Raw genomic sequence first — 56,435 nt, 5'->3', positions numbered from 1 at the left:
ACGTCGAGAAGCGCGTACTTCTCCTCGCCGAGGGCGAGCACCACGCCGCGATAGAACCTGCCGATCCGGATGGTGCGGATGTTGGGGTCCCGTGCTCCGGTCAGCTTTTCCAGGTGCAGGCCCGCGTGGGTGTGCTCGGCGAACCTGCTGATGGCCGCGAGAACGGCGTGCTGCACGCGGCGTTCGAGCCTGGCAAAGGCGGGCAGGAAGCCCCGGCCAATGGCCAACTCAGCCATACCAATCCCCTGTTTGCCTGGCGCCTGGGCGTGGGCGCGAGAGTCAGATTTGTCGCGAACCAGACACGGTCGACCGGCGCTCTATCCCGCAACATGAACGGCGGCGCAGGCGAAGCCGTCCCCGCCGAGGCACATTGAAGCATCTTGTGAACATGGTTTGCAAGGCTGATCTTGTGTTCGGGGTTCACCAAAGTCCACACTCGGGCAGTCGACTGTCGGCGGAGGCCGTCCGATTCAGGGGTTATGCTGGGCCCCGTGCTGACCGGCGAGCGCCTCAAGGACCGGTATGAGCTAGGCCGGAACCCCTTGGCACACAAAGGAATGGGCGAGGTCTGGCCGGCCCGGGACACCCTGCTCGACCGCCAGGTCATCGTAAAGTTCGTCAGCGCCACCCTCCCTGCCCCGGAGGCCGTACGCCGGTTCCGGCGGGAGGCGCTACTGACCGCCCGCCTCGACCACCCTGGCGTACCGGCCGTCTACGACCTTGGCCACGAGGCCGGCCGTCCGTACGTCGTCTTCCAGAAGATCGACGGGCTCACGCTCGCGGACCTGGTCGCCGAGCAGAGCCCGGTTCCGTTCGGGTGGGTCGCCGCCATCGGCGCTCAGATCAGCAGCGTCCTGCTCGCCGCGCTGCGGATCGGCCTGGTACACCGCGACCTAAAGCCGAGCAACGTCATGCTGGATACCAGCGGCGCGGTGAAGGTGCTCGACTTCGGCCTGGCGGCGATACACGGCGACGACCGATACTCGCGGATCACCCAGAGCGGGCAGAGCCTGGGCACGGTGGGTTACATGGCACCCGAACAGATCCTCGGGGAGCCCACCGACCACCGCACGGACCTGTACGGCCTGGGTGCCACGCTCTTCGACCTGCTCACCGGCTGCCCGCCATTCGACGGCGTGACCACCATGACGACGGTGCGGCACCAACTGGACGGCCCCCCACCGCGCCCCGCCCGGCTACGACCGGACACCCCCGCCGCGCTCGACGACCTGGTGCACACGCTGTTGGCGATCGACCCCCGGGACCGGCCGGCTTCCGTCGCCGACGTCTATCAAGTGCTAGCACCGCTCTCCCTGGACCGGCCGCCGATTCCCGGAGTGCTCACCGACACCGCCGAGGCGGTGCAGAGCTATGCCGCCATCGTGGGACGAGTCCCGCAGCAGACTCGCCCCACGACGACGACCAGCTCCGCCCAGACCGAGCCCAACGTGGAGCCGACCGCCAGGGAAGCAGACCGGCTGCACGCTGCAGGCGAGTTCCGGGCTGCCGCGCGACTGTGGCGACGGCTCGCCGACCAGCGCGCCACACAGCACGGCGACGGCGATCCCGTCGCCTTCGATCTGCGGCTGCGGGTCGCTCGGGCGCATGTGGCGCTCGGCGAGCACGGCCGGGCGTTGCGCCAGCTCCAGACGCTGCTGGACGGCCGGGTTCGGGCCGACGACCGGGACCATCCCGAGGTGCTCGGCCTGCGGCAGGAGATCGCGCAGCTCACCGGGCAGGGGCTGGACTCCTCTCCACGCTCGCCTTCCACACTCGGCACGGATCACTGAAGGCCCGGGACAGCAACACCGCCTTCTGCTCCGGAAAGCGACCGTCCGGGTAGTGGTAGACCCGGGCACAGTTCTGCCCGCGCGTCTCGGTCGCCAGAGCACGCCCCGCCAGCCGCGAGTACATCGCGCTGTGCTTCAACCAGGCCGCCTCCTCGCCGTGCCGATCGAAGCCACGCCCGGTCGCCGCGTGCCCGAACACGTCGTGGACGGCCCGGAACATGTCGTTCTCCTCGTCGCTGAGGAAGGGATGCGGGTTGCCGGTGGCCGCGCTGGCCCACACCTTCAACCGGCGCCGCCGCACGTCGTCGACCATCGACACGGCGTCCGGGTAGGGGTCGACGTCGACGATCCGCACCGTCACCCCCAGGCCACCGAACTCGACCCGACCCACCAGGAAGGCGTACTGCCGGACCGTCTCCCGGCAGAACACGGCGTACGCGGCCCGGGCCCGCTCGTCCCGGACCGGGGCCGCCAGGTAGGCGTCCGCGATGGCGGCACCCACAACCGGGTCAAGGCGCACCCGTGCGTACGCCTGGGAGTCCATGCCGTCCGGGGCGCGGCAGCCATACCGCCGCGCGCCTCGGCGGACGTAGGGGATCGGCGGAAAGCACGACGACAGGACGGTTGATGGCGGCGGTACGAGCAAGGGTGTTCATGGTCCTCCTTCGGTTGTCGGTGCGGGTGCGGGTTCGGCCTTGCGTGCAGAGCTGGCCGGTCAGCTGGCTGCCGAGACCTCCCGCACGTCGGGCGGCGGTTGCGCAGCAGCGCCGGGGGCGTGGTGCCCTCCGCGGCGCAGCAACTCGCCGAGCACCCGGATCTCGGACACCCGACGGTCCTGGTGGAACTTGGCGAACTTCCCGATGGTCGTGCTTCGGCCACGGCGTGGCATGGGCCCTCCAAAGGCGTCAATCCAGGGGATCACCAAGGAAGATAGATCCTGTGAACCGAGTACACAAGACAGATCGCCATGCTAGCGTTCACGTGTGAGGAAAGCGCGGAGCACGGCCGCCTCCAGCGAGGCCACCCTGACCGCCAGCGACATCGCTCGGCTGGCCAACGTCGGCAGGGCGGCGGTCAGCAACTGGCGTCGCCGGTATGCCGACTTCCCGGCACCCGTGGGCGGCACCCCTGCCAGTCCGTCGTTCGACGCCGGAGAGGTGACGGACTGGCTGCGCCGACACGGCCGGCTGCATCAGCCGGGCACCGCACACTGGGCCTGGCGGCACATTGAGAGCTACCAGCCCGCCTCGCAGATCAGCGATGTGCTCGGCATCGCCGGCGCACTGCTGCTCGTCCGCACTGACCAGGCCGAACCCGGCGGCGACGACCTGCCGCCCCCGGGGCAGCTCGTCGACCACCTCCGCACCCTCGACCCCGACCTGGCGACGCTGATCGGCGACGTGCTGCCGCAACAGTGGACTCCGCAGCTCGCCACGCTCCTGCGCACGGTCGACGAACTCGGCGCGGAGCAGGGAGCAGAAGCCGCGTTCGAGCACCTGCACCACCGGTACGTGACCTCCGCCCACTCCCTGTCCGGCCTGGCCGGCACCCCGGACGCCGTCGCCGATGTGATGCTGACCCTTGCCGGCTCCGGGGCCCACGTCTTCGACTTCGCCAGCGGCACTGGGTCGATCCTGCGCATGGCCGCCGACCGGGCTTTGCGCGACGGCACCACCATCCGGTGCTACGCCCAGGAGATCAACCCGCAGTACTCCATGATCACCCTGCTGCGGCTGTGGTTCGTGCACCTGCGCGCCCGACAGGCGAGGCACGATGCGAAGCCACCCGTCGTGCACATCGGAGACAGCCTGCTCGCTGACGGCCTGCCCGATCTGCGGGCCGAGGTCGTCGTGGCCAACTTCCCCTTCGGCGTCCACGACTGGGGCCACGACCGCCTCGCCTACGACCCCCGTTGGACCTACGGCCTGCCCCCGCGAACCGAGCCCGAGCTGGCCTGGGTGCAGCACGCCATGGCCCATCTCTCACCTACGGGCACCGCCGTGGTGCTGATGCCCCCGGCTGCCGCGTCGCGCCCGGCCGGTCGCCGGGTTCGCGCGGAGCTGATCCGCCACGGGGCACTGCGCGCGGTCGTCGCCCTCCCCGCCGGCATGATGCCGCCAGCCGGCATCGGCCTGCACATCTGGGTCCTGGCCCAGCCCGACCCGCACCGGCCGCGCGCCGGAGAGTTGCTCATGGTCGACGCCACCGCCTCGGCGGACCGACCGCCCAGCGAGATCGTCGGCTCCGCGTGGGATTCCTACCGATCTAACCAGTACGCGGAGCTGCCCGGCGTCCACCGCGCCCTGCCGGTCATCGACCTGCTCGACGACCAGGTCGACCTGACACCACAACGCCACCTTCCGCAGGGCAGCGCACTGGCCACCAGCCCAGCGCAGGTCATCGCCGGCATCGCCGACTTCGGCAAGCTCCTCGACAGGCTGAAGCGCACGCTGCCCGCTGTGCAGGAAGCACCAGAAGCACCGCTACGCGAAGCACCCCAGGCCGATGTCGCCGACCTGATCCGGTCCGGCAGCATCACCGTGCAACGAGCCGTCTCCCGCAGCCGATCGACCGCTGCCACCGGCAGCACCGCCGTGCTGACCGTCGCCGACATCCTGTCCGGCGGCCCCGCGACCGGCTCGGCGGCCCGCAGGGCGGCCGACGGCTCCGGGCCAGAGGTGCTAGCCGGCGACATCCTCATCCCCGTGGTCGGCCACACCATCAGCGCCCGCGTCGCCACTCCGGACCAGGTCGGTGCCGAGATCGGGCCAGGCATCCAGTTGCTGCGCGTCGACACGACCCGCTTCGATCCGTGGTTCGTCGCCGGGGTCATCTCCCGCACGGACAACCTGCGCGTCGCCGGCCGCAGCTCCAGCACCGCAGGTGGCACACTGCGCATCGACGTACGACGCCTCGCCATCCCGGTACTGCCGCTGCACCAGCAGCAGGCGTACGGCCGCGCCTTCCGGCAGTTGGCCGAGTTCCGCAACGCCCTTGAGCAGGCGACGACGACCGGTGCCACCCTGGCCCGCGAAATCGGCGACAACCTCGTCGTGGGCACCCTCGGCATCACGTCGCCCTCATCGGCCCATCCCGCCTGAGACCGACGGAGCCCGTGGCACCCGAAGCCCCCTCCCAGCCCAGGACCCGAAAGGGATCTCACCGGTACGCTGAACCGACTGCGACCAATCGTCACACCCTTCGAACGGAAATGATCTTGCAAGGCAAAGCGAAGGGAAACGAAGCAGTTGATCTTTAGCGCCGCAGGTCAGGAAGCCCTGCTCCCCGCACACGCGGGGGTGATCCTAGGCGGGCGTACTCGCCGAGCAGGGCGCGGGGCTGCTCCCCGCGCATGCGGGGGTAATACGTGCGGGATGCGGGCGGCGAACCTGCCCGGGGCCTGTTCTCCGCGCACGTGAGGGCCCCTTCGCGGCCCCTTCCCTAGCGCTCAGCGACGAAGACACCTCGGCCGGGGCGGCCCACCAGGATGCCCCGTTTCCGCAGGGTCGCCCAGGCTCTGTTGATGGTGGACAGTGACACGTCGTACTCGTCGGCCAACACATGACCGGCCGGCAACTGGGCCCCGGGAGGCCACTCCCCCTCGTCGATGCGCCTAACGAGATCCTCCAGCAGCTCGTTCATGGTGGGCGGGATAGGCACGAGCACCCCTTGCAGTCGGTTGGCGCTGCCAGTATCGATCCATTCCCTGAGACAGGCAAAACACCTAAGCCATTTGGCAGTGCTGACATAGGTGGTGACACTGCGACTACTCTTGACATAGCCCCAAAAGCTCCGTACGGTCGCTTTCAGTGACGTGGTACCTGCGGTCGGTTGGCGCTTGCCGTGGTGGTGGCTCGTCACGTCAGCACCACTCCCCCCGTTCCGGGGCGGCCGAGCCATTCCCCCGGCCCGGCCGCCCCGGCCCCGATTGCGCCCTGCCGTCGCACGTCGAGTGAGACTGCGCCGGCAGGTCCACCCCAACCAGCGGAAGGGCACTGGAATGTCGAAGACCCCGGCCCCAAGCCGATGAGAGGGCCGAACAGCAGGTGGGTCGTGCACGTGCCGATCGTCGTGCCGGACCTGCTCCGCGCCCGGATCCTCGCCCGCACGGCGGCGCGGGTCCTGGCCCAGCTCACCCGGTGTGTCGACGTCGGGGAGGTGACCGTGTCGACCGAGGACGAGCAGCGCGTACATCATCGGGTGTTCTGTGACCGGCGGCTGGCCGGCGGCGCGCGGTGCGGCCTGCCCAGCGACCACCTCGCGCCGTGCGCGACCCGCCGCAACCAGCGGGCCTACGGGTGGCGCGGGCGGTAGGCACCCGGGGGTGTAGACCCACGACCGTTGCCCGGCGACCGTCGACTCTGCACCGTGTACGGATGACTGGTCGCGGGGAGCCACGGATCACCTCACCTGCCGTGGAAGGCGAGCCACCGCCAAAGCCGGGCCGCTGGCGTCGGCTCGCGCCGGTGCTCGCCCTGTTCGTGCTCGCCCCGTGGGCCGCCGAATGCTCGTGGGGCGGGTTCGTCGTCACCGACTATCCGCTGGTCCTGATCTTTCTGAGCCCCCTGTACGGCGGGGCCGCCCTGCTGGTCCGCGAGGCGGCCCGGCGCACCGGCGGCGGCTGGCCGGCGATGGTGCTGCTGGCCGCCGCGTTCGGGGTGGTCCAGGCCGGGCTGGTCGACCAGTCGCTGTTCAACACCGGTTTCCTCGACGACACGGAGTTCGCGGACTTCGACGCCGCCGCCGCGCAGACCCGGGTGCCGGTGCTCGGGTTCAGCGTCGGGCAGGCGTTCGACTACGTCGGCAACCATGTCGTGCTGAGCGTCTGCGCGCCGATCGCGGTCGTGGAGTCGTTCGTCTCGCCGTACCGTCGGCACCGGCCCTGGCTGCGGTGGCCCGACCTGCTGGTGGTCGGCGCGCTCTACCTGGCCGGCAGCCTGCTGATCTTCGCCGACAGCGAGGACGGCCGGAAGGGGTTCGTGCTCGCCCCGGCCCAGCTCGTCTTCGCGGTGCTGGTGGTGCTGGCGCTCGTCGCCGCCGCGCTGCTGCCGCGCCACGAACGGCGGTGAGAAGAATCGCTGGACATTCCGGGTGTGACACACAAACTGCTGCTAGCCTGGAGGTCGCAGGACGCCCTTCGGGGCTCCCGCACCCGCCTTAGGGCCCGCGTCAGCGGGCCCTTCGTGCATCCGGGGCACGGTCACGCAACCTTGGCCAGCGGGTCCCAGCACCAGCAGTGGTAGCAGCGGGAGGCGACCAGAGACCACAGGCGCTCGTTGGCCGCCACCTCCCGTGGATCGGCACCGGGCCGGTCAAGGCGCTGGTAGAGGAACGTCACCAGGTCGACGGCCTGGACGAGCCGGCTGGCGTATGACGGGGCGAAGTGCAGCGTGTCGACGATGCGCGTGAGCTTCCTCGACCGGTACCCGCCGGTCCCGGACACCCGGTACCGCGTGAGGTCGGCCCGGTGCGCCGCCTGTTCCTGCACCTCGTCGGCGATGACCAGCGCATACTCCTCCCGGCTCGCCGCATACCCGTCGACTCTCTCCAGCAGGTGTGACAGCACCACCTCGTGTGCTGGCCGGGCGGATGCGGCGTATCTCCTGGCCAGGGCTGGCCGTTTCACGCCACGGATAATGATCGTGACATCGTGAGCGCCGATCGCCTCCATGGCGGCGCGGTAGACCGCGATCCGGGCACGGGGCGGCACTCCCTTCCAGACAGACCTGGCGTGAAAGATGTCGTAGCCATGCAGCTCGGTCCCGGGCGGCACGTCATATGTCTTCGCCGCATGCTGCATTACCCGATCGAGCGCCTCGCTCAGTGGCATCGCCACCCCGTCCGGCACCAGCAGCGCCCCGATCCAGTAGAGACGCTCGGTGAACGACTCGTCGACGTACGTGAGCAGCACCAAGTGAGCGTACGACGCTCTTCCGTCGGCGAGACGGACTCAGCCGGCGCGTCAGCCGGCGGGCACCTCGGGGCCGGCGGTGAGCACGCCGGCGAGCAGGTCGCCGTGCTTGTCCACCCGCTTGAGCACCTCGGCGGCCGTGTACGGCTTCGCCGCCGGGCGCTTGCCCGCCGCGCCGGCTGCCACCTCGTCCCAGGTCAGCGGCGTCGACACGGCCGGCACGGGCTGGGCGCGCAGCGAGTACGGCGCGACCGTCGTCTTCGCCGCGTTGTTCTGGCTCCAGTCGATGAAGACCTTCCCGCCGCGCAGGTTCTTCGCCATCCTCGACACGACCAGCTTCGGGTGGGTCTCCGCCAGCTCGCGGGCGACCCGGTGGGCGTAGTCGGAGACCGTGTCCGAGGACTGGGTGCCGGCGATCGGGCAGCAGAGCTGCATGCCCTTCTTGCCCGACGTCTTCGGGTGGGAGTCGAGCCCGTCAACGGCCAGCCGGTCGCGCAGCAGCAACGCCACCTGGCTGCACTCGCGCAGCCCGGCCGGGGGGCCGGGGTCGAGGTCGACGACCAGCAGGTCGGGGTGGCTGCCGATCTTCCACTGCGGGGTGTGCAGCTCCAGGGCGGCGAGGTTGGCCAGCCAGACGAGGGTGGGCAGGTCGTCGGCGACGACGTAGTCGATGGTCTCGCGGCCCCTGGTGGAGCCGGGGGCGGGGAGGTTCTCGGTGCGTACCCAGGCGGGGGTGGCGGCGGGTGCGTTCTTCTCGAAGAAGCTCTTGTCCTCGACGCCGTTGGGGTAGCGGATGCGGGTGAGGGCCCGGTCGGCGAGGTGCGGCAGGAGCACGGGGGCGATGCGGGTGTAGTAGTCGATCACCTCGCCCTTGGTGAAGCCCGCCGCCGGGTAGAGCACCTTGTCCAGGTTGGACAGCTCCAGCGGGCGGCCCTGCACGTCGACCTTGAGCCGGTCAGCCGGCATCGTCCACCTCCTCGGGCGGCTTGTCGGGGCGCAGCCGCAGCACCCGGGGGAAGCGCAGCCGGCCGTCGGGGGTGCGCTGGCCGTACTTCACCTCCACCACGACCCTGGGGTCCACCCAGTGTGCGCCCCGGGCGTCCTCGCGGGGCACGTCGCCGGCGAACGGGGAGCTGTCGGCGCGCAGGGGTTCCAGCTCGCGCAGCAGCTCGCGTTCGAGGGCCGCGCCGATGCCGCCGCCGACGCGGCCCCGGTAGGTGAGCCGGCCGTCGGGGCGGGGCACGCCGACGAGCAGGCCGCCGATCCTGCGGGCCCCGGGCCGCCAGCCGCCGACGACGAAGTCGCCGGTGACCTCCAGCTTGACCTTGACCCAGTCGGGCGAGCGGACGCCGGGCCGGTAGGCGGAGCCGGCCCGCTTGGCCATCACCCCTTCGAGGCCGTGCTCGCCGGCCGCCTCGTAGGTGGCGGGCCCGTCGGCGAAGACGGGGGGCACGGCCCAGCGCGCGCCGCCGAGGCCGAGGCCCTCCAGCAGGTCGCGGCGGTCGCGCCAGGGCCGGCCGGTGAGGTCCGCGCCGCGCAGCCGCACCAGATCGAAGATCAGGTACGTCACGGGTACGCTCGCCGCGAGCCGGGCCGCCTTCGCCGGGTCGCGCACGTGCATCCGTTCGGCGAGCGCGGTGAAGGAGGGCTGACCGGCCCGGTCGAGCAGCACCACCTCGCCGTCGAGCAGGGCGTCGTCGACCTGCTCGGCGAGGGTGATCAACTCCGGGTACGCGGCGGTGATCTGCACGCCGGAGCGGGCGTAGAGGTGTTGCCGGCCGCCGACGATGTCGGCGAGCGCGCGTACGCCGTCCCACTTGAACTCGTACGCCCAGTCTTCACCGGCGGGCAGCGGGCCGGTCGTGGCGAGCATCGGCTTCAGCGGCGCGCCGGGCATTTCCTGACTGTAGTAGGGCAACAGAAGTCATCGCGCCCGCTTCGATCCTTTGCGATCCTGATCTGTAGCCGGGGAGAGGAGCGGGGGATGCGGGCGATCTGGAAGGGGGCCGTCTCGTTCGGGCTGGTCTCGATCGCGGTGAAGCTCTACTCGGCCACCGAGGAGAAGGACATCCGCTTCCACCAGGTGCACCGGGACGACGGGGGGCGCATCCGCTACAAGCGGACCTGTTCGGTGTGCGGTGAGGAGGTCACCTACGACGACATCGCCAAGGGCTACGACATCGGCGGCGGCGAGATGGTGATCCTCACCGACGAGGACTTCGCGGACCTGCCACTGACCACGTCGCGGGCGATCGACGTGCTGGAGTTCGTCCCGGCGGAGCAGGTCGACCCGATCCTCTACAACAAGGCGTACTTCCTGGAGCCGGAGGGCGCAGCGACGAAGCCGTACGTGCTGCTGCGCGACGCGCTGGCCGACTCGGAGCGGGTGGCGATCGTCAAGGTGGCGCTGCGCCAGCGGGAGCAGTTGGCGACCCTGCGGGTACGCGAGGGGGTGCTGCTGCTCAACACGATGCTGTGGCCGGACGAGGTGCGTACCCCCGATTTCGGTTTTCTGGGCGAGGACCTGAAGGTCCGGCCGCCGGAGCTGGCGATGGCGAGTTCGCTGATCGACTCGATGGCGGGCGAGTTCGAGCCGGAGGTCTTCACCGACGACTACCGGGCGGCGTTGCAGGAGGTCATCGACGCGAAGGTGGAGGGCCGGGAGGTCGTCGCGCCGGAGGAGGCCGAGGAGGCCCCGGCGGCGGCGGTGGACCTGATGGCGGCGCTGAAGGCGTCGGTGGAGCGGGCCCGGGCGGCGCGCGGGGAGCAGCCGGAGTCCGGCGGCGGGCCGACCCCGATCACGTCGGCCCGGTCGGCGCAGAAGGCCACGAAGGCGGCGAAGAAGGCGAAGGCCCCGGCGCGCGGGACGGCCGAGAAGAAGGCGGCGAAGAAGGCCGGCGGGAGCGGCGGCGGGACGAAGGCCGCCGAGGGTGCGCAGAAGGCGGCCCCGGGGAAGGCCACCGCGAAGACGACGGGGGCGAAGGCCGAGAAGAAGGCACCGGCGCGGAAGGCCGCCCCGAAGAAGGCGGCGCCCCGCAAGACCGCCTAGCCGGGTCGCTCCGGGACCGGCCCCGCAGTCAGCCCTGTTCGGCGAGCCGCCGCCGGTCGAGCCCTTCGATCAGCAGGTCGAGGGCGAACGCGAACTCGTCCTCGTCGTCGCAGCCGCCGAGGGCCCCGCTGTGCGAGACCGCGGCGGCGAGTTCCGCGATGTGCGGCATGGTCTCGGCCCAGGCGACGGCCTGCGCGGCGGCCGCCTCCCCGGTCGGGGCGGTGTCCGGCGAATCGTCGAACAGGTCCTGGCTGAAGCCGAGGATGCGGCTGCCGAGCAGGTGCAGGGCGTGGTGGCTCAGGCCCACCGAGCAGCCGCCGCCGCGCATGACGGCGAGCACCCGCTCGATGTGGCGCAGCACGGCCGGGGTGGGGGTGTCGCGGGCCTCCAGCACCCGGGCCGCCCAGGGGTGGCGCAGCATGGTCCGGCGGGCCCGCGTGATCAGCGCCCGCAGCTGGTCGGTCCACGGCCCGGGGCCGAGCGCGCCGGCCCCGGCGTCGACCCGGCCGTCGGCCCCGGGCCCGGGGGTCGCGACGTCGGCCGCGACGTCGGCGGCCACGGGTGCCGCCTCGACCTCGGCGGCCACGACGGCTGTCTCGATCTCGGCGGCGACGGCGTCGACCATGGCGGCGAGCAGGGTGTCCTTGTCGCGCAGGTGGTAGTAGATCGACATCGCGTCCACGCCGAGGTGCTGGGCGAGCCGCCGCATGCTCAGCCCGGCGAGGCCGTCCCGGTCGGCGAGGTCGATCGCGGCGGCGACGATCGTCTCCCGGCTGAGGCGGGCGGGGGCACGGGTCGCGGAGCGGTCGTCGGCGCGTCGGGGCATTTCCGGATCCTACTTGCCGCCCTACGACGTAGGGCGTAATCTACGCTGTAGACCTACAACGTAGAAAAGAGGTCGTCATGGGCACCTCCCCCAAACCCCCGCCGAGGTGGTTCGTCCGCAGCGCCTGGCTGGGCCACAAGGCCCTGCTCCGCCTCACCGCCGACCGGGTGGGCCTGAGCGCCCCGACGCCGGGCGGGCGGTTCGGCATGCTGCGGCTGCGCACGACCGGCCGTCGCTCGGGCCGACCGCGCGCCGTCATCGTCGGCTACATCCGCGACGGCGACCGGTTCGTCACCCTCGCCATGAACGGCTGGGACGCGGCCGACCCCGCCTGGTGGCTCAACCTCCAGGCCCACCCCCGGGCGACCGTCGACCTCGGCGGCGGGTCCCGCGAGGTGACCGCCCACCGGGCCACCGGCGCGGAGCGCGACCGGCTGTGGTCGGCGCTGCACGGCTACCAGGGCTACGGCGACCTCGACGGCCTCGCCGCCCACCGGGGCCGGGAGACCGCGATCGTCGTCCTGACCCCGGTGCCCGCATAGGCTGCCGCCCGGCGGCCGGAAGGGCGACACGAACCGACGACCGGACCAGCGACACGAACCGGCGGCCGGACCGATCAGGAATCAAGAAGCGCAGGTCAGTCGGCCGCAACTAGCGTGATCGGCATGGACATCACCATCCACACGAGCTTCCTGCCGCACACCGACCCGGAGGAGTCCCTCGCGTTCTACCGCGACGTGCTCGGCTTCGAGGTCCGCAACGACGTCGGCACCGGCACCATGCGCTGGATCACCGTCGGCCCCGCCGGCCAGCCCGGCACCAGCATCCTCCTGGCCCCGCCGGCCGTCGACCCGGGCATCACCGACGACGAGCGGCGCATGATCGCCGAGATGATGGCGAAGGGGACGTACGGCTGGATCCTGCTGGCCACGCCCGACCTGGACGGCGTCTTCGAGAAGATCCAGGCCAGCGACGCCGAGGTCGTCCAGGAGCCGACCGAGCAGCCGTACGGGGTGCGCGACTGCGCCTTCCGCGACCCCGCCGGCAACCTCGTCCGGATCCAGGAGCTGCGCTGAACGGCTCCAGGAGCTGCGCTGAACATGGCCGCAGGAGGCGAGCATCTCGCCAGGCGCATCGGGGGGTAAGGAAGGGCCCCTTGCCAGCCGTTCCCTTGGGGTGTGAGAAGGGAACCCTTCTCTACCGTATGCGTTAACAGGGGGCCCTTCCTTGCAAGGTCAGCCGCGGCCGAGCTTTTGGGTGGGGGTGATCCGCACGATCACCCGCACCTCGCCGGGCTGCCCGAACGGGTAGGTCTCCTGGCCGAGATATTTCTGCGCCATCCTGTCGATGTGCGCGTCGGCCCCCTCCTCGACGAACTCGGCGGTGCCCTTGACCCACAGGGTGCGGAAGTCGTTGGCCTTGTCCACCACGGAGACGGCCACGACCGGGTTCCGCTGGATGTTGTTGTACTTCTGCCGCCCCTTGGCGGTGTTGAACACGATGTGCTCGCCGTCCGTGTCCACCCAGACCGGCGTCACGTGCGGGCTGCCATCGGGCTCGATGGTGGCCACGTGGGCGAGCTGCGGTTCGGCCAGCAGGGCCAGGTCTTCTTCGGTGAGGATCGCCATGGTCGAAAAGCTACCCCCGTCGACGCCCGCGCGCCGGCAACCGCAGCCGCCGGACCGGTCCGGGTGGCGGCCGAGGCAGCACCGTGGGCAGCAGGGCGGGTACCGTGTGCGCTGGCCTCGGCAGCGGCCGCCGGGCCCCCCACCTCTTGATCAGGGAGTCGACGTGAGCGAGCGTGTGCAGAACCGGTCGGCGGGCCAGGGCCCGGGCAAGGCGGAGCGCCGGCTGGCCGCCCAGCTGGCGGCGAAGAAGGCCGCCGAGAAGAAGCGCCGCCTCCAGTCGATCGTCGGCGCGCTCGCCGGTGTCGCCGTCGTCGGCGTGCTGATCACCGTGTTCGTGGTGGTCAACCAGGGTAAGGACGACGCGCCGGAGGACTTCGCCTCGGCCCCGTCGGCGTCCGCGCCGGCCGAGGAGCAGCCGCCAACCGCGCCGCCCGCCCCGCAGCTTCCCGAGGGGTCGGACCCGGCGCTGGCCACCAAGCCGAAGGTCGAGGCGGGCAAGGGCGAGCTGAAGAAGCTCACCGTGAAGACGCTGATCGAGGGCAAGGGCGCGGCGGTGAAGTCTGGGCAGCAGATCACCACCAACTACGTGGGCGTGTTCTACGCCGACGGCAAGGAGTTCGACGCCTCCTGGAACAGCGGCCAGCCGGCCACCTTCCCGATCGGCGTCGGCCAGGTCATCAAGGGTTGGGACCAGGGCCTCGTCGGGGTCAAGGTGGGCAGCCGGGTGCAGCTCGACATCCCCGCCGACCTGGCGTACGGCAACGACTCCTCGGGCGGCCGGCCGGCCGGCCCGCTGCGGTTCGTCGTCGACGTGCTCGCCGCGCAGTAGCCCCCACCTGGTGCGGTAGTTCACAACAGTCTTTCTTCCCGTCGCCTACGACCAGTAGGTTCGGGGTCACCGTGGGCGGTCCCGCCTGCCGCACGGTGACCCCATCGACGCGGAGGTGCACGTGGCGGCGCTGGACGATCCGGGGCTCGCCCGGCTGATGTGGACGCACTTCGAGCCGGTGCACACCGTGACCTACTTCCATCCGCGGGCGCGGGCGGCGTTCGAGGCGGTCGGGCTGCGTGGCTTCTGGCGGGGCTACTTCGCCGGCCGGGTCGCCCCGCTGGGTGCCGTGGAGGCCGCCCCGGTGGTGGCCGCGTTCTTCAGCTTCGCCCCGCCCGTGGTGGCGCGGGCGGTGCCGGCGGTGTGGCAGCTCGTGACCCCGGCCGAGGCGCTGCGGGCCCGGCTCACCGGTGCCGTGCAGGCGCTCGCGGAGCTGGCGTACGAGCTGCCGGAGCGGCACCTCGCGGAGGCCGCCGAGCTGCTGGAGGAGGCCGCCGGCGCGGCGCGGCCGGAGGGCCGGGTGCTGGGTGCGGCCAACGCCGCCCTGCCGGCCGCCGAATACCCGCTGGCCCGGCTGTGGCAGGCCGCGACGACGCTGCGGGAGCACCGGGGCGACGGGCACATCGCGGCGCTGGTCGCCGCCGGCCTGGACCCGGTGGAGACGCTCGCCTGGCGGGTCGCCGAGGGCATGCCGGAGCTGAACCTGCTGGGCCGGGGCTGGTCGCCGCAGGAGTGGGAGGCGGCGGCCGGGCGGCTCGTCGAGCGCGGCTGGCTGACCGGGGACGGGAAGCCGACCGAGCACGGCCGGGCGGAGTTCCGGGCGGTCGAGGACGCCACCGACGTGGCCGCGCTGCACCCGTGGCAGGCCCTCGGCGCGGAGCGCACCGACCGGCTGCGGGAGCTGCTGGAGCCGTTGGCCCGGGCCGGGCACACGGTGATCCCGCCGGAGAATCCGATCCGCCTGCCGCCGCTGCCGGCCTGACACCCGGGGGTCGCGGCGCACGCCGCCGGACCTCCGCCGAGCGGCCGGTGACGGGCCACCCGCCGTCGACGAGCTGCCGGTGGCGGACCACCGGCCGCCGACGAGCTGCCGGTAGCGGACCACCCGCCGCCGACGAGCTGCCGGTAGCGGGCCGCCCCGGAGGGCGGGCTGCCGGCGGTTCGGGCAGGATGGTGCCGTGGCGGATGCGGTGGTCTTCGACCTGGACGGCGTGATCGTGGACTCCGAGCCGGTCTGGGAGGAGGTGCGCCGGGCGTACGTGGCGACGCACGGCGGCACCTGGCAGCCCGACACCCAGCGCCGGCTGATGGGGATGAGCACGGGCGAGTGGGCCCGCTACCTCAGCGGCGATCTGGGCGTCGACCGGACGGCCGAGCAGGTGGCCGTCGAGGTGGTCGACGAGATGGCCCGGCGGTACGCCGAGCGCGTACCGGTGATCGACGGGGCCGACGAGGTGGTGCGCCGGCTGGCGGCGCGGTGGCCGTTGGGGCTGGCCAGCTCCTCGCCGACGCGGCTGATCGCGGCGGCGCTGGCGGCGACGGGCCTGACGGAGGCGTTCGGCGCGACCCTGTCGACGGAGGAGACCGAGCGGGGCAAGCCGGCCCCGGACGTCTACCTGGAGGTGGCCCGGCGGCTCGGCGTCGAGCCGGCGCGCTGCGTGGCGGTGGAGGACTCCTCGAACGGGGTGCGGTCGGCCGCCGCGGCGGGGATGCGGGTGGTGGCGGTGCCGCACGGGGCGTACCCGTTGGATCCGGACGCCGAGGCGCTCGCGGCCGTGGTGCTGCCGGCGGTGGGTGACCTGACGCCGGAGGTCGTCGCCGACCTCGGCTGACTGCGGGCCGGCGGCGCGGACACGGGGCCGGGCCGGCGGATCAGGCGGATCGGCCGACCGGTCTGCCTGAATCGCGGTCTTCACCCGGCTTGCCCGCCTACCGTCGGTGGCATGAGGGCTGTGGTGTACCAGGGGCCGCACGAGGTGGCGGTGAACGAGGTCCCCGATCCGCGGATCGAGGCGCCGAACGACGTGATCGTCAGGATCACCACGACCGCGATCTGCGGCTCGGACCTGCACATGTACGAGGGCCGCACGCTGGCCGAGCCGGGCATCGTCTTCGGCCACGAGAACATGGGCGTGGTGGAGGAGGTCGGGCCCGGGGTCGTGCACATCCGCAAGGGCGACCGGGTCTCGATGCCGTTCAACGTGGCGTGCGGGTTCTGCCGCAACTGCCGGGAGGGGAAGACGGGGTTCTGCCTGACGGTGAACCCGGGCTTCGCCGGGGGCGCGTACGGCTACGTCGCGATGGGGCCGTACCGGGGCGGGCAGGCCGAGTACCTGCGGGTGCCGTTCGCCGACTTCAACTGCCTGCGGCTGCCGCCCGGCACGGAGCACGAGAACGACTTCGCGATGCTTGCCGACATCTTCCCGACCGGGTATCACGGGGTGGCGATGACCGGGCTGCGCCCCGGCGAGAACATCACCGTGATGGGCGGCGGGCCGGTGGGGCTGATGGCCGCGTACTCGGCGCTGCTGATGGGCGCGGCCGAGGTGTTCCTGGTGGACAAGGTCCCCGACCGGCTGCGGCTGGCCGAGTCGATCGGCGCGATCCCGGTCGACTTCACCGCCGGCGACCCCGTGGAGCAGATCCGCGAGCAGACCGACGGGGTCGGCACCGACCGGGGCGTGGACGCGGTGGGCTACCAGGCGTCCGGGGCGGGCGGCGAGGAGCACCCGGCGGCGGTGCTGAACAGCCTCGTGGAGGTCGTCCGGCCGACCGGGTCGCTCGGGGTGGTCGGGCTGTACCTGGCGCACGACCCGGGCGCGCCGGACGAGCGGGCGGGCCGGGGCGAACTGGTGTTCAAGGTCGGCAAGTTCTTCGAGAAGGGCCTGCGGATGGGGACGGGGCAGGCCAACGTGAAGTCGTACAACGAGTACCTGCGGAACATGATCATGGCGGGGCGGGCGAAGCCGAGCTTCGTGGTGAGCAAGGAGCTGCCGCTGGCCGACGCGCCGGAGGCGTACCAGCGCTTCGACCAGCGGGAGGCCGGCTACTCGAAGGTGGTGCTGAAGCCGGCCGCATAGGCCGGCCCGGCGCGGGCGGTGGATCCGGCCGGATGGCCACCCAGCCCCGCGCCGGGCTCAGATCGCCCGGCTCCGGCTCGTCCACGGCAGCCGCCGGCCGGCCGGATCCCCGGGGGCCGGCGGTGGTTCCGGGCGCGATGATGCTGGGCGCGGTGGCTCGGCACGCGGCGGTGCGAGGCGTCCCGCCCCCGAACTCGGCCGGTCCGCCCCCGGCACCGGCCGGTCCGCCCCGGGCGCGGCCCGGCCCGTCGGGGGCGGCGTCACGCCCGTCACCGGTTTGTCCCGCATCAGCACTCCCCTACCTCCGTGTACCTGGCTATACGGTTCCGGTGGCGGGCGGGATCGGAATGAAGCGAGATCACCCGGGTAGCGGACGGAGGTGGGCCCGCGCCGGGCCCGCCGCAGGCGAGGGTGAGGAGAGACGGCGATGCGGGCGATCGTGTACGAGAGCAACGGCGACGCCTCGGTGCTGCGCCTGGTCGACCGGCCGGTGCCGGAGCCGGGGCCCGGCGAGGTGCTCGTCCGGGTGGCCGTCTCCGGGGTGAACCCGACCGACTGGAAGGCCCGCCGGGCCACGCCCCCGCCGGCGGGCTGGCAGATCCCCGGCCAGGACGGCGCCGGGGTGGTGGAGGCCGTCGGGGCGGGGGTCGACCGGCACCTGATCGGCGAGCGGGTGTGGCTCTGGGAGGCCGCCTGGCAACGCCCGTGGGGCACCGCCGCCGAGTACACGGTGGTGCCGGTCCGGCAGGCGGTGCCCCTCGGCGACGCCTCCTTCGACGTGGGGGCGGCCCTCGGCATCCCGTTCCTCACCGCGCACCGCTGCCTCACCGCCGGGGAGACGATGCCGGGCCGGCTGCACCCCGGGGCGCTCGCCGACCACACCGTGCTGGTGCAGGGCGGGGCGGGCGCGGTCGGCAACGCGGCGATCCAGCTCGCCCGCTGGGCCGACGCCACCGTCGTCGCCACCGTCAGCAGCGCGGAGAAGGCCAACCTCGCGGCGGCGGCCGGCGCGTCGTTCGTCGTGAACTACCGGGAGCAGGACGTCGTCGAGGAGGTCCGCAGGATCGCCCCGGACGGCGTGCACACGATCGTCGAGGTGTCGGCGGCGCGCAACGCGGCGACCGACGTGCAGGTGCTGCGTGCCGGCGGGGCGGTCTGTGTCTACGCCGACGACGGCGGGGGCGAGGTGACGCTGCCGATCCGGCCGCTGATGGCCCCCAACGCCCGCTGGCAGTTCGTGCTGGTCTACACCGCCCCGGCGGCGGCCAAGGCGCAGGCCGTCGCCGACGTGTCGGCGGCCGCCGCGCAGGGCGGCATCCGGGTGGGCGCGGAGGCCGGGCTGCCGCTGCACCGTCACCCGCTGGGCGCGACGGCGGCGGCCCACGCGGCGGTGGAGAACTCGGTGGTCGGCAAGGTGCTGGTGACGACGACCGGGGAGACGGACGCCGGGTAGGGCGCGGGCGTCGACCGGGCCGGCACCGGAGTGGGGCGTTCACCGGCTGTTTTCCCCGTCGCCAGGACAGAGCCGAACAAGTTTCGCAAGAATGGAGGGGCGGGTGAACCGCCCCTGGGCGGGCGGCCCCGGCGCGGTGCGAACGCCGGGGCCGCCCTTGGGGGGAGGGAGGTCTAGGAGTACTTCCCTGCCCATTCAGGCGGCGGTGCGCCTGAAATTGTTACGGCGTCGTCAACTCCCGGACGGTCAGGCCCCCCTCGGCGTACCGGGACCGGACGACCTTCTTGTCGAACTTGCCGACGCTGGTCTTCGGCACCGCCTCGACGAACGCCCACCGTTCCGGCAGCTGCCAGCGCGCCACCGAGCCGGCCAGGAAGTCGCGCAGCTCCTCGGCGGTCACCTCGGCGCCCTCGCGGACCACCACCGTGGCCAGGGGCCGCTCGTCCCAGCGCTCGTCCGGCACGCCCACCACGCAGGCCTCCAGCACCGCCGGGTGGGCCATCAGGGCGTTCTCCAGCTCGACCGAGGAGATCCACTCGCCGCCGGACTTGATCACGTCCTTCGCCCGGTCGGTGAGGGTGAGGTAGCCGTCGGGCGACAGCGTCCCGACGTCGCCCGTGCGCAGCCAGCCGTCGCGGAACTTCTCCTCGTCCGGGGCGTCGTCGCCGACGTACCGGGCGGTCACCCACGGCCCCCGGACCTCCAGCTCCCCGACGGAGGTGCCGTCGGCGGGCAGCGGCTCGCCCAGCGGGCCCACGATCCGCGCGGCCACCCCGGCCGGGACGCGGCCCTGCGTGTAGCGGTAGCGCCAGGCGTCCTCGCCGGTCGCCCCCGCCGGCGGCCGGGCCACCGAGCCCAGCGGGGACATCTCGGTCATCCCCCACGCGTGGATCACGTCGATGTGGTGCCGCTCGTCGAACGCGTGCATGAGGGCGGGCGGGCAGGCCGAGCCGCCGACGATGACCTCCTTCAGCGAGGAGGTGTCGACGTCGTGCGCGTCGAGGTGGGCCAGCAGGTCGGTCCAGATCGTCGGCACCGCGCCGGCCAGGGTGGGCCGCTCGGCGGCGATCATCGCGGCGATGGGGGCGGCCTGGAGGAACCGGTCCGGCATGACCAGCGACGCGCCGGAGAGGAACGCCGCGTACGGCAGCCCCCAGGACATCGCGTGGAACATCGGCACGATGGCCAGCTCCCGGTCGGTCGGCCCGAGGCCGAACCCCTCCGGCATGCAGATCTGCAACGAGTGCAGGTAGATCGACCGGTGCGAGTAGGCCACGCCCTTGGGGTTGCCGGTGGTCCCGGAGGTGTAGCAGAGGGCGGCGGCGTCGCGCTCGTCGACCTCCGGCCAGTCGAAGACCTCAGGCCTGCCGGCCAGCAGGGCGTCCCAGTGGTGTACGGCGATCCGGTCGCCCGCCGCCGCCACGAGCGGGGCGGGGTCGCCCCCGCCGACGACCACCACGTGCCGCACCGTGGCCAGCTCGCCGATGACCCGGGCCAGCAGCGGGATCAGCGTCGAGTCGACGAGCACCACCCGGTCCTGCGCGTGGTTGGCGATGTAGGCGACCTGGTCGGGGAAGAGCCGCAGGTTCAGCGTGTGCAGCACCGCGCCCATGCTGGGCACCGCGAAGTAGGCCACCAGGTGCTCGTTGTTGTTCCACATGAACGTGGCGACCCGCTCGTCGCCGGTCACCCCGCACTCGTCGCGCAGCGCGTGGGCCAGCCGGGCCGCCGCCCGCCCCACCTCGGCGTACGACATGCGCCGCGGCTCGCCGCCGGTCCAGGTGACCACCTCGGCGGTGCCGTGCACCGTGGCGCCGTGCTCGAGGATCCGGGCGACCTGGAGCGGGGCGTCCATCATCGTGCTACGCATGGGTAACAAGCTAGTGTCGGCGGTCATCCGTTGGGAACCCCCGTTAGGTTGTCCGGGTGAGCATCTCCTGGGCCGACTCGTACGTGGGGCAGCTTCGCGCCCTCGCCGGTGACCGCACCCTGATGTTCGTCGGCGCTCGCGCGGTGGTCCGCGACAGCGCCGGCCGGGTGCTGCTGATCCAACGCTCCGACAACGGCCACTGGGCCATGCCGGCCGGCGCGATGGAGCTGGGCGAGTCGATCGCCGACTGCGCGGTGCGCGAGGTGCGCGAGGAGACGGGGCTGCGCGCCCTGCGGGTGGGGGCGTTCGCCCTCTACACCGGACCGGACCGGATCACCACCAACATGTTCGGCCACACCTACCAGCTCTTCACCGTCGCCTTCCGCGTCGAGGACTGGGACGGCGAGCTGGTCCGGGTCACCGACGAGACCACCGACGCCGGCTTCTTCCACCGCGACCGGTTCCCCGCCCCGCTGTCGGCCTCCGTCACCGAGACCCTCGCCGACCTGGACGTCTTCGAGCAGGCCAACCGCCTCATCCTCAAGTAGCCGCCGCCCGTGGCCGGGGCCGGCCGCCGGGGCCGGGCCGCGCGGGGCGGGGCGGGGCTCACAGCATCGTCTGGCTCTTGGCCTCCATCTCGGCGGCGGCCTCGTCGCGCGACTCCTTCGCCAGCGGCTTGCCGCCCGGGGCGGGAGCCTTCCCGCCCAGCGGGTCGGCCCCGCCCGTCGCGCCGCGCGGCCCCGCCTCGCGCAGCTTCTCGTTCGGCAGCGCCAGGGTCACCAGCACCGCCACGACGGCGATCAGCCCGGTGGTGAGGAAGACCAGGTGCAGCGACTCCACGAAGGCGGCCTGGATGGCGGCGCGGACCGGGCCGGGCAGGGCCAGGATCGTCGCCGGGTCGTTGATCGACACGTTGTTCCCGCCGCCGGCCAGCACCGCCGCCCGCTGCTGCGGCGGGAGCTGCGCGAGCGCGGCCGGCATCCGGGCGGCGAGCTGGTCGGCGAGCCGGGACGACAGCACCGCACCGAGGATCGCCACCCCGAACGAGCCGCCCAGCGACCGGAAGAACGTCGCCGAGGAGGTGCCCGCGCCGAGGTCGCGGGGGCCCACCGAGTTCTGCACGGCGAGGATCAGCGACTGCATCGACAGCCCCAGCCCGACGCCGATGACCGTCAGGTAGCCGAACGCCAGCCACAGCGACGTGTCGACGGCCAGGCGGGTGAACAGCAGCATGCCGGCGAGCAGCACCGCCGACCCGGCGACGGGGAACCACTTGTACCGGCCGATCCGGGTCATCGCCCGGCCGGTGAGGATCGAGGTGACGATGATGCCGGCCATCATCGGCAGCATGAGCAGGCCGCTGCGGGTCGGCGAGGCGCCCTTGACGATCTGGAGATACAGCGGGATGAAGATGATCGACCCGAACATCACCAGGCCGAGGACGAAACCCGCCCCGTTGGCCAGCGCGAACGTCCGGCTGCGGAACAGCCGCAGCGGCAGGATCGGCTCGGCGACCCGGGCCTCCTGGAGCAGGAAGAGCCCGCCCAGCACCGCACCGGCCGCGAACAGCCCGACGATCACGGCGGAGCCCCAGGCGTACGAGGTGCCGCCCCAGCTCAGCGCGAGCAGCAGGCAGCTCACCCCGGCGACCAGCAGCGCCGCGCCGAGCCAGTCGATCGCGTGCTCCCGCCGCTGGAACGGGATGAGCCGCATGACGTGGTAGCAGACCACGATGGCCAGGATCGCCAGCGGCACGTTCAGGTAGAAGATCCACCGCCAGTTGGCCTCGGCGAAGTAGCCGCCGACCAGCGGCCCGGCCACCGAGGCGATGCCGAACACCGCCCCGAACAGGCCCTGGTAGCGACCCCGTTCCCGGGGCGACACCACGTCCGAGATGATCGTGAAGGCGAGCGTCATCAGGCCGCCCGCGCCGAGGCCCTGCACGCCCCGGGTCACGATCAACTGGGTCATGTCCTGCGACAGCCCGGCGAGCAGCGAGCCGAGCAGGAACGTCCCGATGGAGAAGAGGAACACCGGCCGGCGGCCGTACAGGTCGGCCATCTTGCCGTACAGCGGGGTGGAGGCGGTGGAGGCGAGCAGGTACGCGGTGACCACCCACGAGTAGTGGTCGATCCCGCCCAGCTCGCCGACGATGGTGGGCAGCGCCGTGCCGACGATGGTCTGGTCCAGCGCGGCGAGCAGCATGCCCGTCATCAGGCCGAACATGAGCAGGCGCAGCTGCCGGGGGTGCAACACCGGGCTTTCTTGCGTGGTCATCCCGCCTTCTATCCCGCCCGGCGCGGATCATGCCGGCCGGGCGGGAAGAAGCGTGCCGCGCTCAGTGCCGGCCCTCGGCGAACTCCTCGACGATCTTGGCGCAGAAGGCCGGCAGGTCGTCCGGCTTGCGGCTGCTGACCAGCCCGTCGTCCGTGACGACCGGCTCGTCGACCCAGGTCGCGCCCGCGTTCGTCAGGTCGGTGCGCAGGCTCGGCCACGAGGTGATCCGGCGGCCCCGCACCACGTCCGCCTCGACCAGCGTCCACGGGCCGTGGCAGATCACCCCGACCGGCTTGCCCGCGTCGAAGAACGCCCGCACGAACCGGACCGCGTCGGGGTCGGTGCGCAGGAAGTCCGGGTTCGCCACCCCGCCGGGCAGCACCAGGCCGTCGTACCGGCCGGCGTCCGCGTCGGCCACGGTCACCTCCACGTCGTACGTCCCGCCGTGGTCCAGATGGTCGAATGCCTGGATCTTGCCCGGCTTGAGCGAGACCAGCTCGGCCGTCGCCCCGGCGTTCTCGACCGCCTCGCGTGGTCGGGTGTACTCGACCTCCTCCACGCCGTCGGTGGCGAGGAAGGCGATCCGCCTGCCGTGCAGTGTCGTCGCTGCCATGTCGTGTCTCTCCTCTCCGGGGTTCCCCTGGACGGTTCCCGGGCCCCGCCGTCCGAAACCGGCCAGGTTTGATCGCACGGGTCGGGGGGACCCGGGGTGACATGGCAGGAGCAGCAGCGGAAGAGCGCCGGCTCGCCACCGTCGTGGAGAGCTGGCTGGGCCGCCCCGTGCTGGTGATCGGCGACGCCATGCTCGACGAGTGGCGGTTCGCCGAGTCCGACCGGCTCTGCCGGGAGGCCCCGGCCCCCGTCCTCACCCTGCGCCGGCGCATCTCGGCGGCCGGCGGGGCGGCGAACACCGCCGTCAACGTGGCCGCCCTCGGCGGACGGGCGGTGCTGGTCGCCCCGGTCGGCGCGGACGTCGCCGGGGACGAGCTGCACGACTGCCTCGACCGGGCCGGGGTCTGGGACCGGACGGTCGCCCAGCCCGGCCGGCACACCCCGGTGAAGCGGCGGATGCTCGCGGGCAACCAGATCCTGCTGCGCGAGGACTCCGGCGACCCCGACGACGCGCTCGACACCGACGGGGTGCAGCGGCTGCTGACCGCCCTGGAATGCGCCACCGAGGAGCTGCGGGCCGCCGCCGGTGGCGAGACGCCCACCCTGGTCGTCTGCGACTACGGGCTGGGCGCGCTGCCCGCGCCCGTCCGCGCCTGGCTGGTCGCCGCCCGTGACCGGTACGCCACGATCGCCCTCGACGCGCACGACCTGGCCGACTGGCGGGGGCTCGCGCCGACCGTGGTCACCCCGAGCTTCGCGGAGGCGACCCGGCTGCTCGCCCGCGCCGCCTCGCGTACCGACTCGCACCTGCACCTGGACCACCCGGCGGCCGACCCGACGGACGGGCCCTCGGAGCTGAGCGTGGGCACCGCGCCGGGCGCGGCGGGTTCCCCGGCGGTCTCCGCGCCGGCCGGGATGCCGGGGGCCGGAGTGCGAGGGGCCGGAGTGCCGGGGGCCGGAGCGCCGGGGGCCGGAGTGCCGGGGGCCGGAGTGCCGGGGGCCGCGCCGCCGCCGGCCGGGGCGCCGCTCGGCCCGCCCACCGGCGGGACCGGCGAGCCGACGCCCGGCGAGGACCGGGTGGCGATGACCGGCGACGGGCTCAGCGTCACCGGGACCGGCGTGACCGTGAGCGCGCTGGCCGGCGAGGGGGTGGACCGGGCCGTGCTGGCCGAGGCCCGCCTCGCCGAGCTGCGCGCACACACCGGGGCGGACGTGGTCGCGGTGACCCTGGACACCGAGGGCGCGGTGGTCGGCGGCGCGGACGGCGCCGCCCGGCGCAGCCACAGCACCCCGGTCCCGGCGAGCCACGCCGTCGGCGCGGGGGACGCCTACCTGGCCGCGATGACGCTGGCCCTGGCCGCCGCCGCGCCCCTGCCGACCGCCGCGCAGCTCGCCCAGCTCGCCGCCACCATCACCGTGTCGGACACCGGCACCTGCGTGTGCCGACGGGAGGACCTGCTGCACGCGCTCGGCGCGCGCGGCGACGACGCCGGGCACCCCGTGCTGGTGGCCCCGGACGAGCTGGCGGCCATCGTGGAGACCCAGCGCGGCGCGGGCCGGGCGGTGGTCTTCACCAACGGCTGCTTCGACGTGCTGCACCCGGGGCACGTGCGCTACCTGGAGCAGGCGCGGGCCCTCGGGGACCTGCTGGTGGTGGCGGTCAACTCCGACGGCAGCGTACGCCGGTTGAAGGGCCCGGACCGGCCGGTCAACCCGGTGGAGGACCGGGTCGCCCTGCTCGCCGCCCTGGCCTGCGTGGACCATGTGGTGATCTTCGAGGAGGACTCCCCGGCGGGCCTGATCGAGGTCGTCCGCCCGGACGTGTACGTCAAGGGCGGCGACTACCCGCCGGAGATGGTGCCGGAGGCCCCGCTGGTGCGCCGGCTCGGCGGACAGGTCCGCACCCTCGGCTACGTGCCCGACCGGTCCACCTCCGCGATCATCGACCGCATCCGGGCGCACGGCCACCCGGCGGCGCCGGTCGAGCCGGAGCAGGTGGACGCGCGCCGCCACGCGGCCGTGCCGGTCGAGCCGGAGCAGGTGGACGCGCGCCGCCACGCGGCCGTGCCGGTCGAGCCGGAGCAGGTGGACGCGCGCGGTTCCCGGGCGTCGACGCCGGGCCGGCCGGCGTGAACCGACCGTCCGACGCCGGCACGGGTGGCGTCGACCGACCGCGTGCCCCCGCCTCGGGTCGCGTCGACCGACCGCTCGACCCCGGCACGGCCGACGGGTTCCGCCGCGGGCGGCAGCTCGACGTGCTGATCCCGACCCGCAACCGGCCCGCCGAGCTGGCGGTCACCCTCGCCGGGCTGGCCGCCCAGGAGGGCGTCGCCGGGTTCGGCGTGGTGGTCAGCGACCAGTCCGACGGGGACCCCGCGTACGCCCACCCGGCCGCCGCGACGATGGTGCGGGCGCTGCGCCACCGGGGGCACCCGGTGCTGCTGACCCGGCGGCTGCCGCGGCGGGGGCTGGCAGAGCACCGGGCGTACCTGCTGGCCGCCTCCGTCGCCCGCTACGTGCTCTGCCTCGACGACGACGTCTGGCTGGAGCCGGGGACCCTGCGCCGGCTGGTCACCGCGATCGGCGAGCTGGGCTGCGGCTTCGTCGGCAACGCGGTGCACGGGCTGTCGTACGTCGACGACGTCCGGCCGCAGACCCACCGGCACTACGAGGAGTGGGCGGGCCGGCCGGTGCCGGAGCGGGTCCGCCCCGGCACGCCACAGTGGCAGCGGGCGTCGATCCACTCGGCGGCGAACCTGCTGCACGTCACCGCGGGGCTGCGCCTGCCGGCGGGGGCGTGGCGGGCGTACAAGGTCTCCTGGGTCGGCGGGTGCGTGCTGTACGACCGGGCGGCGCTGGTCGACTCGGGCGGCTTCGACTTCTGGCGGCGGGTGCAGCCCAACCATCAGGGCGAGGACGTGGCCGCCCAGCTCGCGGTGCTGGAGCGCCACGGCGGCGCGGGCGTCCTGCCCAGCGGCGCCTACCACCTGGAGTCGCCGACCACGGTCACCGAGCGCGACGTCGAGGCGTGGGAGGTCGTGCTCGCCGAATCCCCCGAGCGGGTGTGAGAAGGGGACCCTTCTCGACCGGATGCGTTAACAGGGGGCCCTTCCTTACCCGGCCAGCAGGTCGTGGGCCGCCTCCAGCACCTCGATCGCCGGCACGTCGGCGACGAACGAGTCCCGGTGCGGGCACTCGCCGTCGCCGGGGCGGTGCGGGTAGATCCCGGGGGTGCAGTCGACGCCGCAGACCGGGCAGCGCACCGTCCAGGAGGCGATCGGGCGGTGCCGGCCGCGCAGCAGGTGCCCCCCGTTGATCAGGTTGCCGATCCAGTAGACCCCCACCGTGGGGGTGCCGACGGCGGCGGCCAGGTGCAGCGGGCCGGTGTCGTTGGAGACCACCAGCGCGCAGCCGGCGTAGCAGGCGGCGAGCCCGCCGAGGCCGAGCGCGCCGACGAGCGGACGCACCGGCACGCCGGCCGCCGCGACCACCCGGTCCACCACGTCCCGTTCGGCGGGGGTGCCGGTGACCAGCACCTCGTAGCCGTCGCCGGCCAGGGTGCGGGCGACCTCGGCGAACCGTTCGGCCGGCCAGCGCCGCCGCGTGTCGGTGGCCCCCGGGTGCAGGGCCACCCGGGGCCGCCCCGGCGGGCCGAGCACCCCGTCGGCCTCGGCCCGGTCGGCGGCGGTGACCGCCAGCGTGGGGACGATCCCGGCGGGCGGCGCGCCGACCAGGCCGACCACCTCCAGGTAGCGCAGCACCTCGTGCTGGTAGTAGACGTAGCGGATCCACCGGTCCAGCGGCGGGGCGTCCTCGGCGCGCAGCCCGGCGGTGACCCGCGCGCCGAGCGCGCCGACGATCGGGTTGGAGTTGCCCCCGCCGCCGTGCAGTTGCAGCGCCAGGTCGAAGCGTTCGGCGCGGGCGGCGGCCAGGAAGTCGTCCATCGACGTCTGCGGCTCGCCCGCGACGGGCTCGCGGATGCCGGGCGCGGGCGGGACCACCAGGACCCGGTCCACCGGGCCGGGCCGGTCGCGCCAGAGCTGCGCGTGCCACGGCGCGCCGAGCAGCACGATCTCCGCCTCCGGGTACGCGGCGCGCAGCGCCTCCAGCGCGGGCAGGATGAAGATGAAGTCGCCGAGCGCGTTGGCGCGCAGCACGGCGATCCGCGCGACACCGGGGACGCGCCCGCCGGGCGCGGCCGGTGCGGCGGCGCCGCCCAGCGGGCCGGACGTCGACGGGGTGCCCATCCCTGCCCGACCCGCTACGGCCGGTCGATCTCGTCGACGGCCACGTCCGGATGGTGCAGCTCCCGGTCGGCGGCCGGGTCGACGGGGGCGGGTGCGCCCGTGCCGACGTGACCGCCGGTGCTCCCCTCCCGGTCCGCCCCCCGGTAGCCGGTGCGGCCGACGGTGATGGTGCGCGGGGTGGGCCGGGCGGCCCGGGGCAGCCGGACCCGCAGCAGCCCGTGGTCCATCACGGCGTCGATGCGGTCGGGGTCGACCCGGGCCGGGAGGCCGACGCGGTACTCGAAGCCCCGGGTCTCGAAGCCGCCGGGGATGCCCTGGTCGGCGTTGACCTCGGCCTCCGACCGGGCCCGGACGCACAGCTCCCGGTCGTCCAGCTCGACGGCCACCTCCTCGGGGGCCACGCCGGGCAGCCGGACGACGACCTCCCAGCCGTCGGCGGTCTCGCCCAGCTCCACCTCGGGCGGGCCGGACCGGCCGCCGCCGACGAGGCGGCTCAGCTCGGCGCGCAGCGACTGGAGCTCCCCCATCGGGTCCCAGCTCTGCTGCCGGCCGCGCCGGCCACGGCCGTCGGGCTGCTGGCTCATCGCACGTCTCCGATCCGCTGGCCGGCGGCCTGGGGCCGCAGCGAGCTGGGCGCGTCGAGGCCGGCGTCGGTGTCGACGCCGACGCCGAGCCGGTCGACCAGCTCGCCGCCGAGCCAGGCGCTCGCGCCGAGGATGGCCAGCGCGACGACCTCGATGGCGATCAGCGCGCCGCCGGCGGCCCGCGACTCGGCGTTGAGCCGGACGACCCAGACGGCGGCGAAGAGGAGGATCACCGCGAGGTTGGCGGCGGCGTGGGTGAGGCCCACCCGCTTGGCGCGGGTGCCGGTGGGGATGGCCAGCAGGTCGAACGCGCCGGCCGCCGCGGCCAGCAGGCCGCCGATCAGGCCGACGGTGATGTTCCAGTACGCCACCTCGCCGAGGAAGGCCGGGCCGCCGACGGTGTCGACGACGTCGAAGATCACGGCGGTGACCAGCAGACCGACCGGAAACGTGATCAGCATCGGGTGCACGGGGTGCCCGAGCACCTTGAGTCGGCTCTCCATCGCGGCCTCCGTTGGTCGGTCCGTGCACGGTTGCGGGCTGGGCTGCTGTTCCGGGCTGGGCTCCTGGTGGGCTCGGCGGCGCTGCGTGGGGCCGTACCCGGGACGGCCGGTGACAAACCCCGCGCTCGCGGCGCTCGCTAGGCTCGACCCGACGGCCGGGCAGCGCCGCCGGGACCGCCACCGGGATCAACGGTTACGGGGAGGCTGACGTGACGGTGGAGATCACCTCGCACGAGGAACTGCGCGAGCTGCTGGGCGCGCCGCTGCCCCGGGCGGTGACCAAGGAGCGGCGGGCCCTGCACGAGCGGGACCGGCAGTGGCTGGCGGCCTCGCCGTTCTGCCTGGTCGCCACGGCCGGCGCGGACGGGGCCTGCGACGTCTCGCCGAAGGGCGACCCGCCCGGCTTCGCCCTGGTGCTGGACGACACGACGATCGCGATCCCGGAGCGCCCGGGCAACCGGCGGGCGGACGGCTACCACAACATCGTGGACAACCCGCACGTCGGGTTGATCTTCCTGATCCCCGGCCGGACGGACACGCTGCGGATCAACGGCCGGGCCCGCCTGGTGCGCGACGCCCCGTTCTTCGACGACATGGTGGTCCGGGGCCACCGGCCCGTCCTGGCGATCGTCGTGGAGATCGAGCAGATCTTCTTCCACTGCGGGAAGGCGTTCCTCCGCTCGGAGCTGTGGCGGCCGGAGACCTGGCAGCCCGACGCGCTGCCGTCGCGGGCCCGGCTGGCCAAGGAGCTCGAGGTCCCGACGGAGAGCCTGGCCGACCTGGAGGCCTACTACGGCCCGGCCTACGAGCGCAAGATCTACGGCTGACGCGAGCGACGGGAAGGTGGCGGCATCCCCGTTTCCGGATGCCGCCACCGCCCCGACCCGACCGGGTTACCCGGCCACGCTGTGCAGGTCCTTGAGCACGGAGGCCGGCACCGGCTTGCCGAGCATGGCGCAGACGGACGCGTCGGTGGCGGCCATGGCCACGGTGTAGTAGCGGTCCCAGCCGGCGTTGGGCTCGGCGTCGAACGGCTCGGCGTTGGCGACGCTGACCACGGTGCGCCGGCCGTCGGCGGTCGCCAGGGCGATGCTGTGGTGGCCGAGGGTGTCGCCGCCGTGGCCCCACACCGTGCCGCACGCCGAGTCGAGCCTGATCAGCCCGAGTCCGTAGCCGCCCTTCATGGGGAAGTCCGCCGGCAGTTCGACCGTGGTCGTCATCTGCCTGAGCTGCGCGGCCGAGAACAGCTCGCCCCGCAGCACGGCGGAGAAGAACCGGGCGAGGTCGTCGGTGGTGGAGATGACGGCCCCGGCGGCGCCGCCCCAGCCGCCGATCGGCCAGGTGGCCGTGTCGACGTAGACGGGCTGCGGGCCGGCGAGCTTCACCCCGTAGCCGTGGGCGTAGCCGGGGCCGGTGCGGACCGCGCGCGGGTCGGCGAAGTAGGTGTGCCGCAGGCCCAGCGGCGCGGCGATGCGCTGCCGCACCAGCTCCGGTAGGCCCTTGCCGGTCAGCTTCTCGATGATCATCCCGAGCAGCGTGTAGTTGGTGTTGGAGTAGGACCAGCCCGCGCCCGGGGCGAAGTTCGGCTCGTGCGCGAACGCCACGGCGAGCAGCTCCCGTGGGGTCCACACCCGCTGCGGGTCGCTCGCCAGGCCGGCCATGAAAGCCTCGTCGCCGGTGTAGCTGAACAGGCCGCTGGTGTGGTTGAGCAGCATCCGGACGGTGACGTTCCGGCCGTTCGGCACGACGCCCGGCAGATACCGGGAGACCGGCGCGTCCAGCTTGAGCTGCCCACGGTCCACCAGTTGCAGGGCGAGCACCGCCGTGAACGTCTTCGTGTTGCTGCCCGCCTCGAACTGGTCGCGGGCGGACATGCGTCGCCCGGTGGCGATGTCGGCGAGGCCGGCGGCCGTCCGGGTCACCCGGTGGCCGTCGCCGATCCGGGCCGCGTACCCGGGCGGGCCGACCGCCAGCATCCGGCGGGCGACGTCCTCCAGCACGGCGTCGCCGCCCGGCCGGGCGGCGGTGGACGCCACCGGGCGCCCGTCGGCCCCGGCCGTGGCGACCCCGGGGGCGGCCAGCACGGCTGCGGCGGTCGCCAGGATCGCGGTGGCGCGCACCAGGCGGGACTGCTTGGGGGTGGTTCTCCGCGTCGTCGTCATGCATTCGAGCATGTCGACCTTTCCGGGCCGGGTCATTGCCGCCCACTGCCCGACCGTCGTCCAGGGCACACCACCGCCCATGGTGGTGCCAGCACCACCAGCCCCGCTTCCGGTAGCGTCGCGGCGTGCTGATCCGGGAGTTCACCGACACCGACTGGCCCCGCGTGTGGGAGATCGTCGCCGGGGTCGTCCGGGCCGGGGACACCTTCACCTACGACCCGGCGATGACGGGGGAACAGGCGTACGACGTCTGGGTGGAACGCCCGCCCGGGCGGACCGTCGTGGCGGTCGACGGCGACCGGGTGCTCGGCACGGCCAAGATGGGCGCCAACCGGCCGGGGCCGGGATCGCACGTGGCCACCGCGAGCTTCATGGTGACGGCCGACGCGCGGGGGCGCGGGGTCGGCACGGCCCTGTGCCGGCACGCGCTGGACTGGGCGCGCGGGCGCGGCTACGCCGGGATGCAGTTCAACGCGGTGGCCGAGAGCAACCGCGCGGCGGTCGGGATCTACCGCCGGCTCGGCTTCGAGGTGGTCGGCACCGTGCCCGGCGCGTTCGCGCACCCGGCCCTGGGCCGGGTCGGCCTGCACGTCATGTACTGCGCGTTCTGACTACTCCCGCCAGCCGTCGGGGTCGTCGAACGACTCCCGGGAGATGCCCGACCCGGTGCGCGGCCAGTCGCCGAACCGCTTGTCGTGCGCGGGTCTACCCGGGGACGGCATCGGCGTCCGCCGCCAACGACGAGCGAGACAGCGCCACCGAGCCGTCGTCGGCGAACGTCCAGCGCGACGAGGCGAAGGCGCCGCCGGCCTCCCAACTGCGCGCGGCCGTCGGCCGCACGGCCCAGACCGTCATCCCCATGCCGTGGGCGGCGACGAGGTCGTACGCTCCGCCGCCGAGCGCGTGGTACTTCGTCGTGAAGCACTCGCCGAGCTCGACCAGGGCCTCCCGGTCGGTGACCTCGGTGGCGTGGCCGTCCAGGATCACCACGCTGCTCGCGCTCTCCAGGTGCACCGACACCCGGTCGTTGTGCCGGAGGTTGCGCACCTTGACACTGGCGCCCACCGAGGAGAACGCCAGGGTGCCCCGCCACCACACCCCCCAGACGGGCACGGAGTGCGGTCGCAGGTCCGCCCGCACCGTACACACCCAGTAGCTGGTGGCGGCGGCGAACCGCCGCTCGACCTCCGTCCAGTCAGCCGACGTCTCCATGCTGGTCCCTCCTGCTCGTCCGGCCGGCCGTGCCGACCGGCTGCTCCCCGTAGGTCCGCGCGGCGGCGACGAAGGCGTCGTTCTCCGCCGTGGTGCCGATGGTCATCCGTACCCCGTCTGCCCCGAAGGCCCGTACGGCGATGCCGTGGTCGCGGCAGTGGGCGGCGAAACGGGCGGACCGGGCGCCGATCGGCAGCCACAGGAAGTTGCCGTGGCTCGGCGGCACCTGGTACCCGGCGTCGACGAGCAGCCGGCGCACGCGGTCCCGCTCGCGGACGATCGTCCGGCACCGTTCGACGACCTCGTCCTCCGCGTCGAGCGAGGCGAGCGCGGCGGCCTGGGCCACGGTGCTCGTCCCGAACGGCACCTGGACCCTGCCGAGGGCCTCCGTGACCGTCTCGGCACCGACCAGGTAGCCGAGCCGCAGGCCGGCCAGGCCGTGCGCCTTGGAGAAGGTGCGCAGGACCGCCACGTTGTCCCGCCCCTGACGCCACAGTTCCCGGGCCAGCGCCACCCCGTCGGGAACGTCGGGTCCGACGGCGAACTCCCGGTACGCCTCATCGATGATCACCAGCACCGAGGGCGGAACCGCGGCCAGGAAGTCCCGCAGGGCGTCGGCCCCCGGTTGCGCGCCGGTCGGGTTGTTGGGGGCGCACAGGAAGACGACCCGGGTCGCCGGCCCGATGGCGGCCAGCAGCGCCGGCAGGTCGGGCGACCAGTCCTCGGCCAGCGGCACCGGTCGCGGGGTGGCCCCGACGATGCGGGCGATCACCGGATACGCCTCGAACGACACCCAGGGGAACAGCACCTCCTCGCCGGCCGCGCAGGTGGCCTGCACCGCCTGGTGGCAGAGCGTCACCGAGCCGCAGCCGACCACGACGTTCCGCGTGGCGACGTCGAGCCGCTCGGCCAGCCGGGCCACCAGGGCTGACGCCGTCGGGTCGGGATACCGTCCGCTGCGCGTCGCCGCGTCGCCGATCGCCTTGAGGACGCTGTCGGGCAGCTCGGCCCGGACCTCGTTGCCGGCGAGGTTGATCGCGACGGGCGGCATCGTGCCGGGCGCGTAGGGCGGCAGGGCCGACAGGTCGGGCCGAAGGCGGATGGGCATGCCGAACCTCCAGGTGAGTGTCAGGCCAACGGGTCGTCGACGCCGTGGGGAACGAGGCGCAGCGTCCGGACGCCGTCCGGGAGGCCGGCGCGGGCGCGGGCCGCGAGCTCGGCCAGGTCGTCGACCCCGACGTGCAGGTACCTGCCGCTGAGCGGGTCGAGTTCGCCACGGGCCACCGCGATGACGGCGCCGACGACGAGGTCGACGCTCACCCACTGGTTGCGCTCCAGGCAGGCCGTCATCCGTGCGGACATGTCGGTGAGGACCATGCCCGGGCTGATGTCGAAGATCGACACCCCGTGGGGGCGGAGCGGCCCGGCGAGGGTGTCCGAGAGCGCGAGCAGGGCCGCCTTGGAGGTACCGTACGCCGAGTACCGGATGTCCCGCTTCGTGGCCACGTTCGAGTTGATGTTGACGATCCGGCCGGCGCCGGCCTCGATCATCGCCGGCAGCACCGCCCGGCAGAGGTTGAACGAACCCCGCAGGTTCGTCTCCAGCACCTCCCACCAGCGGTCCGGATCGACCTCCCATGGCGGCTTCTCGTCGTGGTCGGCGATACCGGCGTTGTTGACGACGAGGTCGATCCCGCCCAGCCGGTCCGCCACCTCGTCGACCACCGCCCGGACGGCGGCGGGCTGCCGGACGTCGACCGGGCACGTGCGGGTCCGCACTCCGAACCGGGCACACTCCCGCGCGGTGTCCGCCAGCCCCGCCGGCCGCCGGCCGAGCAGCGCCACGTCCATGCCGGCGCCGGCCAGACCGAGCGCCAGGTGCCGCCCGATTCCGCGCCCGGCCCCGCTCACCACCGCCAACCGTCCACTCACGTCTCCGGTCACCGGCTCGCCCTCCTCTCTTCCGGTCCGTCCGCCCCGGCGCTCGGTCACCCCGATCAGCCGGTCGCTGCTTCGAGCACGCCCCGGTCATGGGCCTCCTGGAGGATCGACCGACGCTCCCGCCAGTGCGACCAGAAGGCGCCGGAGTAGCCCAGTCGGCACAGGCTGAGCAGGAACGGGTTGTCGGCGTAGTTGTTGTCGTGTTCGCTCATGCCCGCGACGGTGGGCAGCATGACCCGGTAGTGCTCCCGGGCGGGTATCTGGTCCCAGAGGAACTGCACCGACTGCCGCCAGCGCCCCGCCGGGTCGGACACCCGGGCCGGGTCTTCAGGCAGGTCCGGTGAGAAGTAGCAGACCAGGCGGAAGCCACCGTCGTCGTCGAACATGAACTGCCGCTCGTACTCGACGGGGCCCGAGCACATGGCGAGCGGCTTCAGCACGATCGGCTCCCGGGCGTTGTTCGACTGCAACCCGGGCACCGTCCGCACCCCCGCGCACTGCTCGGCCATCCGGATGCCGAGCGCCGTGTACGGGAAGAGCCGCAGCCCGAGGCTGAACCCGGTGACGTGGGCGTCGAGCGCCATGAACTCGTCCACGCACCGCCGCATCGTCTCGCGGGTCTCGCCGGGCATACCGAAGAGCGCCTCGACCATGGTCCGCATGCCGTAGCGGTGACTGAGTTCCACCAGGCGCACGGTGTCCTCGAAGGCGTAGAACTGCGAGCCACCGGCGGTGATCTTCCAGCCGTCGAGGAGGTCCCGGCGGACGTGGTCGGCGCCGACGTTCACTCCGGCACAACCCGCGGCGGCCAGCAGTTCGGCGAACTCCTCGTCGAACGGGGCCGGCTGGCAGTAGATCCACAACCGCAGGTCGTGCAGGGGCCCGGAATGGTCGGTGTTCCTGCGGCGGACGATCTCCCTGAGCAGCGCCTTGCTGTGGCCGATGGCGAGGTTGAACTCGCTGTCGGTGGTGTGCAGGTCGTGCACGCCCTGAGCGACCAGGGACTCGATCTCGTCCACCACCGCCGGTATGCCCCGCCGGGCGAACTGGGTGCCCTTCGCATCCGGCTCGACGCAGTGCGAGCAGCGGTAGACGCACCCGTTCTTGGTCAGGATGCTGCCGATCCCGCTCTGCCGGTAGTAGGCGAGGTTGTCCACCTTCAACGGGTCTCCGGAGCGACGGTGGTAGCTGTCGCGGCGGTTGACCTGCCAGAGGCGGCTCTCGTTGTGCCCGGCCCGGGCCAGCGGACCCGCGCCGGCGACCGGCGGCCGGGCGGGGACCGACACGACCCGTCCGCCGCCCTCGTTGACGAGCAGGCCACCGACCGACCGCGGGTCGCGTCCCTCGGCCAGCGCATCGGCGAGGTCGCAGATGATCACCTCGCCCGGCCCCTTGACGCCGAAGTCGACCCCGAAGTAGTCGACCAGGGCGAAGGGCATGGTCGAGAAGCCGATCCCGCCCGCCACGAGCGGCGCGTTCGTCCGCTGCCGGACCGCGCGGATGATCTCCCTGTGCTCGTCGACGAAGGGACGCTGCTCCAGCGCGTACGTGGTGTCGGTGTTCCGCACCGTCACTCCCACGAGCAGTGGTTGCCGCACCGAGAAGTACTCGGCGACAACGACCTGCCAGTCGTCGCGGCGGAAGGTCAGATCGACCACCTCGACGGTGTAGCCGGAGTGCTCCAGCGCGGTGGTGAGCACGTCCAGGGCGTACGGCGCGATCGGTGGATGAACCTTGTTCGGGTTCACCAGGGTGACCAAGCCCCTAGTCACAGGTACACCATCCATCCTTGGTTCGAGGATCGCTATGCGCGCCGGTCATGTCCCCGCCGGTGGAGGCGGGACGACGGCGCGGTCCGGGGCCACGGCGACGCCGACCACGTGCGGGGTCACCAGCGGTGGGAGCGTCTCCTCCCACCAGCGCAGGCCGAGCCGTTCGGCGCAGTCCCGCACGAACCGGTCCCCGGCGGGCCGGCCACCTGCCGCCGGAACGAGCGCGCCCGGGTCGACGGACGGCAGCTGGCGGCACGCCTGCGCCAACAACCACGCCCGCCCGGCCGCATCGTCACGGTCGGTCCCGACCGTCCAGCGGTCGCCGTCGCCGACCAGCGCACGCCACAGCCCGCTGGGATGTCGCTGGCACCGCACGACGCCCCGCGCGAGGACGTCGGGCGCGGGCCCGTCGGCACCGGCGCCGATGTCCTCCGACCACCCGTCGCCGATGTCCTCCGACCACCCGTCGGTCAGCCGGTCGGCGGCCCATCGGCACAGCGCCCGGGCCAGCGCCGCCGTGACGGTGGGGCCGACCCCGAGCACCGCCGGTCCGGGCATCGCCACCGTCGTCTCCACCGCGAGCAGGGCCGCCTCGTCGCGCGCCGCCTGCTCGGCCGACGCGACCACCACCGCGCGCTCCTCGCCCTGGGCAGCCGGGGCCGGGCGACCGGCCGGGTTGACCCACAGCCGCAGCGCCACCAGGGGTCCCTGGTCCAGCCCTCGCGGGGAACAGCTGATCAGTGGCCCGAAGCAGCGGGCGGCGGAGACCACGCCAGGGAACGGCTGCCGGCGGGCCGGCACCACCGGCGCGGCCGGGTCGGTCGCGTGCGGCGCGGCCGGGCACGACGGGTCGGGATCCACCGCGGTACGCCAGATGCTGAGCCGGGTCAGGTCGACCACCACCCCCTCGGCCAGGCGGGCCTGGTCCCCGGCACCCACCTGCTGGAAGAGCTCCTGGGCGATCACCGCCGCACCGACCGCGGTGGGAACGTGCCCGAGGCTCGCGTTCTCGGGCAGTCCGACGGCCGGATGGACCAGCCGACGCCAGGCGCACCGGACGCAGGCCAGCCCGGAGCCGGGGACCTGGCCCTTGAGCAGCATCGCCTGCCCACGTACGACGCCCACCCACGCCGGGGCCCCGGCCCGGTCGAGGAAACGCCACGCGGCGTCGAGCTCCGCGGCGGAGAACAGGCCCACGAGACGCATCCGGTCGGCCGGCGGGCCGGCCGGCCCCCGCAACCGGACCGACAACCCGGCGGCCCGGTGGTCGTCGACGAGTTCCCGCAGTTCTGCGGTCGGCTCGGCGTCACGCAGGACGATGTCGCCGAAGCCCGTCTCGATCATGGCGGCGGCGATGAGCGAGGCGCGTTCCGACGGCCCCGCGACGGACACCGGGCAGCTGCGGACCCGGGCCAGCGCGGCCGCCGGGTCCGGGACGACGTGCCGGAGGTACTCGATCTGCTGGCCGAACGCCCGGGTCACGGGCGAGTCCTCGGTCAGCTCGTCGATGCGGTGCCGCCGCACCACCTGGCGCTCCTCCAGAACTCCGATCAGCTTGCGGACGTACGTGGCCTGTTCCGGCCGGAGCGCCCCGAACAGGTGCTCGGCCGGGATCCCGCGGTCCAGCAACGGGGCGATCCGCTCCACCCACCGGGCCACCGCCGAGCCGCGCAGGGTGAAGGAGCCGTCGGTGGTCCGAACCCACACCCCGTCGCGCACCGATACGTAGTAGGCATCCGCCCGCAGGCGCAGCAGCGTGTTCGTCATGAGTCGCCTCCGCCGCCCGTGGCCACCGGGTGCGTGCTGCTCTCCAGGTAGAGCGCCCGCCGGTACTGCCCGATCCCGACCAGCAGCAGGGAGGTGAGCCCTCGCGCCGCCAGGCCCAGGGCGTCGTCCAGCGGACCGGTGACGAAGCCGAGCACCGGGTGCGCCGACAGCCCGTCCCTGGTCGCGGCCACCGACAGCCGTTGGGCGAGCAGGCCGGCGAGCAGGTGCTGTGCCCGGTAGGCGAGGGCACCGCCCGGGCCGCGGTGGACGTCCGCCGCGCCGACCATGATGACGATCAGGGGCACCTGGGCGAAGTTCATGTAGGACCCGAACAGGCACTGCTGCACGAGGGCGCCCCAGTCGCCCCCGGCGGTGCGGGTGAGCCCGCGGCCGTCGCCGTGCAGCAGGTACGCACCGGCCGACAGCCCGGTGACCGACCGGGCGATCAGCAGGCACCGGGGGTGGGCGGGAACGCCGGCGGATTCGGTGGGGACCGCCCCGTCCAGCGGGGCGAGCACCTCGGCGCACCAGGTCGCCACCGCTGCGATGCTCACCGGGGAGCCCCGGTACTGCTCGCCGAGAGCCGTGCGGGCCCAGGCGTCCGCGACCGTGGGGGGAGCGCTCGCCGTGGCGGGCAGTTGGGCGTCGACCGGTAGCCCGTCCAGCGGGACCGGCGGCAGGTCGATTGATTCTCCGGCCGCGGCCAGGCAGGCGGCGTGCATCCGCCGAGCCCCCGAGCGGTGGTCCGGCATCCCCATCGCCCCGCGCCACGGCAGGTCCGGCACCATCGCGGTCCGGATGCCCGTGCCCGGCGCGGGCCCGCCGCCCTCCACCGGGTCGGGCGCACCGCCGATCGGTGCGGGCCGGACGTCGAGCACGACCGGCGCCGCTTCGACGGACGGGTCCAGGCCCAGGCCACGCAGCAGGGTCGGCTCGGCACCGACCAGCGACACCCCGCAGGACCAGCCCCACCGCCGGGCCGTCAGCGCGAACTGGCCCACCACCGTGCCGCTGTCCAGTGCGGCCAGCCGGTAGGAGAAGTCCCCGTACTTGAAGTAGTTCTTCCACAGGGGAATCGTGAGGACGATCCGGACGCCGCCGCCGGTCGGTGCCAGCCCCGCCGGGGGACGGCCGGCCGCAAGGCGGGCCAGGGCGTGACGATTCGCGTTGTAGTGGTAGACGCCGGCGGTCAGCTCTCCGCTTCCGTCGGTGCAGACGTAGCATTCGGCCGGATAGGTGACTCCGCCGGACGGCACCGCCCGACGGAGCTGGTAGTGGGCGTCGCGGTGCACCGGAGCAGGCTGCTCGGGGCTGCTCTTGGCGGTCCCCTCCGGATACCAGCGGACGCCGGCCACCCCGTAGCTGGCCTGGAGAAACGCGCCCAGCCAAGTCAGCTGTCCCGCCCGCGCCACCGTCATCGCCTGCTGCGCCCCGCCCCGGACGAGCCGGCGCGGCAGGGGCGGCAGGTCGATCTGTTCCGCCGTCTCGTACCAACGGAACGGGCTGGGGATGTTCTGCCAGTCGATCTGCCACGAATCCCCGTAGATGTCGTCGAAGCTGCCACGCAGCCGATGGACGAAGGCATCCACCTCGTCCCGGTCGAACGGCCGTACGCCCGGCTTTCCCGCACCGGTCGCCATCACCGGACCTCGGTGCCCGGCTGGACCGAGCGGATCAGCTCCGCCGCGTCCAGCCCGAACTCCTCCTCGAAGCTGCGCGCCACGAGGTAACACAGCGTGTACCGATCGGACAGGAGGAAGCCGAGCCGGAACAGATGCCAGTGGCCGTACGCCTGGGCGACCCGGGACGCCTGGAACCGGCGGTCCTCTCTGATCATTCCCTGGTAGTACGGGTTGTCGGCGATGGCACGGTGGATGCCCGCCACCGGCGGCTCGGGTGCGTCGGCGAGCCACGGCAGGTCAGGTCGGCGGTACAGCCCGTCCGGCGCCGGCGTCAGCTTGCTGAAGTCGTCCTTGCGCGGCGTCGCGTAGAGATAGAACCTGCCCTCGTCGAAGCCCTTCTGGACGGCGGGCAGGTGCGACCGCAGGCTGTTCATGTACCGCAGGGTGGGCTCGGGCAGGCCGTCGAGGTTCCCGTCCGGCTCCCGCATGATCTCCATGAGCCGGCGCAGGCGCGGGCGTAGGGCGTCCCGGTTGAGTTCGTACCGCCTGACGTGCCGCTCGCGGGCCTTCTCGGGGTCGCGGATCAGCAGCATGTACCCCTCGAAGGTGGCCAGGTACGACAGATAGCCGGCCCGGTAGCCGAACCGGCTCACGCTCTCGGGCAGCCGGGTCGCCAGAAAGGCGCCGCTGCACGCCAGCATGTCGAAGGCCAGGGCCATGCGCAGCGCCCGGTTGCCCCGGGTCTCGCGCAGCGACGCCACCGCCAGCGGGGTGGTGTCGGTCCAGAACGACTCCGCGATGTGCAGCGCCGCGGGCCCGCCGAGCCAGTCGTGCTCCTTGTTGTACGGGCGGTACTCGAACAGGTTCTCCCGGCCCGCCTCCCCCACGGCCTCGCTGATCCGGGCCCGTAGCCGCGCCTCCACGGAGGGGCTCCGGGTACGGAACTTCAACCGCAGGTAGGAGTTGCTCTCCTTGGTCTCCCGCAGGTAGAACCAGGATTCGGTCTCGCCCCGCTCGACGGACTCGTCGAGGGTGGGAGCGGCGACGTCGAGGAGGAGGTCCTCCTGGCTGGACCAGGGGACGTTGACGGTCAGGTCGCCGAACTTGTCTGTGGTCACGGTTACTCAGCTCCTGTTCCCGCCGCCAGCCCGGACAGCTCGGGGACATCGGCGCCGCGATCGGTAGCCGCGCGGTGCGCCAGATACGCCACGAAACACTCCCCCTGGGGGCGAACGTTCATGCGGTTGTTCGTCGTGTGCAGGTACTGGCTGACCAGGGCGGCCAGGGCCACGAAGGGCGGCGCGGAGGGCTCGACCTCGGCCGGCCACACCTCGCGCCGTTCGACGAGCGGGCGGAGCCGGCCGACAGCGTCCGCGATCAGGTCCTCCCACCGGCGGCCGAGGCCCCTGCCGAGAGGCCGGCCGCGCTCCAGGTCGCCGAGCATGCGCCGGTAGGTGTCGCGCTGGGCGTCGTACTGGTGCGCCCAGGCCCCGATCAGGGCCGGGTCCGGCACGTACGAGCGCCACCGCTCGTGGTAGTGGCGGAAGAAGACCGGGCGCTGCGCCTCGGTCAGCCCCAGTGCGCGGGTGGCCAGCAACAGGAACTGCATCGCCACGCCGAGCCGGGCCCGGCCCTCGCCCACCCGCTGGACCACCTCGCCGGCCAGCAGGGTGCTGGTGTCGAAGACGTCCTCGGCGACCGCGACGCCCCGCGGGCCGCCGTACTTGGCCAGCTCGGGCCGGTACTCGATCCACCGCAGCGTGTTGGGGGGCTCGGCCTCCAGCACGTCCGTGCCCACGCCGTGCTCCAACTCGTTGAGCCGGTGCAGCGCGGTCGCCAGCCGGCCCTGGTCGGTGTCCGTGGCACCGGGGTGCTCCGCCAGATACTCGGCGACGCGTCGCTCGATCTCCGCACGCACCTGATCCCGGTGCGCGGGCAGGGTCCGGGTCCGGACCCGCACATGCGGTCCCCGTTCCCAGTGACGCAGGTAGAACTGGCGCTGCGTCAACCCACGGCGCCGCAGCTCGGCGAGCATCGGCAGCAGCAACTCGGTCAACAGTCGGTCCGCGTCGTCGTGATAGAAGACGTGACACGACAACCACACCGGTGCGGTAGTCACCCTGCCTCCGACGTCGTCTCGATGGTGAACTCGGTGACGTGCCCGCCCGGGTCGCCCGCCCGGCCGGTCGCCACCTCGGGCAGACACTCCTGAAAGGTCAGTTCGGTGGTGCCGCGCCGCAGTGTCCGCAGCCACGAACTCACGCTGGTCACGCTGGCGAAGTCGACGAGTGCGGGCTTGCGCTCACCGGAGGTGGGGAACTTCTGCAGCCGCTGGCTCCAGCTCTCCTGCTCGTCGTTGGTCCGCGGCACGAGTGGGTCGGGCACGGTCATGCTGCGGCAGAACACCTGCTCCGGCAGCCCGACGTCGGCCCGCCAGCGGCGTACGGCCCGGTGCGTGTCGAGCCGGCTGAGGCCGTTCAGATCGGGCAACTCGGACACCGGGACCTTCCAGGCCCGCCGCGCCAGCACCACGTCGTCCAGCCGTACCCGCGGATAGCGGCGGATGCCGCTGCGCTCCGGCCGACGCTGGTCCACCCGGTCCCACCAGGCGATGTTCGCCAGCGCGCCGGTGCCGAAGAAGTTGAGGAAGCGGTAGAACTGGGGGGCGAGGTCGTTGAGCAGGAAGTTCAGCGGGACCAGCCGCAGCGCCGGGCCGCTCCGGCCGTGCCGCAGGCGCAGCCGGCCAGCCGGCACGTCGACCTCCGCCCAGCACTCCTCCAGCGAGATGCCGGCGTCACCGCCCCACCGCTCCGGCGTGCCGCAGGGGTAGCGCAGGTGGCGGTCGAGCAGGGGCGGATGGATGTTGGAGTTGATGCCGAGCACCGCGCACAGGTCGGTCAACGGGGCGTCCGGGTCGTCGTGCCGCGCGATGTCGGCACGCACCCGCCCGGTGAACCCCGCCGAGGCGGGATCGGCCAGCTCGTACGCCCCGCAGAACCGGGAGATGGCCCGCGCGTACCCCACCGAAACGTCGTTGACCACCAGGATCTGGCCGGTCTCCCGCGCCCGCTGCACCTGCCAACCGACCCGTTCCCAACGGGTCACCCAGCCCGGCAGCCCCGCCACCGCCGCCATGAGCCGCCCCCGGTCGAGCGTGCTCTCGGCCCCGTCGTGCACCGCCGCCTGGCCCAGGATCGCGTCCTGGAGCCCGCGCAGCTCCATCGGCACGGGTGCGGACAGCTCTCGCAGCCGCTGCATCAACAGGGCACGCATCTTGGGTGCGGAAAGGGCCGAGTACAGGGTCAGCAGACGGTGCGGCCCCGGGCCGAAGGCCCGGTGGACGACGTCGGCGACGATGGCCCGCACGTGCGCGTCGTCGTCGAACAGGGGGACCAGTCCGTGCAGGGTCGACAGGGCAGGCAGGTGGCGCTGCCAGTTCGCCCGGCTCTCCCGGCGCGGCTGGGTCGTCACCAGATCCTCGTAGATCAGGCTCCGTGCCGCCTCCATCGGCGGGAGCGGCACGTCGCACAGTTCCGCCAGCTCGGCGACGCAGGTCCGTACGTCGGCGAGGGCCGCTTCCCGCTGCTCGGCGCCCATCGCGCCGAAGCCGGTCTCGATGTCGCACAGCCGACCGACGACCGTGCGCAGCCGAGGATCACCATCCGGCGGCAGCAGGCGGGTGAGCCGGTCCATCGGTGCCGGCTCCTGTTCGCCGACGCCGAGATCCGCTGCCAGCACCCCCGACTCGACCAGTTCCTCGACGCCGGCCCGCAGGGCGGAGGAGTCGACGCCGGACCGCTCGGCGCAGCGCGTGTGCAGCTCGGGCACGCTGATCGGTTGGTCGGCGGGCAGCTCGAGGACGGCGGTGAGCAGGGCGTCGTCGTCGGCCCGGACGATCCGCTCGGCGCTGGCCGGCTGGTCGGTGCCGTCCCGCCCCCGGACGAGCAGGGCCACGCCGCCCCGGGCCCGCGCCACGACCGGGGCGCGGCGGAGCACCACCGCGTGCCGCAGGTCGGGGTGCCGGCACAGGGTGCGCTCGACCCAGTCGACGAGTTGGCGGGGCAACCGGCACACCGACCGCAGCGGGCCGGGCGTCGTCGTCCCCTCGGCCGCGTCGGCATCCGGGGCATCGGTGAACACCACGGGTCGGGTGTGCACGAGCCGGCCGAACGGGGAGGGTTTCAGCGCGCTTCGCGAGATCAGGTTGACGAGGGTCGCCTCGGTGGTCCGGGACCGCTTGTCGTTGGCGTCGCCGGCCGCGACGTCCCGGGCGAAGCGACGGATGTTCTGCGCTACGTTCGCCCCGGTGAGCTGGGCGCTCATCACGATCCCCGGATCCACGCCGAGTTCGGCGAGGACCGCCTGCTCGGCGCGCCGCGCCTGCTCGTACTCCTCGGCGAGTCCGCTGGCCACCTCGGCTCGGCAGGCGTGCAGGGCCCGTAGCCGGCGCGCCCCGTCGATCTCCCCGGTCGCGTCGGGAAGTGCGGCCAGCTCGGCGAGCTGTTCCTCGGTGAGGTCCGCGCCGCGGTGCAACAGGCGGCGGATGTCGAGGGTGCGTCTGCGCTGTTCCCGGTCGGTGAGGCGGGGCACCACCGCGGTGAGGGCCTCCGCCACCTGGCGGGACTCGGCACGCCAACGGGCGTCCAACGCGTCGGCCTCGTCCATCCGGTGCGCCAACCGGTGCGACGACAGCCCGGCGATCGCCGCCGCAGGCAGCGAGCACACCCGCGCGACCCCGTAGCTCGCGAGCAGGTGCCGGGCCGCGGCTCGGGGCGGGGCGGTTTCCTTCCCGGGCGGCGCCGCGGGCGATCTCTCGACGCTCGTGGGCAGCGCCGCCGGCAATGCGGTGTCGGGCGTCGTCGCCGACCGGTCGGAGCGGTTCTGCGCGGCGGCCGGCACCCCGCCGGCGGCCGTCGGGGCCTCGGGTGCAGGGGCGGACGCCGTCGGGACGGTCGCGCGGCGGCGTTCGTGGAAGACCGTGCGTTCCTGATCGATCCGGGCGCTGAACTCCTCGACAGCGGCAACGAACGAACGGGGACAGTCCCGGGGGACGAGATGCCCTGCGCCCGCAACGACCGCGACGTCGGCCCCGGACTGCGCCGCCGGCTGGACGGCGAGCCGCTCGGCCTCCAGCAACGCACCGTTGACCAGCAGGACGGGCAGGTCGAGGTGTTCGAGGTCGGTCCGGTCCGGCACGCGGAGCAGTCCTCGCCGCAGTTCCCCAGCGGTGGCGCTGATCAGCCGGGGCCACTTCTCACCATGCAACTGGGTGAAGTAGGCCCGGCTCGGCTGCTGCTCACGCGCCATCCGGGTGAAGGCGGTCAACCAGCGTTCGAGCGCGTCGGGCGCCATGGTGAACGAGTAGCCCGAGATCACCAGCCCGTGCACCGCCCCGGCCGCCTTCTCGGCGGCCCGGAACGCGACGGCTGCTCCCAGGTAGGAGACCCCCACGAGCAGCGGTCGTTCCCGCTGGGCGTGGACGAGCGCACAGAGATCGTCGACGGCGACGGCCGTCTGGTCCGTGGCCGCCTCGTGACGAGGTCCGTGCCCGGGGAGGTTGAACGGCACCACAGGGTGGCCCCACCACGGGGCACAGTCGCCGAAATGCGCTTCGGGCGTGCCGAGCAGCCCGTGCACCAGCACGACAGGTCGCATCGGGATGTCCTCCCAGGAACACGGATCGACGGCTCACTACGGGGGAACGGCGCAGGTGTCTCGAATCAGACAGGCGCCAGCACCCAGGGCCCTTCAGGTGGGCGCCGAGCCCGCCCGCGGCCCGGCCTTGCGGCACGGCCGTTGCCGGACCGGACCGGCGGGCGGGCTCGGCCTCAGTGACTAGGTCACGAGGAGCAGCTGCAGGTGCAGATGCAGGTCGTGCAGGACGCCGAGGCGATCATCGTCTCGGTCAGGTCGTGCGTGTCGAGCATCGACTCGTCCAGGTAGTCGCTGATCTCCAGCGTGTCGATGTCCAGACCGGTCAGCTCCTCGACACCGAGCTCGGTCTGGGGGTCCACAGAAATGCTCATGGCATTGACCCTTCGGTAATGTGGGATTCATCCGAAGCCCACGACTGATAACTGTCCTCGACTCTGCAGAGATGCCAGTCGGCCTGGCGGGTGAGATAGCGCCTCATCAGGCGTCACGCGTCGACTGGGGTACCGGTCGCCTACGACCTCCCGAGGACTCGACCGATGTTACAGGCTGATCACAGGGCGTGTCTACATCGTCTCGACAACCCTCGTGAACCGCTCGTAGATCACCACTTAGAACCTAGCCGCGCCTTGACTCTCATCAATCCCATGCTAGGCTCCACAGCGGGATCAAGTCGATTGTGTCAGCTTTCGCACGACAACCAGCGGAGCCTCGGTCCCCAATATCTAGACACCTTCGCTGAGACTGACATCAGTTCCGAGCAAGCCGGCTCAGCATCTCCTGCCATTCCCATGGCCAGGGGTCGACAGGCTTTATTTCACGCTCATGGGGGAATGGTGCAGATGCGCGTCCATCATATTCCGATTCCGGCCGGATCAGCGCTGGCCGCCTTCCGGGACGAGGCCCCCCATGTCAACGCCGAGGCGGTGGCGGTGACGCTTCCCGCAGGCGCGGCGGTCGATCCCCAGGAACTGGCAAGGATCGCGATGACCCGCCCCAGCGATACCCCCGACGCCCTGTTGCCGCTGGTAGATGCATGGATCAAGGTCCAGCGGATCATCCTGCGGCCCTTCGGGGTCAGCCCGAACACGATGAACCGCAAGAAGCCCCAGGAACGCCCGGTGGTGGGCAACCGCCTCGGGCCGTACCAGGTACTCGCGGTTGATGGACACGAGGTGCTGATCGGGGACCGCGACCGCTTCATCCACCACCGGATGTCCTTCATCGTGACCGACTCGAAAGCAATTCTCGGAGTCGTGCTGCGCAGCTTGAATCGGGGCGGCGACTTCTACTGGGCGATGGTCCGCAAGCACCAGACCCGCATTCTGGAGCAAACACTCACGCGCAGCCTGCAACGAGTTCTCGACGGGCAGCACGAGCAGAGCGGGCAGCACGAGCAGAGACCGAAGGCGAATTGACGTCTCCAAGAAGGCCGTTTCCGAGCGGAGAATAGCTGAGCCCGAGGGAGCGATGAAACAGACAAGCATGACCGCGCACTGGATAGCTGTCGCCCGCGCCGCCGAGACACTCCGCCCAGACCCACTGTTCGTCGATTCCTTGGCGGTCGAATTCGTATCCCGCGCCGACCCCGCCCTGTTGGCCGATCTGCGCGACAATCCGACGCCCCGTTTCGACGTACTCGCGGTGCGGACGAGATTCTTCGACGACTTCCTGTCCGCCGCCGTCGGCAACGGGCTGCGGCAAGCGGTGATCGTCGCCGCGGGAATGGACAGCCGGGCCTATCGACTCGATCTCCCCACCGATCTGCGGCTGTTCGAGATCGACCTGCCCGACCTCCAGGCCGGCAAGGAAGCGCTCCTGACGGACCTCGGCCTGACCAGTCCCCGCTGTCGTCGACACGTCGTCGCCGCGGACGTGACCGGCGACTGGTCCTCCCGGCTGCGCCTCGCCGGCTTCGACCCGAGCGCACCGACGGCCTGGCTGATCGAGGGTTTCCTCTACTACCTCACGAACGAGCAGGTCGAGGGCGTGATCAGCACGGTTTCACAGATGTCGGCCGAGGGCAGCGTCCTGGGCCTGGAACACGTCAACACGGATCTCTACCGGGCCCCCTGGATGCGGCAGTGGCTGGCGGACATGCGCCGGGAGGGCCGGCCCTGGCAGTCGGGAGTGGACGATCCGGAAGCCTGGTTGGCCCGGCACGGTTTTCGGCCACAGGTCCGCGAACCGGCCGACCTTCCGGAGGCGACGGGACGGCGCGTTCCGAAGACCCCGCCGAGACCGACGCCGGGAGCCGCCCGAACCTGGCTGATAACAGCGGAGCGTATCCGTAAGGAAACTCTGAGAGATCGGGATTCCGACGTCCGACCGGAGGGAGTTCGAACGTGAGTGCCGAGTCCGCGCCTCGCGCCGAAAGATTCCTAGGGATGGTTCGGGGCCTCTCCGAGTCGTGCGCGCGCCGCGCGGCCAAGTACGACGAGTCCGCGGAATTCCCCTACGAGAGCTTCGACGCCTTGCGGAAGTCCGGATATCTCGGCCTGACCGTGCCCGTGGAGTTGGGCGGTCTGGGCGGGGATCTGCGGGACCTGGTCGTCACCCAGGAACGGCTGGCGGCCGGCTGCGCCTCCACCGCCCTCACGGTGAACATGCACCTCTCCATGGCCGGACAGCTCGCGCGCAACTGGCGTACCACGCCGAACGATGCCGCCGAACGGATGCTGCGCGACATCGCCGTCGGCGACGTCGTCCTCGGCGGGGCCACGGCGGAACCGGGACATCCGCTGGTCCGCAGCACGGGCAGCCGGGCGTCGCGGGTCGACGGTGGCTTCGTGGTCTCCGGCCTCAAGACCTTCGGCACCGGATCTGCCGTCATGACCCACATGACCTCGATGGCCGTGCACGAGGAGCATCCCGGGGGGCCACGGCTGCTGGTGTTCCGGATACCCATCGACGCGGCGGGCGTGGAGATCCTCGCCGGCACCTGGAACACCTCCGGCATGCGGGCCACCCGCAGCGAGAACATCGCCCTGCGGGATGTCTTCGTGCCCGACGAGGCGGTCCTCCTGGCCTTCCCCGTCGGCAGCCTGGACGGCAGCCTGCTGCAGAACCTGTGGGGTTGGTCGATGCCGACCTTCGGCGCCGTCTACCTCGGTGTGGCCGTGGGTGCCTTCGAGCACTGCCTCGCCGACGTCCGCAGACGCGGGTGGGAGGCACGGCCCTTCGTCCGGACCACGATCACCGAGTGCACGCTGCTCGTCGAGTCGGCCCGGGCGGTCCTGCGGCAGACCGCCGAGGAGGTGATGGGCAACGACCTGTGGACCCGGATGACGATCCAACAGGGGATGTCGCGGGTGGTCCTGGCCAAGGTGCTCGCCACGAACCACGCCGTAGCGGTCGTCGACCGGGTGGTCCAACTCGTCGGCTCGGCCGCGTTGCGCGCCGGTTCCGTCTACGACCGGGCGCTGCGTGATGTCCGGGCCGGAACGATGCACCCCTACAGCAACGCCGACGCGCACGAGCTGATCAGTGCGACCTGCCTCGGCATCCAGGTCGCCGAGGAGCACCCGCCCCTCCGGCCGGCGCTGGCCGACCCCTCCGACCCTCTGACGACCTCCTGAGAAAGCAGCGTGCAGACATGGACAGGGCCACCGTCACCGAACTCGTCGGCCATGTGCTGGCGGCGTTCAACGAACGAGACCTCAGCCGCCTCGACCAGTGCATAGCACCGGACTACCAGCACCCGAACCCGGCGCGGGCCCGTGGTCGGCAGGGCATGCGCGACGCGGTGGCCGACTGGTTGGCCAACGTCGAGAACACCCGCCTCGACCTCGACGACCTGCTCGTCGACGGCGACCGCGTCGCGGCCCGGATGACGTTCAGCGGCCGGCAGGTGGGCGAGGTGCTCGGCATTCCGCCGAGCGGCCGCGAGTTCTCGGTCAGCGTGCTGGACATCTTCGTGGTGCGCGACGGCATGTTCGTCGAGCACTGGGACCTGATGGACCGCTTCGCCCTCCAGCAGCAGCTCCACCCGACCGACGTGAAGGCCGATGCGACGCACCGACCGTGACCGACCGTCCCGGTCCAGGGGAGGCACGAGGTGACCGAAACGCAGTTGCTCCTTCGCGGCGACGTCTACTACCTGCCGGTGCGCGACGGGGTGTGGCTCCGGACCACCGAGGGGTCGTTCGTACTACGGGGACGCGGCGTCGCCGCCTGGCTGGCCCGTCTCGGGCCACTGTTCGACCGTGGGGTGGCACCTGAGCAGCTGTTCGACTCGCTGGCCCCGGCGCAGGCCCGGTACCTCCGCGACCTGGTCGATCTGTTGGAGCAGCGGCAGGTCCTGCGCAGGGAGCCGCCCGGCGCGCGGGCCGGCACCCCGGGTGAAACCAGGCGGCCCCGAGCCGAGGGGCACCACGTCGATCGGGCGGCGGCGGGGATCGTGGTGGCCGGACCCGAGGAGTACGCGGTCCTCCTGGCCGGCGCGCTGGCACAGGCCGGGTTCCGCGACGTCGTGGTACCTGCCGAACCGGATCGCCCCACGGCAGCCGAACTCGCCGGTCGCCATCTGGTCGGGCTGTTTCCCGCCGAGCAGGCGGACCCGGCACTGGTCCTGGGCGACCGGGTGGCCGCTGAGGGCATCGGCACCTGGCTGGGGCTGACCCGGGGCCGCGCCCTGCTGCTCAAGGGCCACCTGACCGGCTATCCGTCGGCGTGCCCCCGGTGTGCCTGGCGACGGTTGGCCCACCGGTCGGTCGCGCTACCGGCCGGCGACGGGATCGGCACCGCCGCACCACTGGCCGCCGGGGTGCTGGGCCAGGAGATGACCCGGGTCCTCGTCGACGGCGACACCCGACCGCTGACCGAGGCCGCTGTGGTCGACCTGGACACGCTCCGGATCTGGCGGTCGGCCGTGGACGTCGACCCCACCTGCCCGGCGGCCGGCCGGCACCACCGGGCCGGTCCGCTCACGCCGCGTGCCGCACCGTTCCCCGACCTGGTCTACGCCGCCCGCTGCTTCGGGCCACTCGCCTCCTGCTCTCCCGAAGGGCTGCCGCAGCTGCCGCTGACCACGCTCCGGCTGGTGCCCAACCCGTTGGGGCGAGCGGAGCCGACCGTGCGCCGGGACGGGCCCCTCGTGGTGGCGGAGACGATGGCGGAGGCCCGGGCCGAGTCGCTGTCGCTGGCCGTGGAGCGGCACCTGCCCGCCGCGCCGGGGGCCGCGGTCGGCGTCGGGGCAGACACCACCCGGGCGACGGCCCGCGCCCTCACCCGCTGGGCCGACACCCGGCTCACCGACGGCTGGTCCGACCGCGTCGTGGACCAGCCGTCGGCGGCGCGGAACCGGCTGGGCAGCCTCGCCGGCCACCTGCCGCCGGTGCGGCACCAGGCGCACCCCAGCGGGATGTGGCGAGCGTGGGCTCCCGGCGGGACGCCCCTGACCGCTCTCGACCCCGGGCAGGCCGAGCAGCGGGCGCTGCTGGCGGCGCTCGCCCGTCGACAGCATCCCGGGTGGGTCGGCGAGATCGTGCCCGGCGCACCGCCGTACACCGGCGAGCACCTCCAGCGGCACACGGCGGCGCTCGGCCTGTGGACGCGGCCGGTTCCCCTGCCGGCCCTGGTCTCCACGCACCTGGTCGGCGTCGAGGTCGGAAGGGACGGTGGGCGGCCATGAGCACGATGACGGAACACCCCATGCCGGGCAGGGCTGCGGGCCTGCGGGCCGCCATCACCCTGCTCGCCGATGATCTCGTTCGGCTGGTCGGCCCGGGCGCGGTTGCGCAGCCCGGGTCGGATCCCCGGCTCGCGGTGCTGGTCGACCTTTCCTGGGACGCCGACCTGCGGACGCTGCCCCGGCAACAGGCGCCGCTGCTGCCCGTGTACGGCTGCCGGGGACGACTGGTGGTGGGCCCGCTGGTGGAGCCCGGCCGGCCGAACTGCCCGCACTGCCTCGCGCTGCGGGTGCGGATGGCCAACCAGCCGGTGGGGGCGACGACCGACGCGGAGACCGCGTGGCGTCCGTTGTCCGGCCGCCGGGACGAGCCGGACTGGCCAGCCACCACCGGATACGTCGTCGCCGCCCTGTTGCGGGCGGAGGCGCAGCGGCTGGCCGCCGGCGAACCACCCCTCAGCCGCGACGCGGCCTTCGTGCTCGACGACGGTGGCCTGGCCGGTGACTGGCATCCGGCCATCGCCCACACGCTGTGCCGGGCACCGCACTGCGTGGCGACGGCGACCCCGATCCCGCCGCCGCTGCCGGACCTCGGCACGGCGCTGCCCGCCACCGGCCCGACCTCGACCCGGCGGTTCCCGGTCACCGAGCTCGCCGACCGGCTGGAGTCCGAGTACGTCGACTCGTGGTCGGGCATCACCCGGGCCCCGAGCCTCGCGGGTGACGCCGCCCTGCCGTCCACACAGGTCAAGGTGCCCACCAGGTGGGGTTTCGAGGAGATCGCCATCGGGCGGGCCGACGACTACGTCACGGCGCGGGCCGGTGCCGTGCTGGAGGGCCTGGAACGCTACGCGGGCTGGCACTGCGGTGGACGGAACCCGGCCCGGTTCGCCGCCTTCGCCGACCTCACCGCCGCCGTCGACCCCCGCACGCTGCTGTTGCACGAGGACGACGCCTACGACCAGCCCGGGTTCGAGTACGCGCGGTTCGACCCGCACACCCGGACCGGCTGGGCGACTGCCCACTCCGTCCTGACCGGTCGGGCCGTCCACCTGCCCTTCCATGTCGCCTACTACGGGGCGACCCAGCGACCCGAGACCGGGCCGGCGTTCGTCTACGAGAACTCCAACGGCTGCGCGCTGGGCAGCGGGGTGGAGGAGGCACTCCTCGCGGCGCTCCTGGAGATCGCCGAGCGGGACGCGTTCCTGACCGCCTGGTACTCGCGTAGCCCGCTGCCCGAGATCGACCTGGGCCAGGTGGCGGAGGCCGACGCCGCCGCGCTCCGCGGCCTGCGCCACCACACCGGGCGGGAACTACGTGCCTTCCAGGCCGTCGGCCTGTTCGGGGTGCCGGTGGTGCTGCTCGTCTCGCTGGCCGACGACCCCGCCCTGCCGGCCACCCTGGTCACGGCCGGCTGCGCCCTGACCGTGTCCCGCGCCCTGCGTGGCGCCGTCCAGGAGATGGCGGCGGCGGCACCGGCGATCACCGTGCTGTACCGGCAGCAGCGGCCCTCCGAGGAGGCCCTGGCCCGTCCAGCGCTGGTCCGGCACATGACCGACCACGCGCTGGTCGCCGGCCTTCCGGAGGCGCGCGGACGGTTCGACTTCCTGCTCGCTCCCGCGAACCGACCCGCCCCGGTACGGGCGCCGCATCTACCCCGCGGGGACGTCGCCGCGGACCTGGCGGCGATGCTCGACGTGGCCCGGGCCGACGGCCAGGAGGTGTTCGTCGTCGACCACACGACCAGCGAACTGCACCGGGCGGGCCTGCGGTGCGTCAAGGCGGTCGTCCCGGGTGCCGCGCCGATGACGTTCGGGCATCTGCACCGCCGGATGCCGACGGACGCGGCGATCGCACGCTTCCGGCTCCGTAACGGGGCCGGTCCCACCCTCACGGCAGGCGAGGAGGTCCGGCATGAGCCACATCCGTTCCCCTGAGGCGGCCACTCCGCCGGGGATCAGTCCCCTGCCCGGCGGCCTCGGCTGGGTGGTCGCGGACCGGGAGGCCGCAGTCGGTCTGCTCAGCGACGACCGGCTGGGGGTGGTGGAGTCCACGGCGGTGATGGCGTCGCTGACTCACGGCCTGGCCGACGACGTACGCCCGATGGCGGAGGAGCTCGGGGCGTTCGCCGAACGGATCATGCTCCAGGCGTCGCCCGAGCGGCACGCCGGGCTCCGCCGCGCCTTCGGGCGGTTCTTCACCGCCGACGCCGTCGAGGCGATGGTGCCGGCCCTGCGCGCCCTGGCCGACCGGGTGGTCGGGAGGTTCGCCGCCGCGGGCGGTGGCGAATTCATGACGGCGGTCGCCTTCCGGTACGCCATCGAATGCGGTGCCCACCTGCTGGGCCTGTCGCCCGAGGAGTTCCACCGACTGCACAAGTTGAGCCAGCGCCTCGCGCTGGTCGCCTACGCCGCGCGGCTGCCGGACCCGGCGGCGGCGGTCACCGAGGGGCACGCCGCGCTGGCCGAGATCCGCCGGTCGCTCCGCCGGGCCCGACCCCAGGCACCACCCGGGAGCGTGCTGGGCGCCTGGAACGCCGGCTGGACGGGCGGGCTCGCGGAGGAGGACTTCGAGGCCAACATCGTCATGCTGGTCCAAGCCTCGCTGGAGACCGTGGCCGGCATGCTGGGCAACGCGGCGACATTCATCCTCGGCTCCCCCGCAGCGTCCGACCCGGCGCACCGGGAGGCCATGCTCGACGAGGCCCTGCGCAGTGAACCGCCGCTGAAGACCCTGGAGCGGGTCGCCCACGCGCCGATCACGTTCGGCGACCTGCACGTCCGGGCGGGTCAGATCATCAGTGTCCGGGTAGCCGAGGCGAACCGGCCCGACGACCGGGTAGCGGGGCGGGCGGTGCTCTCCTTCGGCTGGGGCGCCTACCGGTGCCTGGGTGCCCGGCTGGCCCGCTACCAGGCCATCGAGCTGTTCGACGCCCTGCACCGGACGGCACCCGGCGCGGTGCTCGTCGACGACGAGATCGAGCGCATCCGGCACATCAGGTTCAACATGCCGCGGCGGCTGATGGTGCGCTGCCCCGCCGCCGAGCCCGAGCCGGATCTGGCCCGGATGCTCACGGAGAGCCTCGCGGAGCATGACCTCGACCGCCCGCTCAGCTCCGTCGAGCGGGTCATGGCGGCGGCGACGCTGGAGCAGAACGGCCACACCGTTCCCGACCACGCCACCGCTCCTACGACGATCAGGGGGTGGCTGGCGTGGGCGACGACGCACCGTGGCTGAGGCCCGTCGCCGAGCTGCTCGCCCGGTCCGATCACGGGGTGGTCGACGAGAGCGGCCGGGTTCCCTGGCGGGACATCGTGGGACGGGCGAGGGACCTCGCCGCCGAGCTGCCCCGGACGGCGCACGGCTGGGTGGTGCCCGCCGACTGCACGGTCCGCTCCCTGGTCGGGCTCCTGGCGATCGGGCTGGCCACGCCCTCGCCCCGTTGGGTGCTCGGTGACCCGGCCCGATGGGGCGTCGGGCGGGCCCTCCACGATGTCGCCTGGGCGGCGGGGGCGCACTCCGCACCGCCGGACGAGGTCCGGGGGCCGACGTACGCCACGGCCACCTCGGGGAGCACCGGCAGGCCCCGGCTGCTCTTCGGCCGCCCGCACGCGCTGCACGAGGCGGTCCGCCTCTACGTCGAGGGGATGCCCGAGTACGGGCAGGCGGAGGTGTTCGCCGCGTGTTCCGGCCTGGACTTCGCGGCGGCGTTCTACGTCGTCATGTTGCCGGCGCTGCTGCGGGGCCGGGACCTGCTGCTGTTCCGACCGCATCAGTGGGCGCTGGCCGGGCGGCACCTCGCCGACCGGCCCGGCATCTGCCTGGCCCCGCCGGCGCTCGCCACGCTGACCGCCGGTGCCGCCCCGGCCGGGGCGCGCTACGACCGGACCACGTTCGTTCCGGCCGGGGGTGGCCTCACCCCGGACCGGGCCCGACGGATCTCGGTAGGGCTGCCCGGCTGCCGATTCCTGACGATGCTGGGCTCGACGGAGACCGGTCTGCTCACCGTGCGCCGCGAGGTGGACGCGACCGGAAACCTCGGCGCGCCGTTGCCGGGCAAGCAGGTCTGGCTGGAGGATGTCGGACCCGACGGGGTCGGCATGCTCTGGACCCGGGGACCCGACACGCGGTTCGCCGCCGTCGGTGGCGAGTTGCGCGCCCGGCCCGATGGCGCGGTGAGCGCCGGCGACCTCGTACGGCCCGCTCCTGATGGCACCGGTTACCTGCTGGAGGGCCGGGTCGACGACCTGATCAAGGTCGACGGGGTGACCGTGTACCCGGCGAGCGTCGCCGCCGCGGTGCAGGCCCTCCCGGGCGTCACCGACGCCCGGGTCTCCGTGGACCGTTCCGGCCCGGTCGACCGCATCACGGTCCTCGCCGTCGGCGACGTCACCGAGGAACTGGTCCGTTCGGCCTGCGCCGGCCTGCCCAGCCCCGTGGTGCCGGCGCGGGTGCTGATCCGGGCCTCGACCGAGGCCGCCTTCAACGACCGAGGGAAGGCCCTGCTGTGACCTCAGCGACCGAGCACCCGGCGCCGGCCGACAAGCGGGCGGCGGTGGCGGCCCATGTGCTACGCCGGCCGGCGGTGCTCTACGAACAGCTGCGCCGGCAGGGCGGTCTCGTGTGGAGCGACTCCGGCGGATGTTGGCTCGTCGTCGGCTACGAGCCGGCCCGGATGGTGCTGCGTGACGAACGGTTCCGGATGCCCGGGGCGGATCCCACCTCCGAGTGGGGCGCCGGCGCCCGGCACGGCGACTTCGTCCGGAGCCTGCTGTTGTCGGCGGAGGGCGCCGACCACGACCGGATGCGCCGTACCCTCGGCCCGGCCTTCTCGCCCCGGGCCGTACGGTCCCGGCGGGAGACGGTCGAGGCGACGATCGACAGGTTGCTCGCCGACATCGGCCCGGACGGCCGGCTCGACGGCGTGGCGGCGATCAGCGGCCGGCTGCCCGTCGCCGTCGTCGGTGACCTGGTCGGCGTGCCGGGGCCGGAGCGGGACCACGCGAGCGAGCTCTGCCGGACGATCAGTCAGGGTGGTGGCCTGGTCAACGGCCCCGCCACCGAAAGCGCCGTCCGCAGCGCCCTCACCGCGCTCGACGAGCTGACCGTCCTGGTCCGGCAATGGCTCACCGAGCCCACCCCGGACTCGGTGCTCGCCGCCATCCGGGCCGCCGCAGGAACCTCGCTCGCCCTGTCCGAGACCGAGACGGTAGCCAACGTCTTCAGCCTCTACCTCGCCGGGCACGACACCTCCCGCAACATGATCAGCGCGCTGCTGCTGCGCCTGGCCACCGCACCGGAGTTGCTGGACGGCCTGCGCGACGGACGGCTCACCGCCGAGGCGGAGGTGGAACGGGTGCTGCTCACCGAGTCCCCCCTGACCTTCACCGCGCGGGTGGCGGTGCGGGACGTCGAGGTGGCCGGCCAACTGATCAGGCGCGGCGACCGGTTGCGGGTGATGCTGGGCGCCGCCAACCACGAACTGGTCACCACCGACCAGCCCGCCGGGCCGCTCGCCGGCGTCGCGTTCGGGGAGGGACGACACGTCTGCCTGGGCGCGCACGTCGCCCGGCTGGAGGGGGTCGCCCTGCTCACCGTCCTGGCCCGGCGCTGGTCCACGGTGCGCGTCGCCGGCGCTCCGCGCTGGACGCCCCACTTCCTGCACCGGGGTCTGGAGCGGCTACCTCTGGAGGCGACATGGTGTTAGGCCGGGCACCCGCCCCGACCGGCGTACGGGTCGGGCCGGTGATGGTCCGTCGCCGCTGCCGGATGGGCCCACAGCTCCTGCGGGACCTCACCGACGAACGGGTCTGGGCGGCGGCGGCGCGGACCGCCGAGGCCGAGGACGCCTGCTGCTCGCGGGGCGCGGCGGCGGCGGACGTCATCGGTGCCTTCGTGCCGCTGGCGGCACCGGCCGAGCGGCGTCGCCTGCTCCGCGCCAGGCGGGACGCCTACAACGGTCGTGTGCTGACGACCCTGGCCGGGGACATGCTCGATGTCGGAGCGGTCGCCGCGTACG

The 56,435-nt window shown here is 73.1% G+C and carries 53 protein-coding genes (2 of these 53 only partly in view); 27 read left to right on the top strand and 26 right to left on the bottom strand.

Translation table 11 applies throughout. The annotated features are described in order from the left end of the window. Positions 1-236, bottom strand: partial view of a UvrD-helicase domain-containing protein gene (locus O7633_RS21660; RefSeq protein ID WP_282323714.1) — the 5' end (the start) only. The gene continues 1,870 nt to the left of window position 1, outside the view; only the first 236 of its 2,106 coding nucleotides appear in the window; it begins with the start codon at positions 234-236; the stop codon falls past the left edge of the window. A gap of 306 nt (positions 237-542) precedes the next feature. Between O7633_RS21660 and O7633_RS21655 the strand changes: the two genes are divergently transcribed. Continuing rightward, on the top strand, positions 543-1,790 hold the full coding sequence (locus O7633_RS21655; protein ID WP_282323713.1) for a serine/threonine-protein kinase: 1,248 nt from the start codon (positions 543-545) through the stop codon (positions 1,788-1,790). On the opposite strand, the gene O7633_RS21650 is transcribed toward O7633_RS21655, so the two are convergent. Further along, positions 1,729-2,310 (bottom strand): hypothetical protein, encoded by a 582-nt coding sequence (locus O7633_RS21650; protein WP_282323712.1) that lies wholly within the window; start codon positions 2,308-2,310, stop codon positions 1,729-1,731. The genes O7633_RS21655 and O7633_RS21650 overlap by 62 nt on opposite strands. A gap of 195 nt (positions 2,311-2,505) precedes the next feature. Beyond that, positions 2,506-2,679 carry a hypothetical protein gene (locus tag O7633_RS21645; protein ID WP_282323711.1) on the bottom strand — a complete coding sequence of 58 codons (174 nt, stop codon included), beginning with the start codon at positions 2,677-2,679 and terminating at the stop codon, positions 2,506-2,508. A 94-nt stretch (positions 2,680-2,773) separates the two neighbouring features. Here O7633_RS21645 and O7633_RS21640 point away from each other — a divergent pair, with 94 nt between their 5' ends. Beyond that, positions 2,774-4,891 carry an N-6 DNA methylase gene (locus tag O7633_RS21640; protein WP_282323710.1) on the top strand — a complete coding sequence of 706 codons (2,118 nt, stop codon included), beginning with the start codon at positions 2,774-2,776 and terminating at the stop codon, positions 4,889-4,891. 340 nt (positions 4,892-5,231) lie between these two features. Here the strand turns inward: O7633_RS21640 and O7633_RS21635 are convergent, their stop codons facing one another. Next, complete coding sequence (locus O7633_RS21635; protein WP_282323709.1) at positions 5,232-5,450, bottom strand: winged helix-turn-helix domain-containing protein; 219 nt, start codon at positions 5,448-5,450, stop codon at positions 5,232-5,234. 366 nt (positions 5,451-5,816) lie between these two features. Here O7633_RS21635 and O7633_RS21630 point away from each other — a divergent pair, with 366 nt between their 5' ends. Next, positions 5,817-6,104 (top strand): hypothetical protein, encoded by a 288-nt coding sequence (locus O7633_RS21630; protein WP_282323708.1) that lies wholly within the window; start codon positions 5,817-5,819, stop codon positions 6,102-6,104. A gap of 62 nt (positions 6,105-6,166) precedes the next feature. After that, positions 6,167-6,859 (top strand): hypothetical protein, encoded by a 693-nt coding sequence (locus O7633_RS21625; RefSeq protein WP_282323707.1) that lies wholly within the window; start codon positions 6,167-6,169, stop codon positions 6,857-6,859. Positions 6,860-6,990: 131 nt separating this feature from the next. Here the strand turns inward: O7633_RS21625 and O7633_RS21620 are convergent, their stop codons facing one another. The 3 genes from O7633_RS21620 to ligD (O7633_RS21610) are packed head-to-tail and all read right to left on the bottom strand — an operon-like array spanning position 6,991 to position 9,598. Beyond that, positions 6,991-7,701: a DUF3800 domain-containing protein gene (locus O7633_RS21620; protein ID WP_282323706.1), complete on the bottom strand. Its 711-nt coding sequence runs from the start codon at positions 7,699-7,701 to the stop codon at positions 6,991-6,993. 51 nt (positions 7,702-7,752) lie between these two features. Then, entirely contained in the window at positions 7,753-8,667 is a 915-nt protein-coding gene (gene ligD, locus O7633_RS21615; RefSeq protein WP_282323705.1) for a non-homologous end-joining DNA ligase, read from the bottom strand. Then, positions 8,657-9,598, bottom strand: a complete 942-nt coding sequence (ligD, locus tag O7633_RS21610) for a non-homologous end-joining DNA ligase (RefSeq protein WP_282323704.1) — start codon at positions 9,596-9,598, stop codon at positions 8,657-8,659. The genes ligD (O7633_RS21615) and ligD (O7633_RS21610) overlap by 11 nt, the downstream gene beginning before the upstream one ends. A gap of 87 nt (positions 9,599-9,685) precedes the next feature. On the opposite strand from ligD (O7633_RS21610), the gene O7633_RS21605 reads away from it, so the two are divergent. Continuing rightward, on the top strand, positions 9,686-10,750 hold the full coding sequence (locus O7633_RS21605) for a Ku protein (RefSeq protein ID WP_282323703.1): 1,065 nt from the start codon (positions 9,686-9,688) through the stop codon (positions 10,748-10,750). A 28-nt stretch (positions 10,751-10,778) separates the two neighbouring features. On the opposite strand, the gene O7633_RS21600 is transcribed toward O7633_RS21605, so the two are convergent. After that, on the bottom strand, positions 10,779-11,576 hold the full coding sequence (locus O7633_RS21600; protein ID WP_282323702.1) for a TetR/AcrR family transcriptional regulator: 798 nt from the start codon (positions 11,574-11,576) through the stop codon (positions 10,779-10,781). A gap of 77 nt (positions 11,577-11,653) precedes the next feature. Between O7633_RS21600 and O7633_RS21595 the strand changes: the two genes are divergently transcribed. After that, positions 11,654-12,118 carry a nitroreductase/quinone reductase family protein gene (locus tag O7633_RS21595; RefSeq protein ID WP_178063032.1) on the top strand — a complete coding sequence of 155 codons (465 nt, stop codon included), beginning with the start codon at positions 11,654-11,656 and terminating at the stop codon, positions 12,116-12,118. A gap of 123 nt (positions 12,119-12,241) precedes the next feature. Beyond that, complete coding sequence (locus O7633_RS21590) at positions 12,242-12,652, top strand: VOC family protein (protein WP_282323701.1); 411 nt, start codon at positions 12,242-12,244, stop codon at positions 12,650-12,652. Positions 12,653-12,811: 159 nt separating this feature from the next. Here the strand turns inward: O7633_RS21590 and O7633_RS21585 are convergent, their stop codons facing one another. Continuing rightward, positions 12,812-13,204, bottom strand: a complete 393-nt coding sequence (locus O7633_RS21585) for a PPOX class F420-dependent oxidoreductase (protein ID WP_278131180.1) — start codon at positions 13,202-13,204, stop codon at positions 12,812-12,814. 163 nt (positions 13,205-13,367) lie between these two features. Here O7633_RS21585 and O7633_RS21580 point away from each other — a divergent pair, with 163 nt between their 5' ends. The 5 genes from O7633_RS21580 to O7633_RS21560 all read left to right on the top strand — a co-directional run bounded on the left by O7633_RS21580 (position 13,368) and on the right by O7633_RS21560 (position 18,566). Beyond that, entirely contained in the window at positions 13,368-14,033 is a 666-nt protein-coding gene (locus tag O7633_RS21580) for an FKBP-type peptidyl-prolyl cis-trans isomerase (protein ID WP_282323700.1), read from the top strand. A 157-nt stretch (positions 14,034-14,190) separates the two neighbouring features. Further along, positions 14,191-15,015 carry a hypothetical protein gene (locus tag O7633_RS21575; RefSeq protein ID WP_074475390.1) on the top strand — a complete coding sequence of 275 codons (825 nt, stop codon included), beginning with the start codon at positions 14,191-14,193 and terminating at the stop codon, positions 15,013-15,015. A gap of 196 nt (positions 15,016-15,211) precedes the next feature. Then, positions 15,212-15,865 carry an HAD family phosphatase gene (locus tag O7633_RS21570; RefSeq protein ID WP_282323699.1) on the top strand — a complete coding sequence of 218 codons (654 nt, stop codon included), beginning with the start codon at positions 15,212-15,214 and terminating at the stop codon, positions 15,863-15,865. A gap of 111 nt (positions 15,866-15,976) precedes the next feature. Beyond that, positions 15,977-17,113 (top strand): glutathione-independent formaldehyde dehydrogenase, encoded by a 1,137-nt coding sequence (locus tag O7633_RS21565; protein ID WP_282323698.1) that lies wholly within the window; start codon positions 15,977-15,979, stop codon positions 17,111-17,113. Positions 17,114-17,540: 427 nt separating this feature from the next. After that, positions 17,541-18,566, top strand: coding sequence for an NADPH:quinone reductase (locus O7633_RS21560; RefSeq protein ID WP_282323697.1), 1,026 nt, complete (start codon positions 17,541-17,543; stop codon positions 18,564-18,566). A 220-nt stretch (positions 18,567-18,786) separates the two neighbouring features. Here the strand turns inward: O7633_RS21560 and O7633_RS21555 are convergent, their stop codons facing one another. After that, positions 18,787-20,436, bottom strand: a complete 1,650-nt coding sequence (locus O7633_RS21555; protein WP_282323696.1) for a fatty acid--CoA ligase — start codon at positions 20,434-20,436, stop codon at positions 18,787-18,789. 56 nt (positions 20,437-20,492) lie between these two features. On the opposite strand from O7633_RS21555, the gene O7633_RS21550 reads away from it, so the two are divergent. Then, positions 20,493-20,984, top strand: a complete 492-nt coding sequence (locus O7633_RS21550; protein ID WP_074475290.1) for an NUDIX domain-containing protein — start codon at positions 20,493-20,495, stop codon at positions 20,982-20,984. A 58-nt stretch (positions 20,985-21,042) separates the two neighbouring features. On the opposite strand, the gene O7633_RS21545 is transcribed toward O7633_RS21550, so the two are convergent. Together O7633_RS21545 and O7633_RS21540 are read right to left on the bottom strand one after the other, a co-directional pair. Next, on the bottom strand, positions 21,043-22,713 hold the full coding sequence (locus tag O7633_RS21545; protein ID WP_282323695.1) for an MDR family MFS transporter: 1,671 nt from the start codon (positions 22,711-22,713) through the stop codon (positions 21,043-21,045). Positions 22,714-22,774: 61 nt separating this feature from the next. Continuing rightward, positions 22,775-23,326: a type 1 glutamine amidotransferase domain-containing protein gene (locus O7633_RS21540; protein WP_282323694.1), complete on the bottom strand. Its 552-nt coding sequence runs from the start codon at positions 23,324-23,326 to the stop codon at positions 22,775-22,777. 101 nt (positions 23,327-23,427) lie between these two features. Here O7633_RS21540 and rfaE2 point away from each other — a divergent pair, with 101 nt between their 5' ends. Together rfaE2 and O7633_RS21530 are read left to right on the top strand one after the other, a co-directional pair. Further along, on the top strand, positions 23,428-25,458 hold the full coding sequence (rfaE2, locus tag O7633_RS21535) for a D-glycero-beta-D-manno-heptose 1-phosphate adenylyltransferase (protein WP_282323693.1): 2,031 nt from the start codon (positions 23,428-23,430) through the stop codon (positions 25,456-25,458). A 122-nt stretch (positions 25,459-25,580) separates the two neighbouring features. After that, on the top strand, positions 25,581-26,393 hold the full coding sequence (locus tag O7633_RS21530; protein ID WP_282328612.1) for a glycosyltransferase: 813 nt from the start codon (positions 25,581-25,583) through the stop codon (positions 26,391-26,393). 45 nt (positions 26,394-26,438) lie between these two features. Here the strand turns inward: O7633_RS21530 and O7633_RS21525 are convergent, their stop codons facing one another. Genes O7633_RS21525 through O7633_RS21515 form a run of 3 tightly spaced genes read right to left on the bottom strand, consistent with a single transcriptional unit; the run spans position 26,439 to position 28,659 of the window. Further along, positions 26,439-27,572: a glycosyltransferase family 9 protein gene (locus O7633_RS21525; protein ID WP_282323692.1), complete on the bottom strand. Its 1,134-nt coding sequence runs from the start codon at positions 27,570-27,572 to the stop codon at positions 26,439-26,441. 14 nt (positions 27,573-27,586) lie between these two features. After that, positions 27,587-28,156 carry an Hsp20/alpha crystallin family protein gene (locus O7633_RS21520; protein WP_282323691.1) on the bottom strand — a complete coding sequence of 190 codons (570 nt, stop codon included), beginning with the start codon at positions 28,154-28,156 and terminating at the stop codon, positions 27,587-27,589. Continuing rightward, positions 28,153-28,659 carry a DUF2231 domain-containing protein gene (locus O7633_RS21515; protein WP_074475296.1) on the bottom strand — a complete coding sequence of 169 codons (507 nt, stop codon included), beginning with the start codon at positions 28,657-28,659 and terminating at the stop codon, positions 28,153-28,155. Before O7633_RS21515 ends, O7633_RS21520 begins: the two co-directional genes overlap by 4 nt. 209 nt (positions 28,660-28,868) lie before the next feature. Between O7633_RS21515 and O7633_RS21510 the strand changes: the two genes are divergently transcribed. Beyond that, the gene (locus O7633_RS21510) at positions 28,869-29,486 is read left to right on the top strand and encodes a pyridoxamine 5'-phosphate oxidase family protein (RefSeq protein WP_282323690.1); all 618 of its coding nucleotides are present in this window, start codon (positions 28,869-28,871) and stop codon (positions 29,484-29,486) included. A 66-nt stretch (positions 29,487-29,552) separates the two neighbouring features. Here O7633_RS21510 and O7633_RS21505 read toward each other — a convergent pair whose 3' ends face one another. Then, positions 29,553-30,821, bottom strand: a complete 1,269-nt coding sequence (locus O7633_RS21505; RefSeq protein WP_282323689.1) for a serine hydrolase domain-containing protein — start codon at positions 30,819-30,821, stop codon at positions 29,553-29,555. Positions 30,822-30,946: 125 nt separating this feature from the next. On the opposite strand from O7633_RS21505, the gene O7633_RS21500 reads away from it, so the two are divergent. After that, entirely contained in the window at positions 30,947-31,432 is a 486-nt protein-coding gene (locus O7633_RS21500) for a GNAT family N-acetyltransferase (protein WP_282323688.1), read from the top strand. A gap of 94 nt (positions 31,433-31,526) precedes the next feature. Here the strand turns inward: O7633_RS21500 and O7633_RS21495 are convergent, their stop codons facing one another. From O7633_RS21495 to O7633_RS21450, 10 genes are all read right to left on the bottom strand, one after another. Continuing rightward, complete coding sequence (locus tag O7633_RS21495) at positions 31,527-32,033, bottom strand: pyridoxamine 5'-phosphate oxidase family protein (RefSeq protein WP_282323687.1); 507 nt, start codon at positions 32,031-32,033, stop codon at positions 31,527-31,529. Beyond that, complete coding sequence (locus tag O7633_RS21490) at positions 32,017-33,141, bottom strand: histidinol-phosphate transaminase (protein ID WP_282323686.1); 1,125 nt, start codon at positions 33,139-33,141, stop codon at positions 32,017-32,019. The genes O7633_RS21495 and O7633_RS21490 overlap by 17 nt, the downstream gene beginning before the upstream one ends. 20 nt (positions 33,142-33,161) lie before the next feature. After that, positions 33,162-33,977 (bottom strand): SDR family oxidoreductase, encoded by an 816-nt coding sequence (locus O7633_RS21485; RefSeq protein ID WP_282323685.1) that lies wholly within the window; start codon positions 33,975-33,977, stop codon positions 33,162-33,164. Positions 33,978-34,030: 53 nt separating this feature from the next. Then, positions 34,031-35,746, bottom strand: coding sequence for a tryptophan 2-C-methyltransferase (tsrT, locus tag O7633_RS21480; RefSeq protein WP_282323684.1), 1,716 nt, complete (start codon positions 35,744-35,746; stop codon positions 34,031-34,033). A 45-nt stretch (positions 35,747-35,791) separates the two neighbouring features. After that, positions 35,792-37,513, bottom strand: coding sequence for a hypothetical protein (locus O7633_RS21475; RefSeq protein WP_282323683.1), 1,722 nt, complete (start codon positions 37,511-37,513; stop codon positions 35,792-35,794). Next, a complete protein-coding gene (locus O7633_RS21470; RefSeq protein WP_282323682.1) occupies positions 37,510-39,153 on the bottom strand; it encodes a hypothetical protein in 1,644 nt (547 codons plus the stop codon). The genes O7633_RS21475 and O7633_RS21470 overlap by 4 nt, the downstream gene beginning before the upstream one ends. Continuing rightward, a complete protein-coding gene (locus tag O7633_RS21465; protein ID WP_278131141.1) occupies positions 39,153-40,253 on the bottom strand; it encodes a lantibiotic dehydratase C-terminal domain-containing protein in 1,101 nt (366 codons plus the stop codon). The genes O7633_RS21470 and O7633_RS21465 overlap by 1 nt, the downstream gene beginning before the upstream one ends. Positions 40,254-40,255: 2 nt before the next feature. After that, positions 40,256-41,254, bottom strand: a complete 999-nt coding sequence (locus O7633_RS21460; protein WP_282323681.1) for a lantibiotic dehydratase C-terminal domain-containing protein — start codon at positions 41,252-41,254, stop codon at positions 40,256-40,258. Further along, on the bottom strand, positions 41,251-44,790 hold the full coding sequence (locus O7633_RS21455) for a hypothetical protein (RefSeq protein WP_282323680.1): 3,540 nt from the start codon (positions 44,788-44,790) through the stop codon (positions 41,251-41,253). The genes O7633_RS21460 and O7633_RS21455 overlap by 4 nt, the downstream gene beginning before the upstream one ends. A 185-nt stretch (positions 44,791-44,975) precedes the next feature. Further along, positions 44,976-45,161, bottom strand: coding sequence for a thiocillin/thiostrepton family thiazolyl peptide (locus tag O7633_RS21450; RefSeq protein ID WP_083302709.1), 186 nt, complete (start codon positions 45,159-45,161; stop codon positions 44,976-44,978). Between the two features lie 459 nt (positions 45,162-45,620). Between O7633_RS21450 and O7633_RS21445 the strand changes: the two genes are divergently transcribed. From O7633_RS21445 to O7633_RS21400, 10 genes are all read left to right on the top strand, one after another. After that, entirely contained in the window at positions 45,621-46,205 is a 585-nt protein-coding gene (locus tag O7633_RS21445; protein WP_282323679.1) for a DUF2867 domain-containing protein, read from the top strand. Between the two features lie 67 nt (positions 46,206-46,272). After that, on the top strand, positions 46,273-47,136 hold the full coding sequence (locus O7633_RS21440) for an SAM-dependent methyltransferase (RefSeq protein WP_282323678.1): 864 nt from the start codon (positions 46,273-46,275) through the stop codon (positions 47,134-47,136). Positions 47,137-47,174: 38 nt separating this feature from the next. Continuing rightward, on the top strand, positions 47,175-48,365 hold the full coding sequence (locus O7633_RS21435; protein WP_278131133.1) for an acyl-CoA dehydrogenase family protein: 1,191 nt from the start codon (positions 47,175-47,177) through the stop codon (positions 48,363-48,365). Positions 48,366-48,382: 17 nt separating this feature from the next. Further along, positions 48,383-48,814 (top strand): ester cyclase, encoded by a 432-nt coding sequence (locus tag O7633_RS21430; RefSeq protein ID WP_282323677.1) that lies wholly within the window; start codon positions 48,383-48,385, stop codon positions 48,812-48,814. Between the two features lie 30 nt (positions 48,815-48,844). Continuing rightward, on the top strand, positions 48,845-50,419 hold the full coding sequence (locus O7633_RS21425; protein WP_282323676.1) for a hypothetical protein: 1,575 nt from the start codon (positions 48,845-48,847) through the stop codon (positions 50,417-50,419). After that, positions 50,416-52,353 carry a TOMM precursor leader peptide-binding protein gene (locus O7633_RS21420; protein ID WP_282323675.1) on the top strand — a complete coding sequence of 646 codons (1,938 nt, stop codon included), beginning with the start codon at positions 50,416-50,418 and terminating at the stop codon, positions 52,351-52,353. Before O7633_RS21425 ends, O7633_RS21420 begins: the two co-directional genes overlap by 4 nt. Further along, on the top strand, positions 52,331-53,653 hold the full coding sequence (locus O7633_RS21415) for a hypothetical protein (protein WP_282323674.1): 1,323 nt from the start codon (positions 52,331-52,333) through the stop codon (positions 53,651-53,653). Before O7633_RS21420 ends, O7633_RS21415 begins: the two co-directional genes overlap by 23 nt. Next, a complete protein-coding gene (locus O7633_RS21410; RefSeq protein ID WP_282323673.1) occupies positions 53,629-54,927 on the top strand; it encodes a class I adenylate-forming enzyme family protein in 1,299 nt (432 codons plus the stop codon). Before O7633_RS21415 ends, O7633_RS21410 begins: the two co-directional genes overlap by 25 nt. Beyond that, positions 54,924-56,123 carry a hypothetical protein gene (locus O7633_RS21405; protein WP_282323672.1) on the top strand — a complete coding sequence of 400 codons (1,200 nt, stop codon included), beginning with the start codon at positions 54,924-54,926 and terminating at the stop codon, positions 56,121-56,123. Before O7633_RS21410 ends, O7633_RS21405 begins: the two co-directional genes overlap by 4 nt. Next, a protein-coding gene (locus tag O7633_RS21400; protein ID WP_282323671.1) for a lantibiotic dehydratase crosses the window boundary here: on the top strand, positions 56,114-56,435 show its beginning. 2,216 nt of this gene lie beyond the right edge of the window; 322 of the gene's 2,538 nt are visible here — the first part of the coding sequence; its start codon is at positions 56,114-56,116; its stop codon lies beyond the right edge, outside the window. The genes O7633_RS21405 and O7633_RS21400 overlap by 10 nt, the downstream gene beginning before the upstream one ends.

The sequence above is a fragment of the Micromonospora sp. WMMD712 genome (assembly GCF_029581295.1).
Taxonomy (GTDB): Bacteria; Actinomycetota; Actinomycetes; order Mycobacteriales; family Micromonosporaceae; genus Micromonospora; species Micromonospora carbonacea.
The sequence above is the reverse complement of the archived record's forward strand: the minus strand, read 5'-3'. Positions and strand labels throughout refer to the sequence as shown.

Excerpts from the sequence above, each read along its gene's own strand:
- O7633_RS21415 (WP_282323674.1), top strand. The coding sequence starts at position 52,331 with ATGAGCCACATCCGTTCCCCTGAGGCGGCCACTCCGCCGGGGATCAGT.
- O7633_RS21645 (WP_282323711.1), bottom strand. The coding sequence starts at position 2,679 with ATGCCACGCCGTGGCCGAAGCACGACCATCGGGAAGTTCGCCAAGTTC.
- O7633_RS21445 (WP_282323679.1), top strand. The coding sequence starts at position 45,621 with ATGGTGCAGATGCGCGTCCATCATATTCCGATTCCGGCCGGATCAGCG.
- O7633_RS21555 (WP_282323696.1), bottom strand. The coding sequence starts at position 20,436 with ATGCGTAGCACGATGATGGACGCCCCGCTCCAGGTCGCCCGGATCCTC.
- ligD (WP_282323705.1), bottom strand. The coding sequence starts at position 8,667 with ATGCCGGCTGACCGGCTCAAGGTCGACGTGCAGGGCCGCCCGCTGGAG.
- O7633_RS21515 (WP_074475296.1), bottom strand. The coding sequence starts at position 28,659 with ATGGAGAGCCGACTCAAGGTGCTCGGGCACCCCGTGCACCCGATGCTG.
- O7633_RS21575 (WP_074475390.1), top strand. The coding sequence starts at position 14,191 with ATGTGGACGCACTTCGAGCCGGTGCACACCGTGACCTACTTCCATCCG.
- O7633_RS21450 (WP_083302709.1), bottom strand. The coding sequence starts at position 45,161 with ATGAGCATTTCTGTGGACCCCCAGACCGAGCTCGGTGTCGAGGAGCTG.
- O7633_RS21490 (WP_282323686.1), bottom strand. The coding sequence starts at position 33,141 with ATGCCCATCCGCCTTCGGCCCGACCTGTCGGCCCTGCCGCCCTACGCG.
- O7633_RS21475 (WP_282323683.1), bottom strand. The coding sequence starts at position 37,513 with ATGACGAACACGCTGCTGCGCCTGCGGGCGGATGCCTACTACGTATCG.
- O7633_RS21435 (WP_278131133.1), top strand. The coding sequence starts at position 47,175 with ATGGTTCGGGGCCTCTCCGAGTCGTGCGCGCGCCGCGCGGCCAAGTAC.
- O7633_RS21560 (WP_282323697.1), top strand. The coding sequence starts at position 17,541 with ATGCGGGCGATCGTGTACGAGAGCAACGGCGACGCCTCGGTGCTGCGC.
- O7633_RS21595 (WP_178063032.1), top strand. The coding sequence starts at position 11,654 with ATGGGCACCTCCCCCAAACCCCCGCCGAGGTGGTTCGTCCGCAGCGCC.
- O7633_RS21525 (WP_282323692.1), bottom strand. The coding sequence starts at position 27,572 with ATGGGCACCCCGTCGACGTCCGGCCCGCTGGGCGGCGCCGCCGCACCG.
- O7633_RS21545 (WP_282323695.1), bottom strand. The coding sequence starts at position 22,713 with ATGACCACGCAAGAAAGCCCGGTGTTGCACCCCCGGCAGCTGCGCCTG.
- O7633_RS21505 (WP_282323689.1), bottom strand. The coding sequence starts at position 30,821 with ATGACGACGACGCGGAGAACCACCCCCAAGCAGTCCCGCCTGGTGCGC.
- O7633_RS21440 (WP_282323678.1), top strand. The coding sequence starts at position 46,273 with ATGACCGCGCACTGGATAGCTGTCGCCCGCGCCGCCGAGACACTCCGC.
- O7633_RS21430 (WP_282323677.1), top strand. The coding sequence starts at position 48,383 with ATGGACAGGGCCACCGTCACCGAACTCGTCGGCCATGTGCTGGCGGCG.
- O7633_RS21495 (WP_282323687.1), bottom strand. The coding sequence starts at position 32,033 with ATGGAGACGTCGGCTGACTGGACGGAGGTCGAGCGGCGGTTCGCCGCC.
- ligD (WP_282323704.1), bottom strand. The coding sequence starts at position 9,598 with ATGCCCGGCGCGCCGCTGAAGCCGATGCTCGCCACGACCGGCCCGCTG.
- O7633_RS21455 (WP_282323680.1), bottom strand. The coding sequence starts at position 44,790 with ATGCGACCTGTCGTGCTGGTGCACGGGCTGCTCGGCACGCCCGAAGCG.
- O7633_RS21585 (WP_278131180.1), bottom strand. The coding sequence starts at position 13,204 with ATGGCGATCCTCACCGAAGAAGACCTGGCCCTGCTGGCCGAACCGCAG.
- O7633_RS21470 (WP_282323682.1), bottom strand. The coding sequence starts at position 39,153 with ATGGCGACCGGTGCGGGAAAGCCGGGCGTACGGCCGTTCGACCGGGAC.
- O7633_RS21540 (WP_282323694.1), bottom strand. The coding sequence starts at position 23,326 with ATGGCAGCGACGACACTGCACGGCAGGCGGATCGCCTTCCTCGCCACC.
- O7633_RS21520 (WP_282323691.1), bottom strand. The coding sequence starts at position 28,156 with ATGAGCCAGCAGCCCGACGGCCGTGGCCGGCGCGGCCGGCAGCAGAGC.
- O7633_RS21605 (WP_282323703.1), top strand. The coding sequence starts at position 9,686 with ATGCGGGCGATCTGGAAGGGGGCCGTCTCGTTCGGGCTGGTCTCGATC.
- O7633_RS21600 (WP_282323702.1), bottom strand. The coding sequence starts at position 11,576 with ATGCCCCGACGCGCCGACGACCGCTCCGCGACCCGTGCCCCCGCCCGC.
- O7633_RS21590 (WP_282323701.1), top strand. The coding sequence starts at position 12,242 with ATGGACATCACCATCCACACGAGCTTCCTGCCGCACACCGACCCGGAG.
- O7633_RS21630 (WP_282323708.1), top strand. The coding sequence starts at position 5,817 with ATGAGAGGGCCGAACAGCAGGTGGGTCGTGCACGTGCCGATCGTCGTG.
- O7633_RS21565 (WP_282323698.1), top strand. The coding sequence starts at position 15,977 with ATGAGGGCTGTGGTGTACCAGGGGCCGCACGAGGTGGCGGTGAACGAG.
- rfaE2 (WP_282323693.1), top strand. The coding sequence starts at position 23,428 with ATGGCAGGAGCAGCAGCGGAAGAGCGCCGGCTCGCCACCGTCGTGGAG.
- O7633_RS21420 (WP_282323675.1), top strand. The coding sequence starts at position 50,416 with ATGAGCACGATGACGGAACACCCCATGCCGGGCAGGGCTGCGGGCCTG.
- O7633_RS21625 (WP_282323707.1), top strand. The coding sequence starts at position 6,167 with ATGACTGGTCGCGGGGAGCCACGGATCACCTCACCTGCCGTGGAAGGC.